Annotated in this window: 26 protein-coding genes (1 of these 26 only partly in view); 9 read left to right on the top strand and 17 right to left on the bottom strand. The window is 69.3% G+C overall.

The genetic code is table 11. The features are described from left to right. A partial coding sequence (locus AB0C28_RS42290) for a hypothetical protein (RefSeq protein ID WP_358081214.1) occupies positions 1 to 360 on the top strand: 360 nt, incomplete at its 5' end. Between the two features lie 36 nt (positions 361 to 396). Here AB0C28_RS42290 and AB0C28_RS42285 read toward each other — a convergent pair. The 9 genes from AB0C28_RS42285 to AB0C28_RS42245 all read right to left on the bottom strand — a co-directional run bounded on the left by AB0C28_RS42285 (position 397) and on the right by AB0C28_RS42245 (position 16,304). After that, entirely contained in the window at positions 397 to 1,656 is a 1,260-nt protein-coding gene (locus AB0C28_RS42285) for an arginine deiminase (RefSeq protein WP_357862152.1), read from the bottom strand. A gap of 36 nt (positions 1,657 to 1,692) precedes the next feature. Then, the gene (locus tag AB0C28_RS42280; RefSeq protein ID WP_358081212.1) at positions 1,693 to 3,138 is read right to left on the bottom strand and encodes a basic amino acid/polyamine antiporter; all 1,446 of its coding nucleotides are present in this window, start codon (positions 3,136 to 3,138) and stop codon (positions 1,693 to 1,695) included. Then, the gene (gene nhaC / locus AB0C28_RS42275) at positions 3,131 to 4,648 is read right to left on the bottom strand and encodes a Na+/H+ antiporter NhaC (RefSeq protein WP_358081209.1); all 1,518 of its coding nucleotides are present in this window, start codon (positions 4,646 to 4,648) and stop codon (positions 3,131 to 3,133) included. Before nhaC ends, AB0C28_RS42280 begins: the two co-directional genes overlap by 8 nt. Positions 4,649 to 4,798: 150 nt before the next feature. Next, the gene (locus tag AB0C28_RS42270) at positions 4,799 to 5,473 is read right to left on the bottom strand and encodes a M15 family metallopeptidase (protein WP_358081206.1); all 675 of its coding nucleotides are present in this window, start codon (positions 5,471 to 5,473) and stop codon (positions 4,799 to 4,801) included. 87 nt (positions 5,474 to 5,560) lie between these two features. Next, the gene (locus AB0C28_RS42265; RefSeq protein ID WP_358081203.1) at positions 5,561 to 8,575 is read right to left on the bottom strand and encodes a BTAD domain-containing putative transcriptional regulator; all 3,015 of its coding nucleotides are present in this window, start codon (positions 8,573 to 8,575) and stop codon (positions 5,561 to 5,563) included. A gap of 131 nt (positions 8,576 to 8,706) precedes the next feature. Further along, a complete protein-coding gene (locus tag AB0C28_RS42260) occupies positions 8,707 to 10,125 on the bottom strand; it encodes a VCBS repeat-containing protein (protein WP_358081200.1) in 1,419 nt (472 codons plus the stop codon). A gap of 68 nt (positions 10,126 to 10,193) precedes the next feature. Continuing rightward, positions 10,194 to 11,669 carry an FG-GAP-like repeat-containing protein gene (locus AB0C28_RS42255; protein ID WP_358081197.1) on the bottom strand — a complete coding sequence of 492 codons (1,476 nt, stop codon included), beginning with the start codon at positions 11,667 to 11,669 and terminating at the stop codon, positions 10,194 to 10,196. A 241-nt stretch (positions 11,670 to 11,910) separates the two neighbouring features. Continuing rightward, a complete protein-coding gene (dnaE, locus tag AB0C28_RS42250) occupies positions 11,911 to 15,462 on the bottom strand; it encodes a DNA polymerase III subunit alpha (RefSeq protein ID WP_358081195.1) in 3,552 nt (1,183 codons plus the stop codon). A 110-nt stretch (positions 15,463 to 15,572) separates the two neighbouring features. Then, a complete protein-coding gene (locus AB0C28_RS42245) occupies positions 15,573 to 16,304 on the bottom strand; it encodes a sigma factor (protein ID WP_358081192.1) in 732 nt (243 codons plus the stop codon). Between the two features lie 297 nt (positions 16,305 to 16,601). Between AB0C28_RS42245 and AB0C28_RS42240 the strand changes: the two genes are divergently transcribed. Beyond that, a complete protein-coding gene (locus AB0C28_RS42240; protein ID WP_358081190.1) occupies positions 16,602 to 16,922 on the top strand; it encodes a cupin domain-containing protein in 321 nt (106 codons plus the stop codon). A gap of 60 nt (positions 16,923 to 16,982) precedes the next feature. Here AB0C28_RS42240 and AB0C28_RS42235 read toward each other — a convergent pair whose 3' ends face one another. Continuing rightward, positions 16,983 to 18,425 (bottom strand): PLP-dependent aminotransferase family protein, encoded by a 1,443-nt coding sequence (locus AB0C28_RS42235; protein ID WP_358081188.1) that lies wholly within the window; start codon positions 18,423 to 18,425, stop codon positions 16,983 to 16,985. A gap of 231 nt (positions 18,426 to 18,656) precedes the next feature. Here AB0C28_RS42235 and AB0C28_RS42230 point away from each other — a divergent pair, with 231 nt between their 5' ends. The 4 genes from AB0C28_RS42230 (at position 18,657) to AB0C28_RS42215 (ending at position 22,569) form a co-directional block, all read left to right on the top strand. Continuing rightward, complete coding sequence (locus AB0C28_RS42230) at positions 18,657 to 19,883, top strand: alpha/beta fold hydrolase (RefSeq protein ID WP_358081185.1); 1,227 nt, start codon at positions 18,657 to 18,659, stop codon at positions 19,881 to 19,883. Between the two features lie 145 nt (positions 19,884 to 20,028). Further along, positions 20,029 to 20,979: an RNA polymerase sigma factor SigJ gene (gene sigJ / locus AB0C28_RS42225; RefSeq protein ID WP_358081182.1), complete on the top strand. Its 951-nt coding sequence runs from the start codon at positions 20,029 to 20,031 to the stop codon at positions 20,977 to 20,979. A gap of 149 nt (positions 20,980 to 21,128) precedes the next feature. Beyond that, entirely contained in the window at positions 21,129 to 22,292 is a 1,164-nt protein-coding gene (locus AB0C28_RS42220; protein WP_358081179.1) for an FAD-dependent monooxygenase, read from the top strand. 16 nt (positions 22,293 to 22,308) lie between these two features. Further along, positions 22,309 to 22,569, top strand: a complete 261-nt coding sequence (locus tag AB0C28_RS42215) for a hypothetical protein (RefSeq protein ID WP_358081176.1) — start codon at positions 22,309 to 22,311, stop codon at positions 22,567 to 22,569. On the opposite strand, the gene AB0C28_RS42210 is transcribed toward AB0C28_RS42215, so the two are convergent. The 3 genes from AB0C28_RS42210 to AB0C28_RS42200 form a co-directional block, all read right to left on the bottom strand. Continuing rightward, complete coding sequence (locus AB0C28_RS42210) at positions 22,541 to 24,139, bottom strand: chitobiase/beta-hexosaminidase C-terminal domain-containing protein (RefSeq protein ID WP_358081173.1); 1,599 nt, start codon at positions 24,137 to 24,139, stop codon at positions 22,541 to 22,543. The genes AB0C28_RS42215 and AB0C28_RS42210 overlap by 29 nt on opposite strands. A 128-nt stretch (positions 24,140 to 24,267) precedes the next feature. Beyond that, on the bottom strand, positions 24,268 to 28,254 hold the full coding sequence (locus tag AB0C28_RS42205; protein WP_358081170.1) for a ThuA domain-containing protein: 3,987 nt from the start codon (positions 28,252 to 28,254) through the stop codon (positions 24,268 to 24,270). A gap of 136 nt (positions 28,255 to 28,390) precedes the next feature. After that, positions 28,391 to 29,371, bottom strand: a complete 981-nt coding sequence (locus tag AB0C28_RS42200; protein WP_357862120.1) for a multicopper oxidase domain-containing protein — start codon at positions 29,369 to 29,371, stop codon at positions 28,391 to 28,393. 610 nt (positions 29,372 to 29,981) lie between these two features. Here AB0C28_RS42200 and AB0C28_RS42195 point away from each other — a divergent pair. From AB0C28_RS42195 to AB0C28_RS42185, 3 genes are all read left to right on the top strand, one after another. Next, a complete protein-coding gene (locus tag AB0C28_RS42195; protein ID WP_358081167.1) occupies positions 29,982 to 39,047 on the top strand; it encodes a SpvB/TcaC N-terminal domain-containing protein in 9,066 nt (3,021 codons plus the stop codon). Between the two features lie 229 nt (positions 39,048 to 39,276). Beyond that, positions 39,277 to 40,158: a TIGR03854 family LLM class F420-dependent oxidoreductase gene (locus AB0C28_RS42190; RefSeq protein ID WP_358081163.1), complete on the top strand. Its 882-nt coding sequence runs from the start codon at positions 39,277 to 39,279 to the stop codon at positions 40,156 to 40,158. 221 nt (positions 40,159 to 40,379) lie between these two features. Next, positions 40,380 to 43,109 carry a CARDB domain-containing protein gene (locus tag AB0C28_RS42185; protein ID WP_358081160.1) on the top strand — a complete coding sequence of 910 codons (2,730 nt, stop codon included), beginning with the start codon at positions 40,380 to 40,382 and terminating at the stop codon, positions 43,107 to 43,109. Between the two features lie 9 nt (positions 43,110 to 43,118). Here AB0C28_RS42185 and AB0C28_RS42180 read toward each other — a convergent pair whose 3' ends face one another. The 4 genes in view from AB0C28_RS42180 to AB0C28_RS42165 are tightly spaced (at most 15 nt apart) and all read right to left on the bottom strand, a layout consistent with a single transcriptional unit that may run on beyond the window. Further along, the gene (locus tag AB0C28_RS42180; RefSeq protein WP_358081157.1) at positions 43,119 to 45,122 is read right to left on the bottom strand and encodes an ABC transporter ATP-binding protein; all 2,004 of its coding nucleotides are present in this window, start codon (positions 45,120 to 45,122) and stop codon (positions 43,119 to 43,121) included. A gap of 15 nt (positions 45,123 to 45,137) precedes the next feature. Next, a complete protein-coding gene (locus AB0C28_RS42175) occupies positions 45,138 to 46,016 on the bottom strand; it encodes an ABC transporter permease (RefSeq protein ID WP_346102968.1) in 879 nt (292 codons plus the stop codon). Then, the gene (locus AB0C28_RS42170; protein WP_357862106.1) at positions 46,013 to 46,972 is read right to left on the bottom strand and encodes an ABC transporter permease; all 960 of its coding nucleotides are present in this window, start codon (positions 46,970 to 46,972) and stop codon (positions 46,013 to 46,015) included. The genes AB0C28_RS42175 and AB0C28_RS42170 overlap by 4 nt, the downstream gene beginning before the upstream one ends. A 3-nt stretch (positions 46,973 to 46,975) precedes the next feature. After that, on the bottom strand, positions 46,976 to 48,247 hold the 3' portion of the coding sequence (locus AB0C28_RS42165) for a peptide ABC transporter substrate-binding protein (RefSeq protein ID WP_357862104.1). The gene runs 471 nt beyond the window's last position; 1,272 of the gene's 1,743 nt are visible here — the last part of the coding sequence; its start codon lies off the right edge, out of view; the stop codon is at positions 46,976 to 46,978.

Below are 48,247 nucleotides of genomic sequence, written 5' to 3'. Positions count from 1 at the left end.
AAGGAGCTGACCGACGAGCAGGAGATCGAGCTCAACTGGGGCCACCCCGACAGCGGCGTCCACCGGGGAGCCGCCATCGGCCCGGCCCGGCACCGAATGCACGAGCTGACCGGACTGGACCTCTCAGCCATCACCATCGACGAACTCATCGCCGACGGCCCTGCCCGCGTCGTCGTAGTCGCCACCAACAGCGGCACCGACCTGCACGGCAACCCGTGGCGGATGACCGTGCTCGAACTGGTCGACGTGGTGCACGGCAAAATCACCAAGAAGCGCTCGTTCTACCAGGACACCGCACTCCTTCGCGACATCTCACTCGAACGCGAGGCGGCACTGACGCGGAAGGCCGCGGAAGCCTGATGGAAGCGCGTACGGCGTGATGATCGGCCGCGGCGTTCAGACGGCGTCCCGTTGGATGGGGCAGGTCATGCAGTGGGTGCCGCCGCGGCCCTTGCCGAGTTCGAAGCCCTCGATCTCGATGACCTCCACACCGTGCTCGCGCAGCTTGCGGTTGGTGAACTGGTTCTTGTGGTAGCCGACCACCACGCCCGGGGCCAGGGCGAAGAAGTTGTTGCCCGAGTCCCATTGCTCGCGGGCCTGCTGGTAGTCGTCGCCGCCCGTGGGCACGATGTCCAGGCGTGAGATGCGCAGCGCGTCCTGAAGGGCCTGGCGCAGGCCCGGCTCCCGGTGGACGTCCAGGGTGCCGCTCTTGTCGCCCGGCCGCAGGCTGAAGGCGACCGCGGCCTCCAGGAACGGCGGGTACGCGCTGGCCTTGTCGGCGTCCAGGAAGGTGAAGACGGTGTCCAGGTGCATGTACGAGCGGGCCTTGGGCACCTCGATGGCGATCACCCGCTCGGCGGCCCCCGCGGCGAAGAGCGACAGGGCCAGGTGCTCGATGGTGCGCGGGTTGGTGCGCTCGCTGATCCCGATCGCCACCGTGGCGTTGCCGATGGGCATCATGTCGCCGCCCTCCATGGCGGCGTTGCCGTAGGACTCCTCGTCGAAGCGGTCGTCCTCGCCCGCGTACGGGTACCAGTAGGCGAAGTCCTCGCCGGCGAACATGGGATGGTGGTGGTAGATGGTGGACTGGTTCATCGTCTCCAGCAGCCGGACGTGGAAGTACATCGGGTTGAGCGACACGCCGCCGTACAGCCAGGCCGCGGGGTCGCGCTGGTAGAGCGAGTTGGGCAGCGCGGGCAGGATGAACTCGCGCGGGTGGCAGGAGGCGGCCACCAACGAGTGGCCGTCCAGCTCCGCCACCCCGAACTCCTCCTTGGTCAGGCCCCCGATGAGGTGCCTGGCCAGCTTGTCCCCCCGCCACCCGGCCAGGGTCTCGCGCACGCTGTCCACGAGGGCCGGGCCGACGGTGAGATGGGTGACGGCGTGCTCGACGGCGTGCTGCTTGGCCTCGAAACCGGCGTCCAGGGCCTGGGCGAGCAGCTCGTGGTGGTAGTAGACCTCGATCCCGCGCTCGCGCATCACCTGCACGAAGGCGTCGTGCTCGGCCTGCGCCTGCTCCACCCACAGGATGTCGTCGAAGAGCAGCTCGTCGTTGTTGGACGGGGTGAGCCGGCGCAGGCTCAGGTCCGGCCGGTGGACGATGACCTTGCGCAGGGTGCCCACCTCGGAGTGCACCCCGTAGGGCTGATCGGTCACGGTCGCTCATCCTTCCTTGCTGTGCTGCGGGCGGGTCTAGATCGTGATGCGGCCGGTGACCAGGCCGGCGATGCCGAGGAGGGCTCCGGCGGTGACGACGGCGAACAGGAGCAGTTCGGGACCGGAGAAGGGACGCAGGCCGCGTTCCCTGCGGGTGAGGACGAACAGGATGGTGCCGGGGGCGTAGACGATGCACGACAGCAGCAGGAACTTCAGCCCGGCCGCGACGATGAGGAAGGCGGTGTAGAAGGTGGCCAGCGCCGCGACCGCCAGATCCTTGCCCCGTCCGCCCGGCTCGGCGTCGTACGTCTCGCCGCTCAGCGTCAGGCGCAGCGCGTACCCGGCCGCCAGCAGATAAGGGATCAGCGACAACGCGCTGGTCAGCTCCAGGGTGAAGGTGAAGGCGTCGTCGGAGAACAGGGTGATGAACAGCACGGCGGTGATCAGGGCGCTGGTCATCACCAGGGCCGCGACCGGGGTGTTCCGGTCGTTCTCGCGGGTGAGGAAGGCCGGCATGTCGTCGTCCTTGGCGGCCACGAACAGCACCTCGGCCGCCATCAGCGTCCAGGCCAGGTACGCGCCCAGCACCGACACGATCAGCCCGACCCCGATGAGCCCCGCGCCCCAGGCGCCGACGACGGACTCCAGCACACCGCCCATGGAGGGCTGGCGCAGCCCGGCCAGGTCGTCCTTGGGCAGCACGCCGTAGGACAGGATGCTCACCGAGGCGAACAGCGCCAGCACGGCCAGGAAGCCCAGCACGGTGGCCCGGCCGACGTCGGCGCGGCGGCGGGCGTAGCGCGAGTAGACGCTGGCCCCTTCCACGCCCAGGAACACGAAGACGGTCACCAGCATCGTCGCCCGGATCTGGTCGAACAAGGTCCCGGCGGAGTCCCCCGTGCCGCCCCACAGGTTCGCGCCGAAGACGTCCGCGCGCAGCGCGACGGCCACGATCACGACGAACAGCAGGATCGGTATGAGCTTGGCGACCGTGACGATCTGGTTGATCTTGGCCGCCTCCCGTACGCCGCGCAGGATGACGAAGTGGAAGGCCCACACTCCGGCCGTGGAGATCACCACCGCCGCGATCGTCGCGCCTTCGCCGAAGGCCGGCACCACCAGGCCGAGGGTGGACTTGATCAGCACCCAGTAGGTGACGTTGCCGACGCAGGCACTGGCCCAGTAGCCGAAGGCGGAGAAGAACCCGGGGTACTGGCCGAAGCCCTCCTTGGCGTAGGCGTACACGCCGGCGTTGAGGTCGGGCTTGCGCACCGCCAGGCTCTGGAACACGAAGGCCAGCATCAGCATGCCCACCCCGGCGATCACCCAGGCGATGACCGCGCCCAGCACACCGGTCGCCTGGGCGAAGTTGCGCGGCAAAGAGAACACCCCGGCGCCGACCATGGATCCGACCACCATCGCGGTCAGGACGGGCAGCGACACCGCGCGCGTGGCTCCGGTCTTCGTCGCGGTCTCATCCATCGTGCGGCCTCCCGTCCTCGCGCCGGCCTTCCGGAGGTACGTGTTCGATCCTGAAGCCGGTGAACCCGTACACGACGCTGAGCAGTGGACTGGCGATGTTGAAGAAGCAGAACGGCAGGTAGGCCAGCGTCGGCACGCCCAGCACCGCGCCCATGAACGCGCCGCAGGAGTTCCACGGCACCAGCGGTGAGGTGACCGTGCCGCTGTCGGCGGTCAGCCGCGACAGGTTCGTCGGCGCCAGGCCGCGCTTGGCGAACTCGGCCCGGTACACCCGCGCAGGCAGCACCAGCGCGATGTACTGGTCACCGGCGATGATGTTGAGCCCGAACGCGCTGGCGAACACCGCCACGAACAGCCGGCCGGTGCCCTTGGCCGCCCGCACCATCGGGTCGATCAGCCGGTTGAGCAGCCCGAACTCCTCCAGCAGAGTGCCGAACGTGACCGCGCCGATGATCAGCCACAGCGTCGGCAGCATGCTGTCCATCCCACCGCGTGACAGCAGCCGGTCCACGTCCGCCAGGCCGGAGCTCTTCACGTACCCGTTGGCCATCGCCCGCCAGATCGCCTTGATCCCGGCCACGACCGGATTCAGCCCGGGCTCGCCGACGAACGCGCGGATCACCGCGGGCTGGGTGAGGATCCCCATGATCCCGGCGAAGACCGCCGCCGCCATCAGCGCCAGCGCCGGCGGCACCTTGCGCGCCGACAGCACGACCAGCAACACCAGCGGCAGCAGGTTCAGCGGCGTGATCCAGTAGATGTCGCCCAGAGCGTTCAGCTCGCTGCCGGTGTCGCCCAGGTCGGTCGCGGCCGGCCCCCACACCCAGCCGATCAGCAGGAACAGCACGAAGCCGATCAGGAACGCCGGGATCGAGGTCCAGGCCTGCCGCTTGATGTGCTCATAGACGTCGACCCGGACCATCTGCGCGGTCAGCACCGTGGTCTCCGACAACGGGGACAGTTTGTCCCCCAGGTACGCGCCCGAGATCACCGCGCCGGCGGTGATCGGCGCCGACACCCCCAGCATGGTCGCGATGCCCACCAGCCCGACGCCGATCGTCGCGGCCGTGGTCCACGAGCTGCCGATCGACATCGCCACGATGCCGCAGAGCAGCGCGGCGGCGGCGTAGTACCAGCCCGGCGACAGCACCTGGATCCCGTAGTACACCAGGGTCGGGATCGTCCCTGACATGTTCCACGTGCCGATCAGGGCGCCCACCGCCAGCAGGATGAAAACCGCGCTGGTGATCGACGACAGCGCGCGCTGCCCGCTGGCCTCGACCTCCTCCCAGCGGTTGCCGTTCTTCAGCACCACCAGCATCGCGACCATCGCGCACAGCACCAGCGCCACCTGGATCGGCCCGTCGAGCGCGTCCAGACCGAACAGCGCCAGCGACCCGCCGATCAGCACCACCAGCGTGCCCAGAACAATCACCAGATCGGCCGCCGACGGCGGGCGCACCGACCTGCCCGTGTCCTGCCGCGTATCGCCTTCTGTGCTGTCGCTCATCGCCTTGTCGCCGGCGTGCCCGCCGTCCTCGCCTCTCGCCGTCCGCCGGTCTCACCCGGGTGGTGCGTTCACCGATCGTGTCCACGGGGACACCGTGGGACATGCTGGGCGATCTACCCCAACGGCCGTGGCGGCAAGGTTCGCGGCAGGTCAAGTTCGTTCTATGTCGGCCGTCAGGTCCTCGACGATGCCGTAGCGGGCATAGCGGGCCTGCGTGATGAACGCCCAGTAGCGCTCGCCGAAGGACCAGTGCCACCACTCCGTGGGGTAGTTGACGAAGCCGGCGGAAATCAGGGCGTCGCCCATGATGCGGCGGTTACTCCTGGCCTCGGGTGAAATGTCGGGCGCGTCGGTGTAGCAGTTCTCGTCGCTCTCCGGAGGTGTGGCGTTGACCGCCGTGCCCATGTCCAGCTCGACGCCGCCGGAAGTGCGCAGGGTCAGATCGACCGCGCCGCCGGTGGAGTGGGGGGCGACTTCGGGCGGAGAGACGTACCTGCTCGCCTCGATCCGGGCGCGGGCGTCGTCCCAGTCCGGATGCGCGGCCCGCTGGCGGGTGACGGCCGAGGCGAAGTAGCGCCGCTGCAGGGCGGCGGGGCGGAAGCCCTCGATGATCAGGAAGCGCAGCTCGCGCGGCAGTCGCGTCTGCGCGACGACCAGGCGGTCGGCCACGCTCTGCCGGACGTGCGCGTACGCACTCGCCTCGTCGGCGAGGCGCGGATCCACCCGGACGGCCTCCAAGGTACGCAGATCCACCAGTGGTTCCGCACATTCCTTGACGGGGACCTCGGCGATCCGCGAATCGGACAGGAACACGATCTCCCGCATGGAGCCCTCCGTTGCCGGCCATGGACGCTCTGACCTGAGACGTCAACGCCATGGTGCGGCGGTCTGCTCCAAAAACGCTGCAAACGATCAGTAGGGCTTGTCCTTCAGCAGCTCGTCGTACTCACGGCAGCCGTGTAATCGGAACGTCTCCAGCGCCTGCGACCAGATGGCCTCGGCGGTGACGTCGTCGCCGAACGCCCGGTGCACCAGCGCCAGGTCACGCTGGGTACGGGCCTGGAAGGGGCGGATCCGCAGCGTCTCCCACAGCCCCAGTGATTCCTCCAGCCGGCTCTTGGCCTCGTACAGCCGCCCCTCGGCCAGGTCGAGCTCACCGAGCGTGCGCAGGGTGCAGGCCTCGCCCCAGCGATCCTGCAGGGCGCGCATGGTGGCGAGCACGTCTTCCAGCGGTTGCCGCGCTTGGTCGTGCTTGCCGAGCCGGAGCCACGCCTTGGCCAGCGAACGGGTGCAGTAGGCCACCATCAGCCGGTCGCCGAGCGGACGGAAGATCTCCAGCGCCTGCTCGCACAGCTCCGCGGCCTTGTCGTGCTCGCCCCTGGCCCGGTGGTACAGGGAGATGCTGCGCAGGGTCAGCCCGGCGCCGCGGCGGTTGCCCACCTGCTGGTAGAGCTCCAGCGAAGCGGTCAGATCCGCCCAGGCCGCCGGATAGTCCCCGCGTTCCAGGCGTACCGTGCCCGACAGCCGTTTGACGTGCGCCAGGGCCGCCGTGTCGGCGAGGTCGTGCAGGAGCGTCCCTGCCTGAGCGAGGAAGTGCAGGGACTCGGCGAGATATCCCTGCTCGCGGCAGGCCTCGCCGAGCCCGGCGAGGGTGGTCGCCTCCCCCCGGACGTCCTTGGCGGTACGGAACAGCGACAGTGCCTGGCCGAGATACTGGCGGGATTCGGCGAAGGAGTCCCGCGCATAGTAGAGGTGGCCCAAGCCGGCCAGCAGGGCCGCCTCGCCCGGGACGTTGTCCATCCGCCTGGCGACCGAGAGCGCCGCGTCGTTCATCCGGCGCCAGGCCGCGAACGGGTCGTCGAAGATGTACTGGCTGCCTTCGAACGCCGCCGCCGAGACGGCGCAGGCGAGCTGGATGGCCAGTTCGTCCAGTTCCATGGCCGCCGCCAGCTCCACGCTGGCGATCAGGGCCTCTTCCTCGCTGCGGAACCAGGCGTGCGGATCGGCCAGCGCCGGCCTGGTGGCCTCGTCGTCCACCGGACGGGCCAGGCCGGGCGCGGCGCGCATGGGGATCGCCCCGGTGGGGGCGGCCTGGCTCAGCCGCTCGATCAGCCACAACCAGCCGCCCAGGACCCTGCCGACCGTGGCCGTCAGCTCCTCCGCCGGCTCCTCCGCGTGCGCGCGTTCGGTGGCGAACAGCCGGATCAGGTCGTGCAGCCGGTAACGGGCCTGGCCAGCCGCGTCCACGTCCGCCTCCTCCAGCAGCGAGGCGTCCACGAGATGCTCCAGCAGCTGCTCGGCCTGGCGCGGGCCGGTCTCCAGCGCCGTCGCGGCGACCCAGAGAGGGAAGCCGGGCAGGCCGAGCAGCCCGAGCCGGCGCAGCGCCGTCTTCTCCGCGTCGGGCAGCATGGCGTAGCTGAGCGCGATGCTGGCCCGCACTTCCTGGTCTCCTGCGGCCAGTTCGTCGAGCCGGTGCTGTTCGTCTTCCAGCCGGTCGGCCAGGCGCCGGGCCGACCATTGACGTCGTGAGGCCAGCCGGGCGCCGGCGATGCGCAGAGCGAGGGGCAGGCCACCGCAGCGCACGACGATGTGCCGGGCCGCGTCGAGGTCGACGGTGATCCGCTCCTGTCCGGCGATCTGGGCCAGCAGCTCGACGCTGGCCTCGGGAGGCAGGACGCCCAGGTCGATGAGGGTGGCGCCGTCCAGTCCCGCCAGGCGGTTGCGGGAGGTGATGATCACGCCGCAGCCGGGACCACTGGGCAGCAGGGGTCGTACCTGCGCCTCGGAGCCGGCGTCGTCCAGCACGATCAGCTTGCGCCGGCCGGCCAGCAGGGTCCGGTAGTGGTTGACGCGTTCTTCCAGGGTGGAGGGGAGCTGCGTGCCGGGTGGCTGGAGTTCGCGCAGGAGGCGGCCCAGGATCTCCGCCGGGTTGGCCGGGGTGTGCGTCGTACCGCGTAGTTGCACGTGGAGCTGGCCGTCGGGGTAGAAGCGCGCCAGCTCGTGTCCGGCATGCAGCGCCAGGGCGGACTTGCCGATGCCGCCCTGCCCGCAGATCACGCAGACCGGCGTGGTGTTCGGCCTGGTGAGCCGGTCGCGTAAGGCGGCCAGCTCCTCCTCGCGCGCGGTGAAGTCGGGGGGCGCGGAGGGCAGTTGCCGGGGCGCGACGGTTCTGGCCGCGCCCAGCAGCGCGGGGTCGGAGTGCAGGATCGCCTCGTACGTACGCCGCAGGTCCGGCCCCGGCTCGATGCCCAGCTCCTCGATCAGCGCCCGCCGGCCCTGCTGGTAGATCGTGAGCGCGTCCGCCTGCCGGCCGGCCCGATAGAGCGCCACCATGAGGTCCCGGCGCAGCCGCTCCCTGATGGGATGGACCGCGACCAGCCGGGTGAGCTCGTCGATCAGCCCCTCGACCCCGCCGGCCGCCAGGTCGGCCGCGATCCGCTCTTCGAGCACCGCGAGCCGCAACTCCTCCAGCCTGATGGCGTCCGGGCGCAGGCCGGTGTCACCGGTCCCGCCCAGGGCCGGGCCCCGCCACAGGGCCAGCGCCGTACGGAAGAGGCCGGCCGCCTCCTGGTGGCCTCCCGTGCGCGCCGCCTGCCGTCCCTGCTCCACGAGCCGCTCGAAGACGTCCTTGTCCAGGGCGTCGGGTGGGATCTGGGCCAGGTAGCCGACGCGGTGCGAGGCGATGATCTCCGGCAGGCCCGCGCCGTCGAAGGCCCGGCGCAGCGAGGCGACATAGGTCTGCAGCACGCCACGCGCAGTGGGCGGCGGGTTCTCCTGCCAGATCGCCTCCATCAGCCGCTCGACGCCGACCGCGCGGCCGGCGTCGAGGAGCAGGGTGGCGAGCAGAGCGCGCGGCTTGGGGCCCCCGAGAGCGACCTGCCGCCCGTCGTGCCACACCTCGACCGGACCCAGGAGCCGGAACTCCATCGGTTTCCCCCCACAGGGTTCGGCGGACCTTGAACCAAACCCTATGGGCAGGGCGGTGAGGCTTTCCAGAGGCGGCGCCGGACAGCGCGAAGGACCCGGCCTGTGCCGGGTCCTCGCGCCTTTCTTTACGGTCAGGCCATGATCTGCGCGAAGCCGCCCCAGCCGTGGCCGACTTCCCGAGGCTCGCTACCCGTGTACGGCTGGCCGTTGTCCCGGACGAAGTTGTTGCTGTAGAGCATCAACTTGCCGGCCGAATTCAGCGCCAGCAGATCCGTGAACCCGTCGCCGGTGACATCGGCGGGAACGACCTTCGAGAAACCGCCCCAGCCGTGACCGACCTCACGAGGCTCGCTGCCCGTATACGGCTGACCGTTATCCCGGACGAAGTTGTTGCTGTAGAGCATCAGCTTCCCGGCGGAATCCAGCGCCAGCAGGTCCGTGAATCCGTCCCCGGTCACATCCGCAGGAATGATCCTGGCGAAACCACCCCAGCCGTGGCCGACCTCGCGAGGCTCGCTGCCGGTGAACGGCTGGCCGTTGTCGCGGACGAAGTTGTTGCTGTAGAGCATCAGCTTCCCGGCGGAATCCAGCGCCAGCAGGTCCGTGAATCCGTCGCCGGTGACGTCAGCGGGAATGACCTTCGAGAAACCGCCCCAGCCATGGCCCACTTCCCGAGGCTCGCTCCCCGTGTACGGCTGGCCGTTGTCGCGAACGATGTTGTTGCTGTACAGCATCAGCTTCCCGGCCGAATTCACCACGAGCACATCCGTGAACCCGTCCCCAGTGACATCCGCAGGAATGGTCCGCGCGAAACCACCCCACCCGTGGCCCACTTCCCGAGGCTCACTCCCCGTGTACGGCTGACCGTTGTCGCGAACGAAGTTGTTACTGTAGAGCATCAGTTTCCCGGCCGGGTCCACGGTGAGCAGGTCGGCGTACGGGTCACCCGTCACACTGTTGCCGGGCAACTCCGCGGGCTCCGACATCGACCACACCGCGTTCGCGATGGCCACACCGTCCGGCGTCTCTTCCGTGTACCTGTTGGGATAGGCGGAGACCTGCACCTGCTGGCAGACCTTGCCGATGGGATCGTTGCGCCAGTCGAACCGGAGCATCTTGCTGAGGAACTTGTTCGTCGCGTAGACCGGGTTCAGGATCTGGTCGACCGTTCCCCAGCCCTGCGAAGGACGCTGCTGGAAAAGCCCGACACTGTCGTCGGCGCCGTAGGTCAGGTTGCGGATGGTGGATTCGACGATGGTGGTGGTGATGGCGATCTGCGCGGCCCGGACCGGCAGGCCCCGGCTTTTCACGGTGGCGATGATGACGCGGGCGCAGGACACCCGGTAAGCCGTCATCGAGCCGCGCAGGTCACCGGGTAATTCTCTGTTCAACCGCGTCGCCATGCTGGCGTCGGCCGAAGTGGTTCCGTTCCTGTCGCAGGGCACGGTGTCCGCGGCGTGCGCGGGAGCCGAAGCCATCAAGGTGACGGGCACCGAGAGGCACAGGGAGACAAGCAGGCCGGTCAGGGATCGGATGAGGGCAGGTCGCATGGGTTGCTCCACGAGTGATGAGGAGGGCCCCGTGCCGGCCGCCTGGGCCGGCACGGGCGGGGAAGCGGTCAGGCCAGGATCTGGGCGAAGCCGCCCCAGCCGTGGCCGACCTCGCGAGGCTCGCTGCCGGTGAACGGCTGACCGTTGTCGCGGACGAAGTTGTTGCTGTAGAGCATCAGCTTCCCGGCGGAATTCACCGCGAGCAGGTCCGTGAAACCGTCCCCGGTGACGTCAGCGGGAATGACCTTCGAGAAACCGCCCCATCCGTGGCCGACCTCGCGAGGCTCGCTGCCGGTGAACGGCTGGCCGTCGTCGCGGACGAAGTTGTTGCTGTACAGCATCAGCTTCCCGGCCGAATCCAGCGCCAGCAGATCCGTGAAACCGTCCCCGGTCACATCGGCGGGCATGATCTTCGAGAAACCACCCCAACCGTGGCCGACCTCGCGAGGCTCGCTGCCGGTGAACGGCTGGCCGTCGTCGCGGACGAAGTTGTTGCTGTAGAGCATCAACTTGCCGGCAGTGTCCACGGTGAGCAGATCCGTAAATCCGTCGCCGGTGACGTCAGCGGGAATGACGTTCGAGAAACCGCCCCATCCGTGGCCCACTTCGCGAGGCTCGCTGCCCGTGTACGGCTGGCCGTTGTCGCGAACGATGTTGTTGCTGTACAGCATCAGCTTCCCGGCCGAATTCACCGCCAGCAGATCCGTGTACCCGTCGCCGGTGATGTCGGCGGGAATGGTCCTGGCGAAACCGCCCCACCCGTGACCGACCTCGCGTGGCTCACTACCGGTATACGGCTGACCGTTGTCGCGGACGAAGTTGTTGCTGTAGAGCATCAACTTGCCGGCGGCGTCCACGGTGAGCAGGTCGGCGTACGGGTCGCCCGTCACGCTGTTGCCGTCCCTCGGCTCCTCGGAGGTCCCTCCGACGGGAGCGCTGTAGCCCACGATGTCGATGTTGGAGCGGCTGTAGGAGTTGGCCTTGATCCGGTCGCCGCTGTTGCCCTCGATCGTGTAGACGGTGCTCCCGTTCGCCGAGCTCACGATGCCGACGTGGTCGATGTCGCCGCTCTGGTCCCAGTCGAAGACGATGGAGTCACCGGGCTGGGGCGTGTAGCCGCTGCCGCGGGTGTGCCACGTTCCGTACTTGACGCCGTAGTCCTTGAACGACGACGCCCATCCCGTGAGTATGCCGCCGCCGGTCTCGGGCACGTTGGCGTGCGGAACGCGGGCCCGCTGCCAGACGTATTTGACGAAGTCGGCGCACCAGTCGCTGTCGCGCCACTGGACGCCGTCACTCGACGGGCAGCCGCCGGCGGGCTTCCACGTACGGAAATAGCCGGTGTAGTAGTTGCAGCCGCTGCCCATCGGCGATTCGTGATTACGCGACGAGTTGCCGAGCTGGTCCTGGGCCGCGGCGACGATGGCCGGGCGGGAGACCGCCGACGCCTGCGTCGCGGAGAGCGCGACCACGCCCAGGGCGACGACGGGAACCGCCAGCATCGAACGGAGGGTGCGGGATAAGAACGCGGTGTGCTGTTTCATGCTGCGAAGCCTGCGCCGGGCTTCTGCAAACCCGGTTCAAACGCGCTTGAACGTCTTTTCCCGCACCCGGCCCGTGGAGACCGCCGCCCTGTCACGCACCGTTTCCACCGGCCATTCGCCCGTGGCAGCACCGGCGCCACTTGCGTCGCCGGCGCTGCCACGGAGGGCGCCTCAATGCTTCATTGGACGCCGGTTACAGCGATTTTCCAGCGGCGTGGGCGACCTTCTCCCATCCGCCGGTTCACAGGGAAAGCGCCTCCGGCCCGAGCAGCGCCTTGATGTCGGCGGCGAAACTCGGCTCGGCGTTGACCGGCCACTCCGGCAGCGCCATCACCATGACCTTGCCCGCCGGCCGGCGCAGGTTGACCTGCAGCGGCACCTGGCCCTGGTGCATCTTCAAGACCTGCCGCAGCTCGTCCAGCAGGGTCGGTGTGATGCGTTCCTCGCGCAGCAGCAGGGTGATCGGAGCGCCGGACTCACTGACGCCGGACACGTCGATGATGGTCATCTCGTTCGCGAAGATGCTGATGGCGCCGTCGCGGTTGTTGATCTGGCCGCCGACCGACACCACGATGTCCGGCCGCAGCTCAGGCCCGTACAGCTCGTAGGCGCGGGGGAAGAACAGGCATTCCACGGCGGCGTCCATGTCCTCCACCGTGAGGATGGCCCATGTGTTGCCCGCCTTGTTCACCCGCCGGTCCACCTTCGTGACCAGTCCGGCCACGCGGACGTCGCCGCGGTCGTCGCGCCCGGAGTCGAGCAGGTCGACGATCGTGGTGTCCCGGTTGCGGGCGAGCAGCCGTTCGGTGCCGGCCAGCGGGTGGTCCGACACGTACAGGCCGAGCATCTCCCGCTCGAAGTCGAGCTTGGTCTTCTTGTCCCACTCCATGTCGGGGATGGCGATCGTGAACGCCGCGTCGTCGCCGGCGTCGTCCATCCCGCCGAACAGCGAGTCCTGGCCGTGGGCCTCGTTCTTCTTGATGTCGATGACGGACTCGACGGCCTGCTCGTGGATCATGAGCACGCCCTTGCGCGGGTGGGACATGGAGTCGTACGCGCCCGCCTTGATCAGCGACTCGATGACGCGCTTGTTGCAGGCGGTGAGCGGCACCTTGGCGAGGAAGTCGTTGAAGTCGGTGAAGCGGCCCTTCTCCGTGCGGGCCTTCACGATGCCGTCCACGACGTTCTCACCGACGTTGCGGACCGCGCCCATCCCGAACCGCACCTGCGTGTCGCCGACCGCGACGAAGTCGAGCTGGGAGTCGTTGACGTCCGGCGGGAGCACCTGGATGCCCATCTTGCGGCATTCGGCCAGGTAGACGGCCGCCTTGTCCTTGTCGTCACCCACGGAGGTGAGCAGGGCGGCCATGTACTCGGCCGGGTAGTTGGCCTTCAGGTAGGCGGTCCAGTAGGCGACGAGTCCGTAGCCGGCGGTGTGGGACTTGTTGAACGCGTACCCGGAGAAGGGCAGCATGACGTCCCACAGCGCCTGGATGGCCTCGTCGCTGTAGCCGTTGCCGCGCATGCCGGCCTGGAAGTTCGCGAACTCCTTGGCCAGGATCTCGGGCTTCTTCTTGCCCATGGCGCGGCGCAGCAGGTCGGCGCCGCCGAGCGAGTAGCCGGCCAGCTCACGGGCGACCGCCATGATCTGCTCCTGGTAGACGAGCAGGTGGAAGGTCGGCCCGAGGATCGGCTCCAGCGCCTCCTTCAGCTCCGGATGGATCGGCTCGATGTCCTGGCGGCCGTTCTTGCGGTGGGCGTAGTTGGTGTGCGCGTTGGCCGCCATCGGGCCGGGCCGGTAGAGGGCGAGCACGGCGGCGATGTCCTCGAACCGGGTCGGCTCCATCAGCTTCAGGAGCGAGCGCATGGGGCCGCCGTCGAGCTGGAACACGCCGAGCGTGTCGCCGCGGGCCAGCAGCTGGTACGTCTTGGCGTCGTCGAGCTCCATCGTCAGGGTGTCGAGCTCGACGCCCCGGTTCTGCTTGATGATCTTGATGGCGTGGTCGATGATGCCCAGGTTGCGCAGGCCCAGGAAGTCCATCTTGACCAGGCCCATGTCCTCACACGACGGGTAGTCGAACCCGGTGATGACGACGCCGTCCTTGTCCCGTTTATGCATGGGGATCAGGTCGAGCAGCGGGGTGGAGGACAGGATGACGGCGGCGGCGTGCACGCCGGTGCCGCGGATCAGCCCCTCGATGCCGCGGCCGGTGTCGATGACCTTGCGCACGTCGGGGTCGTTCTCGTACAGGGCGCGCAGTTCGGTGCCCTCGTTGTAGCGCGGGTGGTCCTCGTTGAACATGTCGGCGAGCGGGACGCCCTTGCCCATGACGTCCGGCGGCATCGCCTTGGTGATCTTGTCGCCCATCGCGAACGGGTAGCCGAGGATCCGGCTGGCGTCCTTGACGGCGGCCTTGGCCTTGATGGTGCCGAACGTGTTCACCTGCGCGGTGAACGCGCTGCCGTACTTCTCGGTGACGTAGGCCACCATGCGGTCGCGCTGGCGGTCGTCGAAGTCGAGGTCGACGTCGGGCGGGTTGATCCGCTCGGGGTTGAGGAAGCGCTCGAACAGCAGGCCGTGCTCCAGCGGGTCCAGCTCGGTGATGCGGGTGGCGTACGCCACGATGCTGCCGGTCGCCGACCCTCGTCCAGGGCCGACCGGGATGCCGTTGTCGCGGGCGTACTTGCAGATGTCGGCGACCACGAGGAAGTAGGAGGAGAACCCCATCGGGCCGATGACCTTCATCTCGGTCTCGTAGCGCTCCATCACCTCGGCGGGCACCGGCTCGCCGTACCGCATGACGAGGCCCTGCTCGCACTCCTTGCGCAGCCAGGACTCCTGTGTCTCCCCCTCGGGCACGTCCGGGTAGTCCGGCATCCGGTCCACCTGCTTGAACACGTCGCCGTAGTCGCCGATCATCTCGGCCACGAGCAGCGTGTTGTCGCACGCCTGCGGCAGCTCGGGAAACAGGCGGTACATGTCGTCGGCGGACTTGAGGTAGTAGCCGGACCCGTTGAACCGGAACCGGTTGGGGTCGTCCTTGTTCTTACCCACGCCGACGCACAGGAGGCTGTCGTGCGCGTCGGCCTGGTCCTCGGTCACGTAGTGGGAGTCGTTGGTGGCGAGCAGCGGGATGTTGAGCTGCTTGGCCAGCCGGAGCAGATCCTCGCGTACGTCACGCTCGATGTCGATGCCGTGGTCCATCAGCTCCAGGAAGTAGTTCTCCTTGCCGAAGATCTCCTGGTATTCGCCGGCCACCTTGACGGCCTCGTCGTACTGGCCGAGCCGGATCCTGGTCTGCACCGCGCCGGACGGGCAACCGGTCGTGGCGATGATCCCGGACGCGTGCTGCGAGACCAGGTCCTGGTCCATGCGGGGCTTGGAGTAGTAGCCCTCGAACGAGGCCAGCGACGACAGCCGGAACAGGTTGCGCAGCCCGTCGGCGTCCTTGGCCCACATCGTCATATGGGTGAACCGGCCGCCACCGGAGACGTCCTTACCACCCTCGCCGTCCGCCACGCCGGTCTCCGCGCGCTGCCCCCAGAACACCGGCTTCTTCACGAACCGGCTGTGCGGCGCCACGTACGCCTCGATCCCGATGATCGGCTTGACCGGGGAACCCGCCGCGACCTTCTGGAACTCGTACGCACCGAACATGTTGCCGTGGTCGCTCATCGCGATCGCCGGCATCTCCAGCCGCTCGGCCTCCTTGAACAGCGGCTTCAGCTTGGCCGCACCGTCCAGCATGCTGTACTCGGTGTGCACGTGCAGATGCACGAACGACTTGCTCACCCGGTCCCCTTAACGCTCGCCCCGGCAGACTTACCGCACGAGCCTATTCCGTCTTGTGGGGCTGATGGGGCATCGCGGGCCCAGTCGGTCGAGAGGGACGCGGGCCCGCGTCATCGTGTCCGCGTTGTGTCCTGCGGGGGGTCCTCGTGTTTCTGCCACGCGCGGAGTTTTTCGGGATTCATCACGATCCACACGTCCTGGATGCTGTCGTCGCAGGTGTGCAGCATGACGACCGCGGCCGTGGTGCCGGCCACGCGGACGACGAGCCCCGCCCCGCCGTTGATCGACGCCTCCACCAAGGTCACGTCGTCCTGCCCGCCGAACAGGCAGACGACGAAACGCGCGACCTGCTCGGCTCCGGTGACCGGCCGGACAGGTGCGCGTACCCGGCCGCCGCCGTCCGTGATCAGGGTGACGTCGGGAGCGAGCAGTACGGTCAACTCGCCGACGCCGTCCGTTCCCTCGCAAGCCCTCTTGAACGCCTGGACGATGCGGTCATACCGGTAGACGGGCACCCAGGGCGTCATCGGCCCGCCACGGGGCGCGCGTTCGCCAGGGTGACGGGATTCGGCCAGGAGGGGCGGACTCACCCTCGCCCCGTTCAGTCGTTCGAAGCACAGGCGGCTCGCGACGCTGGTGAGCCATGCGGTGGGCCAGCCGGCCTCGTCCTGCAGGTCCTCTGGCATCGCGTACCAGCGGGCATAAGTCTCCTGTACCACGTCCTCGGCTTCCCGCGCCGAGCCGAGCAACCGCTCAGCGACCGCGGTCAGCAGCCGCCGCTCGCTCACGATCGTGCTGATGCCCACGCAGAGCCGGCGCCAGGGCCGTCCGGGCTCAGACATGACGGACGGAACGACGGCGGACAGCCCAGGGGTGCGTGACGTTCATACCTCTACGACGACGTAGGGGCGTTCCTGTGTGAGGCGGACACCGCGGGAATCAGCCGGTGCGGTGGCCACAGGAGAAGGGCGGACCGTCCGCTCGGCTGAGGCAAGTGGTACAGCCAGGAAGCCGACAAGTGGACTAGTTCACTGGTCCGTTCTCCGCCTAGCGTCGATGGCATGGATCTGAAAAGCAATTCCGAACTCACTCTGCTTCTTGACGGGACGCCGCTCCAGCTTCCCGATCCTGCCCATGCGATGACTGTGCTCATCGAGCTGCCGCCCGGCGACTCCGGTTCCCCGCCACACCGGCACTCGGGCCCGGTTTACGGGTACATGATCGAAGGGGAGGTGATTTTCGAGCTTGAGGGTGAGCCGGAACGGGTGATCCGCACGGGCGAGGCGTTCTGGGAGCCCGGCGGCGACGTCATCCACTACCAGGCGGCCAACAACCTGTCCGACCGGTGGAGCCGGTTCGTCGTGGTCATGTTCTGCGTGCCCGGTGAGCCGATGCTCAGCTACGTCGGCGACGAGGAGCTCGCGGCCCGCCGTGACCGCCGCGTCCCCCGTCCGTCCTGAGGCCGGCCGGCGGCCGTCCCGGGAGTGGGTGCCCGCTCGCGGCGTTCGCCGGTGGCACCCCTACCCGCTTGTTCCTGACAGGCCGCTGACCAGCGAGACCAGCAGGTCGAGTGTCTGACGCCAAGCGTGCTGCGGCGGTGTGGCGTAGCCGATGAGCAGGGCGGCGGGCCGCTCCTGGTCTGTCGGATACCAGTAGTCCGCCGTGTGCAAGCCCTGCAGGAGCAGGCCCGAGCGCTCCGCCGTGGCGACCAGTTCACGTTCGGCGGCTTCCGAGGCGAGCGGCAGTAGCGTGTGCAACCCGGCGGCGACGCCTGTGAGCGGTGCGTCGGTGACCACCGCAAGCCGTTCGGCCAGCTCCTGGCGGCGCCGCCGGTAAGCCAGCCGGGCCCGCCGTACGTGCCGGTCGTAGCTCCCGCGGGAGAGCAGGTCAGCGAGCACGAGCTGATCGATCACCGGTGGCGCCGAGCCGGTCTCTCGCACGGTCCGTAGCAGCGGGCCGCGCAGGGAGGCGGGCACCACCAGCCAGCCGAGCCGCACCCCCGGGGCCAGGGTCTTGCTGGTGCTGCCCGCGTAGATCACCCGGTCGGGTGCCAGCGGCTGCATCGCGCCAACCGGTTGCCGGCCGTAGCGGAACTCGCCGTCGTAGTCGTCCTCGATCACGTAGGCGTCGTTCCGCCGGGCCCAGTCGATGAACGCCGAGCGCCTCCCGGGCGCCAGCACGACGCCCCACGGGTGCTGGTGCGCGGGAGTGAGCAGCGCGAACCCCGTGTCATCCGGCAAGTGCGCCGGATCGGACCCACCAGCGTCCACCGCCAGCGGCACCGGATCGATCCCCGCCGCGGCCAGCAGTTCGCGGTGCACCGCGAATCCCGGGTCCTCGGTGGCCGCGCTCCGGGCGCCGAGAGCACGGAAGGTGCGCGCGAGCAGCGCGAGCGCTTGGGTGAACCCGGCGGTGATCACCGTCGATCCGGCGCTCGCAGACACTCCACGGGTCCGCGAGACGTACTCGGCGACTGCCGAGCGCAGCACGGGCATGCCTGCCGGATCGGGGTAACCCAGCTGCTCGGACTCCATCGCCGACATCACCCGGCGGACGCCGGCGACCCAGTCCGCGCGCGGAAAGGCGCTGACGTCGGGCCGGCCGGGACGCAGGTCGCCGAGGGCCGTGACGCCCGGCTCCGGAGGAGCGTGGTCGGCGGCCTGGCTGGTACCGGACTCCGGCAGCACGTCGGCCACCCGGGTGCCGGATCCGCGCACGCCTGTCAGCCACCCTCCAGCGATGAGCTGCGTGTATGCCTGGACGACCGTGCCTCTGGACAAGCCGAGGTCGGCGGCGAGGGTACGGGTGCCGGGCAGCCGGGTGCCCGCGGTCAGCCGCCCCCGTCGCACGGCCTCGCGCAGGGCGCTCTCCAGCGACCGTCCGGCCCCGCGGTCGCGGGTCAGGTCGAGATGCAGGTCGAGACCTGACCCGCAGTCAGCCTCATCGTCCGGCGAGTTTCGCACCTGCCGACCCCCTCTGGTCTCGCGTCGCATGCCCCCATCCGCGAGCGCCGGCGAGAACACCCAGCTTCCCACCACGGGGACGGACTGCCGCTACAGGCCTCTTCGCGTGTGGCCTCGCTCACAGTTCGAGGTGAATCATCACACCGGTCCCGTCCCTGTCGTCGAGACAGTCGTAGCCATCAGTACTCCTGGCCTGCCGCAACGGCCGGGAGCGATCGGGGAGTGTCATCGATGCAAGCAACGAAGTTTCGCAGTCTCGCCTTCGGGGCGGCCGTGACCGCGGCACTTGCCGCGGGAACGCCGCTCGCCGCCCAGAGCAGCGGCGAACAGACCGTGACCGCGCAGCGGCCTGCGGCGCAGGCACACGCGGCAACCGGACCCCAGGGCGCAGGGGAGCTGATCTCGGCCAAGGCCCTCGCCGCCTTGGACCCGGCGCTGGCGTCGGTGGCCGGACGGGCGGATCGGCTCACCTATCGCTCCCGGTCGCTGAACGGTGATGACATCGTGGTCAGTGGGGTGCTCCTCAAGCCGAAAGGCAAGGTGCCCAAGGGAGGCTGGCCCGTGGTGTCGTGGGGGCACGGGTCCTCCGGCACCAGCGACCAGTGCGCTCCGTCCACCACGGCGAACAAGGACGGCAAGGTCGACCTGTACGGCTACAGCGGTTTCATCGTCGAACTGCTCAAGGCCGGCTATGCGGTGGCCGCGACCGACTACGAGGGCCTGGGCACCCCTGGTGAGCATCCCTACATCGTGGCTGACAGCGAAGGCCGTGGCATGATCGATGCCGTTCGCGCCGCGATCCAGGCCGAGCCCTCGCTGTCGAAGTCGTGGTTCGCCGTCGGGCATTCCCAGGGCGGGCAGGCCGCCATCGCCGCCGGGGAACTCTCCAAGACCTGGGGCCGGGGCCTCGATTTCCGGGGCACGGTCGGGATGGCACCGGTGACCGACGTCGGTCAGGCCTACAACTACGGTTCGCCCGGCCCGGTGGACCGCGGCTTCTATCTGCTGGCGCTGCAGGGTTTGAAAACGCTGCACCCCGGCTTGCGGTACGACGACTACCTCGGCGACCAGGCCATGCGCATGCTGCCTGTAGCCGAGAAGGAGTGCACCGCGAAAATCTGGGAGTACTTCTCCACCGACCTCGGCGACAAGCTGAACGACTTCCAGTTCACGCCTCAGACCCCGCAGGCCGCGCTGAAGCTGCAGCCCTTGCTGGACGCGCAGAGCGTGCCTCGCGGAAAGACCCCCGGCCCGATGCTGCTGCTCCAAGGTGATCAGGACCCGTCCATCAAGATCGCCGTGACCAAGCAGGCGGCTCACGACGCCCGCGCGGCCGGCACCGCGGTCAAGCTCCGCGTCTACCCGGGCAAGGACCACTACTCCGTGCTGACCCCGCACGACGAAGGCGGCGCGGCCACTGACGTCATCAACTGGCTCAACAGCCACAAGAGCCGATGACGGCCAGACAGGACAGACGGATCGGGAAGATCCATCTTTGCCGCGGTCCTGGATGAATGCGGTGTACAGCGGCATAGCCTCGGTACACGGGGAGAAACAGTGATCTCGGGTGGTTCGCCACGTGAACCGCGGAAGGAGAGCCGTCATGCCACGCTACCGGGGGCAGGCCGCACTCCCCCTGACTTCGATCCTCGACGAACGCGCCACCGTGACGCCGGACGATCGCGTCACCTTGCTGAATCTCGCGTACAGAATGCTCGGCTCCACCCACGACGCCGAGGACGTCGTGCAGGACGCCTACGCGCGGTGGTATGCCCTCTCGGACGAAGCACAGCGCGCCATCCAATCGCAGATCGCCTGGCTCGTGCGGGTGACCAGCAGGATCTGCCTGGACCAGCTCAGCTCGGCCCGGGCGCGCCGGGAAAGGTACGTCGGCGACTGGCTTCCTGACCCTCTTCCCGGCGACGCCCGGTGGTCCAGCGCCGCGAAAACCCAGCAGGACGATCCGGCCGAGCAGGTAACTCTCGACGACTCCGTCAGTATGGGCGTACTCGTCATGCTCGAATCCGTGACTCCGGCCGAACGGGTCGCCTTCGTCCTGCACGACATCTTCAACCTGCCGCATCCTGAGATCGCCGACATCGTCGGACGTACTCCGGAGGCCTGCCGTCAGCTCGCCACCTCGGCCAGGCGGCACCTCCAGCGCGACCGGCGCCTCACCGTCAATGCCCATCAGCATCGCAGCGTCGTCGCCGCCTTCAAGAACGCCTGCGAGCACGGTGACTTCGACAGCCTGATCAAGCTGCTCGACCCCCAGGTGAGCGTTCGCACCGACGGCGGAGGAAAGGTCCGGGCGGCCCTGCGCCCGATCGCCGGCTCCGAGAAGGCGGCGCGCTATTTCCTCGGCCTGCGCGAGAAGAATTTCGCCCAGGAGATCACCGAAGAAAGCGTCAACGGCCGCCCCGGATTGGTCACCCACGCCAACGGCGGAATCAATGGCGTCATGGCCATCGCCGTCCACGACCGCCGCGTCACCGATATTTGGCTGATAGTCAATCCGGACAAACTCCAGGCCTGGCGGGGCTTCAATCTGTGACGATTCAGCGGCGGCAATCGTGAGGTCGTTCGGCTATGAGATATGCCCTACCGGACGAATGCGAAAAATGGCCGATCAGTTTCTATGCTGAAGAAATGAATAACGCACAGAGCCGACGCGCACTCATCGTCGGAATGGGAATCAGCGGTATGGCCACGGCGATCCGGTTGCGTCAGATCGGCTGGGAGCCGATCATCGTCGAACGGGCACAGCAGCGCCGAACGGGGGGCTACTTCGTACTGCTGTGGGGAGCGGGGCGCGCGAGCGCCGAGCGGCTGGGCATGGGGCCGGGCGTGCCGGACCACGGCGCCCCCGACACCGTCCACTACGAGATCGACCGCCGCGGCAACCGGACCAGCACGGCCATCCTCGGCGACCTTCCCGGCGGTCCGCGCATGATGCTGCGGGGCGACGTCGAGAACGCCGCGTTCGAAGCGTTGCCCGGCGACGTCGAGATCCGCTTCTCCACCGTCCCGACAGAGATCCGGCAAGATGCCGACGGCGTCGCCGTAACCCTGCGCGACACCGCGAACGGCGACACCGTGACCGAGCGGTTCGGCCTGGTCGTCGGCGCGGACGGGCTGAGGTCGACCGTGCGCAGCCTGGTGTTCGGCCCGCACGAGCGCTACATGCACCGACTGGGCGGGATCACCTGTGCCTTCCAGCTCTCCAAGCCCCTGCCCGGCCTCGCGCAGGAAGACACCGCCGTACTGCTGGAACCGGACCACGACCGCGCGATGTGGGTGTTCGGTTTCCAGGACCGGATCCCCACGGTCATGCTCACGTACCGCACTGACGACATCGACTCCGAGTTCCGCCTGCCTCCGGCCCAGCGGCTGCGTCAGGTCTTCGGCGACCGCCCGACGGGCAAACTGCTCGGCGCTGTCCTCGACGAGGCCGACAAGGTGAAGGACATCCTCTTCGACTCGGCCGAACAAGTACGGATGGACTCCTGGCATCGAGGGCGGGTGGTTCTACTGGGTGATTCGGCATGGTGCGTTACGCTCTACGCCGGAATGGGTGTCTCGGCAGGGTTGGTGGGAGCGGATCTGCTCGGCTCCATGCTGCAGCGGCATCCGGACGACCTCGAAACGGCGTTGACCGAATGGGAAGGCAAACTGCGACCGGTCATCACCGAGTGGCAGGGCACGGCCGAAGGGCTGCGTCAGTGGTTCAACCCGTCGGGCCGCCGCGAGAAACTGCTGCGCCTTTTCTGGACCCGGGGCGAGGACTGGCCCGTCATCGGCCGCTGGGTCCGGCAGTTTTTCATGCGCGGCAGAATGTCGAAGAATGCGGACGTCGCTGCGGTATGAGCCCGGATCAGCTGCGGTGACCGAGCTTGTGCGGCACATCCCGGCCAAGGGCGCACGCATCTTCCAGGTGACGCGAAAGCCGGTGCTGCGAAAGCCGGTGCTGCGGAAGCCGGTGCTGCGGAAGCTGGTGCTGCGGAAGCTGGTGCTGCGGAAGCTGGTGCTGCGGAAGCTGGTGCTCCGCCACGCGTTGCGGAGCACCAGCGTCCCGGACATCGTGCGGTCGGCGCGCATCGGCGACCGCACGCCTGCTACTCGCCGCCGGGTTCCACGATCATGAAGGTGGCCGTGCCCACCGCCATGTTCCCGGCCTTGTCGGTGGCCCGGTACGACAGCGTGTGCTCGCCCGGCTGGTCCACCGTCAGCGGCTTCGTGTACGCCGCGAACGGCTGGCCGTCGAGTGAGTACTCCACCGTGTCCAGCCCGGACCCGACGTCGCTCGCCGTCAGCTTGACCGTGGCCGAGCCGACGTAGTTCCACGCCCAGTCCATGCTGCCGGTGAGCGCGGCCGACACCTGCGGCAGCGTGGTGTCGTCCTCAGGACGCACCACGGTGAACCTCAGCGTCGCCACCGGCGAGGTGTTGCCGGCCTTGTCGGTGGCCCGGTACGACAGCGTGTGCGCGCCCGCCTGGGTGACGGACACGGGGGACGGATACTCGGTGTAGGGCCCGCCGTCGAGCGAGTACTCCAGGGTGTCGACCCCCGACTCGGTGTCGTTCACCGAGAGCATCACGGTCGCCGAGCCGACGTAGTTGCCCGCCGAGTCCTGCTGGCCCGACAGCACCGCCGAGACCTGCGGCGGGGTGGTGTCCCCTCCTTGCGAGGGCGCCACCGTGAACGTCGCCGTGCCCACCGGCGAGGTGTTGCCGGCCTTGTCGGTGGCCCGGTACGACAGGCTGTGCGCGCCGGGCTGGTCGACCGAGAGGGGCTCCGTGTAGACCGCGTACGGCTGGCCGTCGAGCGAGTACTCCACGGTGTCCACGCCGGAGCCGGAGTCGGTCGCCGTGAGCGTGACCGTCGCCGCGCCCACGTACTCGCCCTCCTCGTTCCTGTCGCCGGTCACCTCACCGGTGACCTCGGGCGGCGTGGTGTCCTCCTCCTGCGGCGCCACCACCGTGAACGCCACCGAGGCCACCGGCGAGGTGTTGCCCGCCTTGTCGGTGGCCCGGAAGGTCACCGTGTGCGCGCCGGGCTGGTTGACCGACACCGGGGCCGTGTAGGGCGCGAACTGCCCGCCGTCCAGCGCGTACTCGACCGTGTCCACCCCGGATTCGGTGTCGCTCGCCGAGATCGTGACCGTCGCCGCGCCCACGTAGGCGCCGTTCTCGTCCTGGTCGCCCGCCACCTGCGCGGAGACCTGCGGTGCGGTCGTGTCCTCCTCCCCGCCTTCGGTGACGACGAGTTCGCCGACCATCTGGCCGTGACCGGGAATCACGCAGGAGAAGCGGTACTTGCCGGGGGTGAGGTTGACCTGGGCGGTGTGCCGGCCGCCGTTGGCGTCGACGGGGCTGGCGATGATGTTGAGGGTGACGTCGTGGTTGTAGCCGGGGGTGGAGGTGTCGAACGTCAGCGTGTGCGTCATGCCGGTGGAGTTGCCGGTGTCCGTGCTGTTCTCGAAGACGATGGTGGCGGGGCCCGCCGTCGCGGACTCCGGCACCGACTTGTACGCGGTCATGCTGTCGTCGGCGGTCCAGGTGAGCACCTGGTCCGCCGCCCGCGCGCCGGCCACCTGTGTGGCGGTGGACTGCGTCCCGGACATACGGGGCTGCGTGGCGGCCTGGACAGAGGAGAGGAAGAGCGCGGGCAGCGCCACGGCGAGCAGCACCACGGCCAGGCGCGGCGCCGTCACCGCTCCGGACGCTCGACGTAAGGTCCTGATCACGAGAGAGGGGAGAGATTCGGCATGCATGTGTCGATGCACCTTTCCGAGCTGGGTGGGGTGCCGGGCGGGGTACGCTCCCCCGCCCGGCACCCGGCCTAGAGTTCGCGCACGCGGATGTTGCGGAAGTCGATCACGTCGCTGTTGCCGTGGTTCTGCAGCCCGACGAACCCGCTGATGAACTGGCGCAGGTCCGTGGGCGGGTCACCGGCGCGAGACGACTCCTTGCCCGGCGTGTTGTCGAACTCGTTGATCACCGTGCCGTTGCGGATGATCGTGTAGTGCTGGCCGACCACCCGGACCTCGTAGTCGTTCCACTGGCCCTTCGGGGTCGCCCCGGCCCGGCCCAGGCCGTTGGGTGAGAAGTTGTAGATGGAGCCCGTCTTCTGCGGCTCGCCCGTGTCGCCGTCGTAGATCTGGATCTCGTGGCCGCAGTAGATCGCGACCCACGCGGGCGACGTACGCGCCGAGCCGACCGTGCCGCAGCTTCCTGCGGGACGCTGCTCCAGCGGGGTCCTCGGGTCCGGGAACCGGACGAAGACGCCGCTGTTGGCGCGGGTCGGGTCGGGCGAGCTGTCACGGAACTGCAGCCGGACCGAGAAGTCGGCGTACGCCTTGTCGGAGTACCACAACATGCCCAGACCACCCGAGCTGCGGATCGTGCCGTCCGGCCGGAGGTCGAACCGCCCGGACGGCGCCTGGGTCCAGCCGATCAGCGACGACGCCGTGCCGTCGAAGATGGACTCGTACCCGCTCACGTTCCCGACCTCCGACTGGCGGGCGGCGGTGCGCAGGGCCTCCGCCTCCTGGGCGGTGATGACGCCGTCCGCCAGGAGCTGGTCCGCGACGGTCCGGGCGTGCTTGACGAACTGGTTGTGGTTCTTCCAGGCGCGCTCGTCGTCGATCAGGTCGTTGATCGTGCAGCCGCCGGCGGCGACCTTGTTGCGCACGCCGGTGAGCGTGTCGAGGAACTGCACCGTCGGCCGGGCGTCGGGCGCGCCGCAGCCGACCGTGACGACGATCTTCCCGGTGGCCTGCTCGCCGTCGGCGTAGGTGACCTTCAGCGTCGCCTGGTAGGTGCCGAAGCCGGGGTAGGTGTGGGTCGGGGCGGGATCCGTCGACACCTCGCTGCCGTCGCCGAAGTTCCACTCCCACGCCACGCCGCCGGCCTGGGCGCTGGAGAACGCCATCGTCCTCGGGTCGGCGTTCTGCCGGGCGGGACGCGCCACGGCCGCGGCCGGGTCCGGCGTCGCCGGGCCGCCCTTGTAGGTGACGCGGACCAGCTTCTGGTTGGCGTGCAGGCTGAAGAAGCCGTTGCCGTAGTCGAGCAGGTAGAGCGCGCCGTCGGGGCCGAACTTGGCGTCCATCCACGACTGGATCTGGTTGGCGCCGACGCCGCCCGGGATGATGGTGCGCAGGTCCTCGGCGAAGGCCGGCCGGCCCGCCTCCCTGGCGGTCTCCGGGTTCACGGTCACGGCGATGCGGTTGTTGCTGTTGCCCTCGTCACCGATGAGCCACTTGTTGTCCCAGTACTCCGGCCAGGCGACCCCGCTCTCCGTGTCGGCCTGGGAACGGTGGTAGGTCGGCCCCGACATGACCGCCTGGTTGCCGCCCTTGAGGTAGGGCATGGTGAAGGTCTCCTCGCCCTGCTTGTACGTCGGGAGACCGCTGTCGTCGGACCGCTTCGGGTAGACCGGGCCGCCGCCCTGCGGCGAGTACCAGATCATGTTCTTGCGCGCCGGCGGGATGTCGACCAGGCCGGTGTTGCGCGGCGAGGTGTTCTTCAGGTTGTCGCAGTCGTACCAGCCGGCCGGCTGCGTGGCGTCGCTGTTGCTGCGGTCGCGGTAGGGCTGCTTGTCGCCCATGCAGTACGGCCAGCCCTGGTTTCCGGCCGAGGTGAGCACCGTCACGGTCTCGTACTTCGCCGGTCCCCACGTCTCGCTCGGACCGAAGGCGTCAGGACCGACCCAGCCGGCCGTGATCCAGTCGTTCTTCTTGTCCCACTGCAGCCGGGCGATGTTACGCACGCCCATCACCCAGATCTCCGGGCGGGTCTTGCCGCCGCCCTCCTCCTTGCCGGTGAACAGGTTGCCCTCGGGGATCGTGTAGGTCCCGTCGGGCTCGGGGTGGATGCGCAGGATCTTGCCGTTGAGGTCGTTGGTGTTCCCGGCGGTACGGCGGGCGTCCTGGAACGAGGTGCCCTTGTAGTCCTGGGTCCAGTTGTTGCCGGAGTAACCGCTGGATCCGCCGGAGGAGTTGCTGTCACCGGAGCCGATGTAGAGGTTGCCGGACTCGTCGAAGGTCATGCCTCCGCCCGCGTGGCAGCAGCTGTGGATCTGGGTGTCCCATTGCAGCAGGTCCTTGCGGCTGCTCTGGTCGATCGTCTGGGTCCGCGAGTCGTAGTCGAACCGGGAGACCGTACGCTTGCCGATGCGCCGGTTCTTGTCGATCGACGCGTGCGGCATCCAGTACACGTAGATCCAGCCGTTCTCCGCGAAGTCCGGGTCGAGGGTGATGCCGACCAGGCCCTCCTCGTTCTTGACCAGCTCGTCGCCGCTGCCGCGGTTGCCCATGACGGGCAGCGTGGTCAGCAGCTTGACCTGCTTGGCCCGCGGGTCCCACTGGTGGATGGTGCCGCAGCCGAGGCCCACCTTCGGGTCGTTCCAGTCGGGGATCGGGCCGGTGGCGCAGGCCGCCTTGCCGATGTAGAAGACCTTGCCGTTCGGCGCGACGGTCAGGCCGTGCGGCTCGCCGATCTGGTCCATCTGGCCCTGCGCGTTCGTCGTGGTCAGCCGTTCCACGGCGTAGTTGGACGCGATGGTCGCCTGGCAGTCGCCCCTGACGATGCCGGTCGCCCACCGGATGGCGCCGGCGAGGTGCGAACGGAACTGCGTGTCGCCGGTGTAGCTGGCCGCGGTGCCGCCCATGCCGGTGTAGAAGGAGCGGCCGCCGTCGTAGTCACGGCACCAGGAGACCGGATGGAACGCGCCGTTGCCGTCCATCTTCGGGTTGTAGGTCCACTCCTCGACCTGCGCGATCGTGTGGACCTTGCCCACCGGGTTCGGGTTCCAGCTCAGCCACTTGTCGGTCCGCGACAGGGTGAGCGGCAGCCCCTCGTTCGCCGGGTGCTGACGGTCGAGGATGTCCACGACGGCCTTCTGCGGCTTCGGCTCGGGGGGAGGCGCGGAGTCGGGCCCGAACAGCCGCAGCTCGGCGAGCTGGGTCAGCGGCTCACCGCTGTTCGCGCTGACGTCGAGCCGGTAGTACTGGTACGCCGTGGTGTTCTCGAACTCGTACTCCTTGGTCTGGAACCGCTGGGAGAAGGTCTCCCCGGTACGCCTGTCGAGATCCGTCCAGGTCGTCCCGTTCTGCGAGCCCTGGAGGGTCCAGTCCCTGGGGTCCCGGCCGGCGAAGTCGTTGGCCGACGTCAGCGCGTAGTGTGCCACCGCGACGGCCTTGTCCAGCTTGCCCTGCACCCACGCGGTCGGCGTCCTGGCCAGCCACTTGGTGTCGTTGTCCCCGTCGAACACCTTGTCCTTGGTCTCGTTCGGCGGGTTCTCCGCGCTCGCCGCGCTCTCCGTCACCTTCTCCGCGATGGGGAGGGCGCCGACGGGACGGGTGCCGATCAGCTCGGTGAACCAGGCCGAGTCCACCTGCGCGCGGGCGGCGTCACGGATGCCGACGAACCCGCCACCGCCCCTGATGAACGCCTGGAAGGCGGCGAGCTGCGCCTCGTCCAGGGTCACGCCCTTGGCGGACAGGAACACCACGCCACGGAAGCGGGCCAGGTTGTCGGCGGTGAAGACCGCCGGGTCCTGGGCCTCCTCGACGGAGAACCCGTTCTTCTTGCTCAGTTCCCTGATCGCCGTCGCGGCCGCCCGTACCGGGTCGTCCTGCTGCGCGGCCTGGCCGCTGAAGACCAGCACGCGGACGGGGACCTTCTTGGCGGCCGGGGCGGGGGCCTGGGCCAGGGCCGGCACGACGGCCGGGGGCGCCAGCCCGAGCACCAGGACGGCGACCGACAGCGTTGTCAGGACGCGCCGCCAGAAGCGTGATCGGAACGGTAAACGGTCTGTTCGACCCATCGTTGCTCCTCGGGATCGAGAGTGGCTCAGGACCTGCTGCGGACGCGTTCGGGGACATCCGCGGTCCGGGGTTTCGAGGTCTGCGTGGGGCATGACGGCATGGCACGTTCGGGGCCGGGCCGGTCGCGTGCGGCCGTCAGTGGCCCTCGTGACCGCCACCAGGCTGACCTGGCACGTTCCCGTTCGCGTCGGTCACCTTGAAGATGCCGGCCATCCCCATGTCGGAGTGGCTCTGGACGTGGCAGTGGTACATCCACGCCCCCGGGCCGACCCGCTCGCCCGCGATCACCTGGAAGCCGAACGACTCGGCAGGACCGGTGATCTTGGTGTCGATGATCCGGCTCGGGTCCTCCAGGCTCTCCAGCAGGCCGGTGCGGTTGTCGGCCCAGCGGTGCCCGTGGATGTGGAAGGTGTGGTAGAACTCGCCGTGAGTGATCACGATCCACTCCACCCGCTCGCCCACCTTGGCCACGAACTCCGGCGCCTGGTGCGCGGGGCGGTTGTTGATCATCATGTCGTTGAAGACGACGGTGAACGTCTTGTCCGGCTTGACGTCCTTCTTCCGGCGGACCACCAGCGGGCCGTAGAGGCCCTGCCGGATGCCGATCGTGCCGTGCGGGGTGCCCACCACGTGGTCGTGGTAGTGCCAGTAGCCCGCGCTGCCGGGCTCGATGCCGGCGCCGCCGCCACGCCGGCCCTGCGCGTGGGTGCGCCAGATGTAGGTGCGCCGGCCGCCGGGCTCGACCACGCCGTCGTTCAGCCGCGTACCGTCGCTGGACACGTCGTAGTCGACCCCGTGGACGTGCAGGCTCGCCGCCACGTCCAGGTTGTTGACCATCTCGATCTCCAGGGTGTCGCCCTCGATCATCTCGATGAGCGGCCCGGGGATCGTCGCCTTGCCGGGCTCAAGGCCGTAGCCGAGCTGGCCGTCCGCCAGCCGCTCCGCGTACAGGGTGATGCGGCGGACCGCGCCCATGGTCGCGCCGGTCGTGCCGGTCTGGATCGTCGCGGTCGGATTCGCTGTGACCAATGGTGCCAGCGCGGCAGCAGCCGCGGAGGTGGTGAAGGCACGCCGGGAGAGCAGGCTTTTCGCCAGGCCTCTGCCTACCTCGGTCATGGTTCCCCAATCGGTGACGCTTGCGTGAGGGTGACTTGCGGGTGCTCGGGAGAACGCGCTCGCGCGCGACGTCGGTTTTGGCCTGAACCGGTCGCGTCGTGATTGGTGCGGTTACGGGGGTAGTTAGACCGATCTTCGATCGAAGTACGCGCCTTTTTCGGCGAAATGTCAATAACTAGCATCGAAAAGAGTCAAAAGTTCCGACCGGCGCCGAGGTCTCCACCGCTGGCGCTCCCCCTGACCGCCGTGTACGGATTGTCACGGTCCCGAAGCGCAGCCGCACGCGGGGATGTGGCCAGGTGTGGCCAATTCGTGCGGTGTGACGCGAGTCTCGTCGGCGATCCAGCAGATGACGGGCCTCCCGGTCGCGCTACGTGACGGAGCGTGACGAAACTGGTGGCTGGACAGCGAGTGAGCATGGGTGTTATCGATGGGGCGCGGCACCGGTCACCTTATGCCGCCTTTATGCACCGCACCTGCATCCCCCTCGTTCCTCCCCCTCTCCCCCAGCCAATGTCCCGAGCTTGGAGTGGTGATTGTGATCAGTATGCGTTCACGCGCCTTATGCGTGATCACAGGGTTAGCCGTGTTAGTGCCAGGGCTGGCGTCGATGCCTCCCCAGCCCGCGGCCGCGGAGACCGTCGCCCCTGAATGCATCCCCGGCGCGCCCGCTCCGGCGCAAGGTCTCCAGAAGCAGCCCTCGGCTCCCTCCGCCGGCCCGCAGGCGGCCGTGCCGAAGCCGTTCACGACCATCGCGGACGGCGAGAGCGCCAAGACGATCACCCATGACGAGGCCCGGCTGGACATCGGCAGCGCGGCGCTGGACGAGCCGGCCGAGATCGGCATCACGCCGCTCAGCCCGGAGGAACTGCCGGTGCTGGGCGCCGGGATGGACAATGTCACCGAGGCGCCGCGGGCCGGTTACCGGTTCACGCCGACGCCGTTCGAGTTCGAGCAGGACATCACGATCAGCCTGCCGTACGACGAGGCGAAGCTGACGGCGGCCGGGCTGACCCCGCAGGACGTGCGGACCTTCTTCTTCGACGAGCAGGGCACCTGCTGGCGGCCCCTCGTGCGGGTGGCGATCGACACCGAGCAGCAGCTGATCGTCTCCAAGACCGACCACTTCACCGACATGGTCAACGCCACGGTGAACGCCCCCGAAGGCCCCGAGCAGGTCTCCTTCGATCCGACGAAGATCAAGGGCATCGAGGCCGGCGACCCGTCGGCGGGAGTGAACCAGATCGCCGCGCCGACGGCCGACAACCAGGGCGAGGCCCGGCTGTCGTACCCGATCGAGGTGCCCGCGGGCCGGGAGAAGATGCAGCCGCAACTGTCGGTGGAGTACGCGTCGGGGGCGGCCAACGGCTGGATGGGCGTGGGCTGGGACCTGTCGGTGCCGTCGATCGCGATCGACACGCGCTGGGGCGTGCCCCGTTACAGCGCCGAGGACGAGACCGAGACGTACACGTTCGCCGGAGATCAGCTGACCCCGGTGGCGCACCGGGGAGCGGCGCGGCCACGTACCGCCGACAAGGTGTTCCACCAGCGGACCGAGGGTCGGTTCTCGCACATCCTGCGCAAGGGCGACTCGCCCAGGAACTACAGCTGGGAGGTCACCGACAGGTCCGGCTCCCGCTGGTTGTACGGCGGCGAAGGGGCGGTGCTGGCCGACGACTCGGGCAACATCTTCTCCTGGGCGCTGCGCGAGGTGCGTGACCCGAACGGCAACACCATGCGCTACCAGTACACGACCGTCGAGGACGCCGGCGTGGCCGGCGGCACGGTCGAGGGACGCGCGCTCTACCCGAAGAAGATCACCTACACCGGGCTCGGCGACACCGACGGCCCGTACTCGGTGACGTTCCTGCGTGACAGGGAGCTCGGCGAGCCGCGCCGGCCGGACGTGTCGATCAGCGCGCTGGGCGGGTTCAAGCAGGTGACGGCGGATCTGCTGCGCCGGGTCGAGGTGCGGCTGGGCGACGACCTGGTCCGCCGCTACGACTTCGTCTATGCCCAGGGCGCGTTCGGCAAGTCGCTGCTGTCGAAGATCCAGCAGTACGACGCCGCCGGAAAGCTGTTCAACACCCATGAGCTGGGCTATTTCGACGACATCCGCGACGCCTCCGGCGCCTACACCGCGTTCCAGCGGGTGGAGTGGACCTCACCGGACGACGGCCTGTCCAACGGCCTGGTCAACGGGATCCGCCCCGGCGCGGGCGAGGCCGGCGCGCTGAACGGCAACACCTCCACCGGCGCGGGCGGCCACCTGTACACGGGATGGGGGCCGCTGCCGAGCAAGTCGAACTCGGTCGGGGTGAAGGCCGGATTCAGCCGCAGCTCCGACAAGGGCCTGCTGGCGCTGATGGACGTGGACGGCGACAGCCTGCCGGACAAGGTGTTCAGGAGCGGCGGCGGCTTCGTCTTCCGCAAGAACCTGTCGCGCCCCGGCGGCGAGCCCCGCTTCGCCGAGCAGACCACGCCGCTGCGCAACCTGCCGGGCCTGTTCGACCAGGACTCCAGTTCCCGTACGGTCGGCGTCGAGGCCTACCCGGGCGGCGGCGCGGTGCAGCTCGACTACGTCGACACGATCAGCACCACGAACCGCTACTTCAGCGACGTCAACGCCGACGGCATCACCGACCTGGTCAACGGGGAGAGCGTGCTGTTCGGCCGGATCGGCGCCGACGGGGTGCCGGTGTTCGGCGCGGCGGCCGACACGCCGGTGCCGATCGGCGGCAGCGAGGCGGACGCCGACGGCCTGCTGCCCGACTACTCCGAAGACCGCGAGCGACGGGAGCAGTCGTTCCCGCTGGTGGACACGTTACGTCGGTGGACCGCGCCGTTCGACGGCACGGTCGCGGTGACCGGCACGGTCAAGCTCGACGCGCCCGAGGGTGAGCTGCCGGCGTTCGCCGACCCCGACGGGGTGCGGGTGGCCGTGCAGCACGAGAACGACGAGCTGTGGTCGGCCAGGATCGAGGCCGGCGACCGTGACGAGCACACCCCGCAAGGGGTGGACGCCATCCAGGTGAGCAAGGGCCAGCACCTGTACTTCCGGGTCGGTTCGGTGCACGACGGCGCCGCCGACCGGGTCACCTGGAACCCGACGATCACCTACACCGGCCTGCCGGAGACCTCCGACGCCAACGGCCTGCCGCTGACCTCCTACACCGCGGCCGACGACTTCACGCTCGCCGGGCGCGCGGCCACCGTGACGGTCCCCAGGGACGGCACCCTGACGCTGGGCGGGGCGCTGACCAAGAGCGCCGCCACCACCGACGACCTCACGATCCTGATCACCCGCGCCGGTACGCCGGTCTTCCAGCAGCAGGTCCCGGCCGCCTTCACCGGCGAGGTTCCGGTGAGCGCGACGGTGCCGGTCACCAAGGGCCAGGCGCTGACGTGGCGGATCAAGACGGACACGCCGATCGACGTGACCGCGCTGAAGTGGACGCCCACGGCGGCCTACACCGAGACCTCGCCGGTGCCGGACGAGTTCGGGCAGGAGTTCGCCGCGCCGTACGACATCGACACCTACACCGTCTCCAGCGCAACCGCCCCGCCGCAGCCCTACACGGCGTCCGGCGGAACGCTCACCGTCACCCCGCAGCCGGTCGCCGCCGACGGCGCCACCGGCCAGGTGATCTTCTCGGTCAAGAAGCAGGGCGCGCTGCTGGCCAAGCAGAGCGTCACCCTGGGCGCCGAGCCGGTGCCGCTTCAGGTCGAGACCACGGCGGAGGACAAGCTGTTCTTCGAGTTCACCGCGCCCGCAGGGCTGCTGAGCGGGGCTTCCGTGCTGGTCGGCGGCGTCGAGGAGGCCGCGACCGTGCACAGCCCGGCGCCCGAGGGCGTGTACGGGCGGCCGTACCGCGGCTGGGCCTATGTCGGCTACAACGGCAACGGCGACCGGGCCACCCGGCCGATCAGGCAGGGCGACCTGGACAGCATGGAGGACCTGCAGTCCGAGCTGCCCCAGGACGTGGACGTGGACCGCGACCGGCCTGAGTTCGAGCAGGACCCGCGGGTCACGCCGCCGAACGCGATCCTGTTCGTGGCCGAGCCCGACCGGAACAGCTGGGCCTCGGGCGCGGACCTGACGGTCTCCGGTGCCACGGTGACCAGTTCCCGGCTGGGCGGGCAGTCGATCGGCCTGCCCACGGCCGCCGACGTGTCCGGCGTACGGGCGGTGCCGCGCATGTCCCGCTCCCAGCAGATCTCGGTGACCGGCAGCGTCGGCGGCGGGGTCGGCAGTGTCGGCGGCAGCGTGGCCACCGGCACCTCCAGCGGCGAGCTGGACTACTTCGACATGAACGGCGACGGCTTCCCCGACGTGGTCGGCGCGGGCGGCATCCAGTACACCGACCCGTCAGGAGTGCTCGGCCGCACGCGCGGTGACACGCCGGGCGGCACGGTGCGCTCCTCGGACAACCGCTCGGGCAACGCCAGCGCGGGCAGCGCGGCCAAGACCATCACCACCGGCCGCGGCGACGCCGCGCCGAGCGGGACGGCGACGGCCAACACCTCGTCGTCCGGCAACGACATGCCGCCGCTGGGCATCGGCGGCAGCTTGGGGACGGGCACCTCGGACGCCGAGTCCGACCTGCTGGACATCAACGGCGACGGGCTGCCTGACCGGGTGTTCGAGGACGGGCGCGCGGCGCTCAACCTCGGCTACCGGTTCGCGGCGCCGGAGCCGTGGCCGGGCGGGCCGCTGAACGACGGCGGCAGCGACAACGCCGGCGTGAACATCGGCTTCAACACCGACTTCTACGGCTTCGCCGGCGGCGCGTCGCTGAACCAGGGCGACAGCACCACCTCGGCCACGCTGGCGGACGTCAACGGCGACGGCCTGGCCGACCGGGTGTTCGCGGGCTCGCCGATCAGGGTGGCGATCAACACCGGTGGCGGGTTCACCGCCCCTGTCGCCTTCGGTGGCAGCCTGTCCGGGGTGAGCGGCGACGTCAACGCCCGGCTGGGCGCGGGGGCGTACTTCACCATCTCGATCCCGATCGCGTTCGGCATCGGCGGGTTCATCATCATCAACCCCGGCGCCGACACTTCGACCGGCGCTTCGCGTGCCTCGCAGCAACTGCGGGACATCAACGGCGACGGCTTCGCCGACCACCTCGCCTCCGGCGCCGACGACCAGCTGACGGTGGCGGCCAACCAGACCGGCCGCACCAACCTGCTCAAGACGGTCAAACGCCCACTGGGCGCGACGATCGAACTGGACTACGCGCGGGACGGCAACACCTACGACCTGCCCAGCTCCCGCTTCGTGCTCAGCTCGGTCAAGACCGACGACGGCCTGGCCGGGGACGGCGAGGACGTCCAGCACACCACCATCGGTTACGCGGGCGGCGTGTACGACCGGCTGGAGCGGGAGTTCCGCGGCTACGCCACGGTGACGACCCAGGGCCGGGACCACAACGGGGCCGTGTACCGGACCATCACCGCCACGTACGACACCAGCAGCCACTACACCCGCGGCCTGGGCACGCGTACGCTCACCGCGGACGGCGCGGGCAAGCCGTTCACCGAGGAACTGCGGACGTACGAGCTGCGCGACGTCGCCACCGGCGCGGCCGGCGACCCCGCCAGCACCAGCGCGGCGATCTTCCCAATGCTGGTCAGGACCGACGAGCGCTGGTACGAGGGCCAGGCCCAGCCGGGCAAGCAGACCCGGGTCGAGCTGGTCTACGACAAGCACGGCAACATCATCAAGACGACCGACCACGGCGAGAGCGGCGGCGCCGACGACGTGATCACCACGGTCGGCTTCGCGGACTGCACCGCCACCCACATCCTCGACGCGGCCGACAGGTCCGAGGTGCGCGGCGGTGGCAAGGTCATGCGGCGCACCGACGCCGACATCGACTGCGCCACCGGGAACATGACCCGGCACCGGGCCAAGCTGGGCGACGACAAGATCGCGGTGACCGACGCGACATACAATCCCGGCGGCACGCTGGCCACCCTGACCGGCCCGGCCAACCACAAGGGGCAGCGCTTCAAGCTGACCTACACCTACGACGAGGTGACCGGCACCTACGTCACCTCCATCCAGGACAGCCACGGCTACACCTCCACCGCCGGCTACAACCTGAAGTTCGGCCGGCCCGAGACCACGGTCGACATCAACGACCAGCGGACGGTCCACACCTACGACGACGCCGGCCGCGTCGCCACCGTGACCGGGCCGCACGACCACGAGGCCGGCAAGCCGACCATCGCCTTCGAATACCACCCCGAGGCGACCGTCCCGTACGCGGTCACCCGCCACCTGGACCGAGCCTCGGACGGAACGGTCAAACCCGACACCATCGACACCGTCACCTTCACCGACGGCCTGAACCGGGTCGTGCAGACCAAGAAGGACGCCCGGATCAACGGCACCGACGGCATGACCGTCTCAGGCCGGGCCGTCTACGACGAGTTCGGCCGCGTGGCCGAGCAGTACTACCCGGTCAACGAGGCCAAGGGCACGGCCAACACCAGGCTCAACACGACCTCCGACCGGGTCTACCCGACCACGAACGAGTTCGACGTGCTGGACCGGACGGTGCGCACTGTGCTGCCCGACGGCACCGGCAGCTCCACGGCCTACGGCTTCGGCGACGACCGCTCCGGCACCCGGCAGTTCTCCACCGCGGTGACCGACGCCGAGGGCAACACCAAGGTCACCTACACCGACGTACGCAAGCAGCTGACCTCGGTGCGGGAGCCGAACCCGGTCAACGGCGGCCCGCCGCTCTGGACCAGCTACGTCTACGACCCGCTGAGCCAGCTCACCAAGGTCACCGACGACCAGAACAACCACACCACCTCGGCCTACGACGACTTCGGCCGGCGCACGACCGTGACCAGCCCCGACTCGGGGCGTACCGGCACCGGCTACGACCTGGCCGGCAACGTGATCAGCAAGGTCACCGCGAAGCTGGACGACCGGGACAAGAAGATCTCCTACGAGTACGACTTCAACCGGCTGGTGAAGATCGACTATCCGATCTTCAAGCACAACGACGTCCGCTACACCTACGGCGCCCCCGGTGCCGCCTACAACGGCGCGGGCAGGCTGACCAAGATCGAGGACGCCGGCGGCGTCACCACCCGCCAGTACGGGCCGCTCGGCGAGATCGTCTCCGAGACCAAGGTCCTGCCCGGCTCCGGCCACCACGACAAGACCTTCACCACGGGCTACCGGTACGACAGCTTCGGCCGGGTGCTCCAGCTCACCTATCCCGACGGGGAGGTGCTGACCTACGGGTACGACTCCGGCGGCCAGGTGATCTCGGCCACCGGCGTCAAGGGCGCGCACACGTACCCGTACCTACGTGACCTGCTGTACGACAAGTTCGAGCAACGCACGCGGGTGGTGCTGGGCAACGGCACGTCCACCACGTTCAGCTACGACGCCGCCGACCGCAGCCTCGCGCTGCTCAGCTCGACCCTGCCGAGCGGGTACGAGTTCCAGCGCTACCGCTACAGCTACGACGACGTCGGCAACATCACCCGCCTGCAGAACGACACCAACATCCCCGACGGCTCCACCACGCCCAAGCTCGGCGGGCCGTCCACGCAGACCTACGTCTACGACAACCTCTACCGGCTGACCCAGGCCACCGGCCAGTACACGCCGGACATCCACCGCACCAACACGTACGCCTTCCGCCTGACGTACGACACCGTGCACAACATCGTCGGCAAGCAGCAGCGGCACGCCATCGTCGCCAGCAACGGCAGCGAGCAGGTGCAGCAGAACACCACCTACTCCCACGTCTACAGCTTCGGCTCCCGCCCGCACGCGCCGGCCGAGGTCGGCCCGGACGAGATGAAGTACGACGCCAACGGCAACCTCGTCAACCAGGAGTCCGACCAGCACGGCCGGCCCCGCCGCCAGCTCATCTGGGACGAGGACAACCGGCTGGCCTGCGTGCACGACACGACCAAGAACGACACCCAGCCGCAGGACCCCTCGGCCTGCGACGACCACCGCAAACCGCCCACGGTCCGCTTCACCTACGACGACCAGGGCCGGCGGGTGGTCAAGGACAGCTCGCAGATCACGCTGTACCCGAACCAGAACTACACCGCCCGCAACCAGACCGAGTTCAAGCACGTCTTCGTCGGCACCACCCGGATCGCCACGAAGACCACCAAACCGCCGTCCGTCTTCGAGAAGGACCAGTTCTTCTACCACGGCGACCAGATCGGCTCCACCACCTTCGGCACCGACGGCAACGGCCGGCTGGCCGAGCATCTCAACTACTTCCCCGGCGGCGAGACCTGGGTCGAGGAGAGCCCGGGCCAGTTCAACCCGTACCAGTTCACCGGCAAGGAGCTCGATCCCGAGACCGGCTACTACTACCACGGGTCGCGCTACTACGACCCCCGCATGGGCCTGTGGAAGTCCCCTGATCCGATCATCGACGACTACCTCGACGGCGAGGGCAACGACGGGGTCTACAACCCGGGCAACCTCAACCTGTACGGGTACGGCTACAACAACCCGGTCCAGAACTCCGACCCCGACGGCAACCTGGTCTTCCTCGTCCCCGCGGCCATCCTGGTCGGCAAGGGCGTCATGTGGGGCCTGACCGCGTACAGCGCCTACCAGGGCGCCAGAGCGGTGGCCGGTACGGTCAGCGACGTCGCCGAGGGCCGCAAGACCTGGCAGGAGGGCGCCGCAGAAGCCGGCCTGGCGGTGGCAGAAGCGGGCGCGGAGGCCGCACTCGGCAAGCTCAGGGTGGTCGAACGCGCCGCCGAGTTCGTCGGCAACACCGGCGTCGGCCGGCGAGCCGCCGACTGGGTGTCCGACCGGGCGGGCGACGTCGCCCAGAGATTCCGCAGAACCGACACCCCCGGCGGCTGCACCCTCAACAGCTTCGTCCCCGGCACCCAGGTGCTGATGGCCGACGGCACCGCCAAGCCCATCGAAGAGGTCGTCGTCGGCGACAGCGTCCTGGCCACCGACCCGGAGACCGGGCGTACCGAATCCAGGCTCGTCACCGGCGTCATCACCGGCGACGGCGAGAAGAGCCTGGTGAAGGTCACCGTCGACGTGGACGGCGACCGGGGCGACAGGACCGCCGACATCACCGCGACCGATGGTCACCCCTTCTGGGCCTCCAGCCTGGGCCGCTGGATCGACGCCGACCTGCTCCGGCCCGGCATGTGGCTGCGCACCTCGGCCGGCGACTACGTCGAGGTGGACGCGGTCAGCGAGTGGAGCGCGCCGCGCCGCGTGCACAACCTGACCGTCGACGGCCTGCACACCTACTACGTGCTGGCGGACGCCACCCCGGTCCTCGTCCACAACATCAACTGCCTCAACCTGCCCGACAGAATCCCCCCAGGAGAGTGGCGCACCGTCGGCGACCTCAACGCCAAGGGCGGCGTCTACGCCCTAGTGGCCCCGAACGGACAGGTGGTCAGAACCGGCATGGCCACCGACCTGCGCGACCGGCTCGGCAAGCACGGGCGCGCCTTCCCCGACCTGCGTCAGGTGGTGCTCTACCGGACGGACGACCTGAACGAGAGACACGGCCTGGAGAAGCTGGTCGAGAACTACTACAAACCCATCCTCGCCAACCGGGCCGCGGTGGGCGACGACCACGTCAACCTGACCGACTACCTGCGAGCCGCCCGCGACTTCCTGGCCCGCAACCAGTAACCCACCGAACCCACCGAACCCACCGAACCCGCAGCCCCGGCAGGCCCCACGACGGCCCTGCCGGGGCTGTACAAATGGTCAATCTCGAACAGATGCCGGCACAGGCTTCCTGGAGGACCGTGAAAAAGATCATCTGGTCGGCGACACTCGCGGTGTCGATCGTCGTCCTCACCGCCTGCCAGCCACCCGTCAGCCGTCACCCGCCCAAAGAAGTACCGATAATGAGCGGATGAAGGTACGTATCGGGATAGCGCCGCCCCCTGGAGACACCCCCGGCCACCTCGCCGAGCTCGCCGAGCGGGCCGAGGCGCTCGGGATCGACTCCCTGTGGCTGTCGGAGATCGTCCACGGGCCGTCCGTCGAGCCCATGGTCGGCATGGCCTACACCCTGGCCGCCACCCGCAGGCTGAAGGTCGGCACGGGGGTGGCGATTCTGCCGGGCCGTCACCCGGTGCGGGTGGCCAAGCAGCTCGCGTCGCTGGCCGCGCTCGCCCCCAAGCGGGTGCTGCCGGCGTTCGGGCTGACCCCGGCCAGGCCCGCCGAGCGGGAGGCGTTCCCCGTTCCCGGGCCGCGCGGTGCGGTGTTCGACGAGTCGCTCGAACTGCTCAGGCTGCTCCTGCGGCAGGAGAAGGTGACCTTCCACGGCGAGTTCTTCACGGTGGAGAACGCCGGGGTCGGCCCGCTGCCGGCCAAGCCGCTCGACATCTGGGTCGGCGGCAGCGGGGAGCGCGCCCTGCGCCGGGCCGGGCGGCTCGCCGACGGCTGGCTGGCCAGCTTCCTCACCCCTGACCAGGCCGCCGCCGGACGTACGGCGATCGCGGCGCACGCTGCTGAGGCGGGCCGCGAGATCGAGGCCGACCACTACGGCACCAGCCTCGCGGTGGCCGCGACCGAGATCCCCGCCACCGCGATCGACGCCATCGCCAGGCGCAACCCCGGCGTAGACCCCGCCGAGATCGTTCCGATCGGCTGGGCCGCCGCCCACGACCTGATCGAGCGCTTCGTCGAGGCCGGGATCACCAAGTTCGTCGTACGGCCCGCCGCACCCGTGCCCTCGGCCGAACGCTGGCTCGACGAGTTCGCCGACCACCTCATGCCGCTGCAGAACTGAGCACCGCCGCGGCAACCAGACCCGCCCGTTCATGGCCCAGCTCAGAACGCTCGCCGTGACCTGGTCGAAGAAGTATGCGCAGGCGACGTTCTCGTCCTTGAATCGCTGCATTCGACGCTTGGTGTCCCGCTCGAACCAGAATCTCTGCCAGCCGTGCTGTTGTTGGACCTGAGTAGGGGCTACTCAGGTGATCCGGGTCCGACTGGCCGACACTCGCGGTCATGCGCACCCTTCTCGCCCTGCTCCTGATCATCGCAGCCGGCTTATCCGGCGTGCCCGCCGCCCACGCCGCTCACACTGCTCACACCGCCGCCGGAACGGTCAGCGCGGACTGTACGTTCCTGGACCCTTCCCCCGTCGCCGTCCGGGAGGGCGAGGGACCGCGGATCCGGATCACCTACCTGAACAGCAGCGACGAAAGCGCCTGGTTCGAGTCGATGGTGGAGGCGAACTTCCACTACTGGCATCCCACCGTCTTCCACCGCCAGCTCCTGGCCAAGGAGACGGGGCTGGTGCAGGCCGAGATCAACCTGCCCCCGGCGTACGGCCAGGGACCGGGCGAGACGACGGGGCTGCGGGTGAAGATCACCTCGTCGCAGACCGGCGACACGACGATCGGGACCTGCGGGACGATGCTGCGCGTCCGGGAGGCCCCGGACGGCGATCAGGACGGGCTGCTGGACTCCTGGGAGCGCGACGGCATCGACTACGACGGTGACGGCACCGTCGACCTGGCGCTGAACGCGGCACCGTACAACGCGGACCCCGGCCGCAAGGACATCTTCGTCGAGCTGGACTGGATGCGATGCGAGACGACATCCTGCAAGCGCCCGCGCGAGCTGTCGGACGCGGCGATCAGGCAGGTCGTCGACGCGTTCGCCTGGCGGGGCATCACCCTGCACGTCCTCAAGAGCGAGCAGATCCCCGAGACGGAGGACATCTCGTTCGACACCAAGGCTCCCGGGACCTGGGACGACTTCGACGACCTCAGGACCGGCTCCGAGGCGTACACGTGCGACGGCGCCTTCGGTGACGTGCTCGACCGGATCTCCCGCAACTGCGAGAACATTCTCGGGGCCAAGCGGCTGGTCTTCCGGTACGCCGTCTCCGCGCACGGGCTGACCGGCAAGGGTACCCAGTCGGGGCAGGCCGAGGTCGGAGACGACACGATCGACCGGGTGAACGGCTCCACCCTGGCCGGCATCGCGCTGCCCGGCGGCAACGACTTCGTGATCACCCTGGGCCTCTGGGACGGCAAGGAGATCAACGATCGGGAGGGCCAGGTCTCGGTGGAGGCCGGGACCTTCATGCATGAGCTCGGCCACACGCTGGGCCTGCAGCACGGCGGCGTCGACAGCTTCAACTGCAAGCCGAACTACCTCAGCGTGATGAACTACACCCACCAGTTCGCCGGCGCCGACAACCCCGGCAGGCCGCTGGACTACCAGGAACACGAGCGCGCCCATCTCGAAGAGGACGGGGGCCTGGACGAGACGAGCGCCGCCGTCCCCGGCGCCGGCAACCGCACGGTCGTCTACGGCGTGGGGGGCAAACTGAAGACCACGGACGGCGGTCTCGCGGTCGACTGGAACGGCGACGGCAGGAACGAGCAGGGTGCGACCGGCGACGTCAACCACATCGATCTCAAGGGCGACACAAAGTCCTGCCCCGCCTCCCCCGGCCAGCGGCTACGCGCGTGGAACGACTGGGAGCACCTGAACTTCGACTTCCGCAAGAGCCCGATGTTCCCCGACGGCGCGCACAAGGGCGTGCTCGGTAGCGGCACCACCGAGATCACCGAGGAAGCCGCCGAGGCGCTCAACCCGCACATCGACCTGACCGTGGCCAAGACCGTCGACAAGGAGCAGGCCGCTCCGGGCGAGACCCTCGGCTACACGGTCACCATCGGCAACAAGGGGCCGGCGACGGCCACCCGGGTGTCGATCGACGACATCCTGCCCGGCGGAACGCGGATCACCCGTTCGCTCGCCGACCTGCCCGCCGGCGGCTCGGCCAGGGAGAGCTTCAGTTACACCGTGCCGTGCGGCACGGCGGACGGAACTGTGCTGACCAACACGGCGACGGTCGCGGGCGTCAACGCCGCGGGGTACGCCGAGAGCGGGACGCTGACCGACAACACCGCCACCGCCGCCACCACGGTCCGCCGCCCGGCCCTGACGGTGCAGGCCAGCGTGACGGGAGGCGATCCCTTCGCGTACACGATCAGCTACCGCAACACCGGAGGCGGGCACTCGAAGGACGCCGCGCTGACCGCCACCCTGCCCGAAGGTCTGTACTACGAGCCGACGCCAGAGACGCCGCCCGACGCCGTCACCCGCGACCCGGACGGCACCACCACGCTGCGCTGGAACCTGGGCGCGGTCGCTCCGGGAGCGTCCGGCGCCGTCACGTTCGACGCCCGGCCCAGCCTGCTGCTGGAGGAGGGGACGACGGTGACCGTGCCGGTCTCGCTCTCCTTCGGCGACGGCGGCGACTGCCCCTACGCCCCGGCACAGGCCACGGCGCAGACGCGCATCACGCTCCCGGCCGCCACCCGTGACCCCAGGCCACTCGCCGTCTGGACGCTCTTCCCGTCGCTGCGCACCCCTGAGGCACTGGCCCGCGTCCAGGCGACCGACCAGCGCTACGACACCTCACCCGCCGACGGGCGGCTGACGCAGGCGGAGTTCGCCCACGCGGTCGGGATACCGCTGCTGCAGCCGCGCGCCCTGCGCGCCGAACTGCTGGCGACCTACCTGAACCTGGCCACCCGCCGGATCCACGCGAGCACCGCCATCCACACGCCGCAGTCCGTCGCGCTCGGGCTGGAGACCGTGGGCGACGCCGTACGGCACGCCCAGGCCACGCTGGCGCAGCCGGTGGGCGCCCGCCACATCACGGCCACGCTGCTGCTCACGGAGATCAACGCCGGGCTGGCCGAACGCTGGTGAGCCACACGGTCAGGAGGCGGCTGCCGCCGCCTCCTGGCGGAGCGGGAAGTGGCAGGCGACCTGGTGCGTCGCGCCCGCCAGCGGCGGCTCGGTGGCGCAGATGTCCTGCGCCAGGGGGCAGCGCGTACGGAACCGGCACCCGGTAGGCGGGTTGACCGCGCTCGGCAGCTCCCCCCGGATGGCCGAGCCCGCGCCGGCCGTGCGCCCGGGGTCGGGCGTGGGGACGGCGTCGAGCAGCGCCTGCGTGTACGGGTGCCGCGCGGCCCGGACCACCTGGTGAGCGGGCCCCACTTCGACGAGCTTGCCGAGGTACATCACCCCGATGCGATCGGCCATGTAGTCGACCACGGACAGGTCATGGCTGATGAACACGTACGACAGGCCGAGGTCGCGCTGCAGGTCGCGCATGAGGTTGAGCACCTGCGCCTGGACGGACACGTCCAGGGCGCTGACCGGCTCGTCGGCCACGATGAGCCGCGGCCGCAACGCCAGCGACCTGGCCAGCCCGATGCGCTGCAACTGCCCGCCGGAGAACTCGTGCGGGTAGCGCTCCAGCGACCGCCGCGGCAGCCCCACCTGGTCGAGCAGCTCGCTCACCCGGGCGCGGCGCGCGCCGGAGTCGCCGACCCGCTGGATCTCCAGCGGCTCCGTGAGGATGGAGTCGATGCGCATGCGCGGGTTCATGGCCGCGTAGCTGTCCTGGAACATGAGCTGCACCTGCCGGTGCATGCGGTGACGGGCGGCTCGGTCGAGGGTCGCGACGTCGGCGCCGTCCACGACGATCTCGCCGCTGGTGGGCGGTTCGAGTCCGGCGACGAGACGGCCGACGGTGGACTTGCCGCACCCAGACTCCCCCACGATGCCGAGCGTCTCACCCGCCTTGACCTCGAACGAGACGCCCGCGACGGCGCTGACTCTGGCCGCGGCCCCGCGCAGGCCCGAGCCGCCGGCGTCGTACTCCTTGACCAGGTCGCGCACGGTGAGGATCGGCTGGGAGGCGCCGGACGTGCTCGGCTCCCGTTCGGTGGACGGCGCGATCGTGGCGCGGTCGGTGACGGGGTGCAGACAGGCGAACGCGTGCCCGTCCCCGGTGAGGGTGACGTCGGTGGTGCGGCATTCGTCGGTGGCGAAGCCGCAGCGGGGCGCGAAGCGGCAGCCGGTCAGGGGCCGCGACAGGTCCGGCGGCAGGCCGGGGATGCTGTAGAGCCGGCCGCTTCCGGCGGACTCGGGCAGGGCGCGCATGAGCGCCTCGGTGTAGCGGTGGCGCGGCGCGCGGAACAGCTCGGCGGTCGTGGCGGTCTCCACGACGCGGCCGGCGTACATGACGGCGACCCGGTCGGCGCGGCCGGCGATCACCCCGAGGTCGTGCGTGACCAGGATGACCGCCATCTTGAACTCCTCGCGCAGGTCGTCGATGAGTTCGAGGATCTGGCGCTGGGTGGTGACGTCCAGAGCCGTGGTGGGCTCGTCGGCGATGAGCAGCCGCGGCGAGCGGATGAGCGCCATGGCGATGACCACGCGCTGGCGCATGCCGCCGGACAGCTGGTGCGGGTAGTCGTCGACGATCTTGTCGGGCCTGGGCATGCCGACCCGGCGCAGGATCTCGATCGCCCGCTCGCGCGCCTCCGCCCTGCCGACGCCCTGGTGGACGCGTAGCGGCTCGGCGACCTGGGCGCCGATGCGCATGGTGGGGTTCAGCGAGGTGAGCGGGTCCTGGAAGACCATGCCCATCTCGACGCCGCGGACCCGACGCAGCTCCTGGGCCTCCAGGCCGCGCAGGTCGCGGCCGTCGAAGAGGATCTCCCCGCCGACGACGCGGCCGCCGGTCGGCAGCAGGCCCATGATCGACAGTACGGTCATGGTCTTGCCGCTGCCCGACTCGCCCACGATGCCGAGCGTCTCGCCCTGCCGTACCTCAAGATTGACGTGGTCGAGCGCGTGCACGGCGCCACGCCGCAGCGCGATGTCGGTGCTGAGGTCACGCAGCCGCAGCAGCGGCTCATTGGGGGCCATGTACGGTTCCTCCTGCTAACGCCGCCGGAGGCGGACCTCGAAGACATCCCGCAGCCCGTCGCCGATGAAGTTGAAGGCGAGGACGATGAGGATGATGGCGATTCCCGGCGGGTACAGCAGCCACCAGTGGCCGCTGAAGGTGTCCGACAGGCCGTCGGACAGCATGCCGCCCCAGTTGGCCGCGGGCGGCGGCACCCCCAGGCCGAGGAACGACAGGTAGGCGACGTACAGGATCGCGTCGGCGACCTGGAACGTCGCGTTGACGATCACCGTGCCGATGGCGTTCGGGATGATGTGCCTGCGCACCGCGCGCCCGCCGGTGCCGCCCATGCCGCGCATCGCCATCACGTACTCGCGGGTGCGCAGTGAGAGCGCCTCGCCGCGGACCAGCCGGGCCGGGCCGAGCCAGGCGAAGGCGCCGATGATGACGATGAGCATCGGCACGGTCGGCGTGACGATCGAGGCCATGAGCATGAACAGGAACAGCGCGGGGATCGACATCATCGCGTCGACCAGCCGCATCATGACGGCGTCGACCCAGCCGCCGGCGAACCCGGCGATGGCGCCCCAGACGGTCCCCACGACCGTGGCCAGCAGGCCGGCGGCCAGCCCGACGACGATGGAGGTCTGTCCGCCGAGCATCATCCGCCCGAGCTGGTCGTAGCCCACGCCGTCGGCGCCGAGCGGGTGCCCGTCCGTGCCGGGGGCCAGGAAGACCTTGGTCAGGTCGGTGTGCACCTGGTCGGTCTGGTAGAACAGCGGCCCGAGGAAGCTGAAGCCGGCCAGCAGGACGAACAGGCCCACGCCGGCCAGGGCGAGCCGGTTCTCGGCGAAGACCTCAAGTCCCTGCCGCCACATCCCGCGTACGGGCTCCGCCTCTTCCTGGGTGGTCATGAGCGTGCCGCCTTCAGCCGTACGCGCGGATCGACCGCGGCGTAGAGCACGTCGGCGACGAGCGCGCCGATCACGGTCGCCACCGAGATGAGCAGCGTGACGCCGAGCAGGATCGGGTAGTCCCGCTTGAGCGCCGCCTGCCAGAACAGCAGCCCCATGCCCGGGTAGTTGAACAGCCGCTCGACGACGAGGGCGCCGCTGAACAGCGCGGGCAGGTACATGCCGAGCAGGGTGATGACGGGGAACAGGCCGTTGCGCAGGGTGTGCCCGACGATGACGCGGCTCTCGGAAAGGCCCTTGCTGCGGGCCGTACGGACGTAGTTCTCGTTCAGGTTGTCGACCATGGACGAGCGGATGTAGCGGGAGTAGACCGCGACGGTGAGGATCGCCAGCGTGAGCGTGGGCAGCACGAGCCCGGCGGGGTCGGCCAGCACCTCCGCCATCGTGAAGCCCTGCGGGGCCTCGGGCGGCAGCACCGGCCACACCTGGGAGAACAGAATGATCATCATGAGACCCATGAAGAAGATCGGCGTGGCGTACGCCAGCAGCGACAGCCCGTTGATCGTGTAGTCGGGCCAGCGGTTACGCCGTACGGCCTGGATGACACCCAGCGGGACGGCCACCACGACCGCGATCAGCGTCGAGCCGAGCGACAGCAGCATGGTCTTGGGCAGGCGCTGGGTGATGGCCTCGGCCACCGACTGGTTGAGCTGGAAGGAGTAGCCGAGGTCGCCGCCGACCAGCCGCCGCAGGTACAGCGCGTACTGTTCCCACAGCGGCCGGTCGTACCCCATCTCGTGGTTGAAGGAGGCGATCTGCTGCAGCGTCGCCTCCTTGCCCAGGATGGCCCTGGCCGCGCCCCCGGGCAGCAGGTGCAGGATCACGAACGTGATCAGCGTCACCAGGATCACGATGACCAGGGCCTGGCCCAGACGGGCGAGGAGGTAGCGGGTCAAAGGTCAGCTCTTCCAGGACCAGTCTTGGAAGTACATCAGGTTCATCGGGTCCTGCGGGTCCACGCCCTGGAGCTCGGACCGGTACGACGAGATCTGGTAGACGGGGTTCGGCATCCAGAGCACCGGCAGGTCCTTGGCCAGGAAGTCGTTGTACTCCTGAAGGGCCCCGGCGTCGGCGGAGAACTGCGCCTTCTCGATGAGCTCGTCGGCCTCGGGGTTGCTGTAGCTGCCGAGGTTGACGGGGGCGTCGGTCTGGAACAGGCGCTCGCCGGAGGCGAAGGCCGGGTAGTACCAGCTGCCCTGGGAGCCGAAGAACGACATGTCCCAGTCGCACTTGGACTCGTCGGGCTTGCAGGCCGGGGTGACCGCGACGGAGTCGGGCACCTCCTTGATGGTGAGCTGCACGCCGACCTTCGCCATCGCCGACTTGATCTCGGCGAACATCTTGGTGGTCGCGGAGAAGCCCGACTGGCTGGTCACGGTGAAGTCGAGCGGGGTGCCCTTGGCGATGCCCTCACCGCACAGGGCGGGGTCGGCGCAGGAGGTCTGCCCGTCGGGGGTCACCGTCCAGCCGTGGCTCTCCAGCAGCTGCTTGGCCTTGGCCGGGTCGAACGGGTAGACGCAGCCCTGGCCGGCCGGCGAGCCCTGCTTGGCGGGCACAGGACCGCAGGTGGGCGCGGCCATGCCGGACCAGATGACCTTGCTGATGGTGGGCTGGTCGATGAGCATCTGCAGCGCCTGGCGCAGGTACGGCTGCTTGAACAGCACCCCGGTCTTGGGGTTGTTGAAGTTGAGCTGCAGGTAGGTGATCGACCATCCGTACCAGGGCGAGGTCTTGTAGCCCTTCGACTCCAGGTAGGACTGCTGCGACAGGTTCGCGGGCGGGATGTAACCGTAGTCGATCTGCCCGGCGCGCAGCACGTTGAACTCGGCGTCGTCGCCGGTGAACGGCCGCAGCACGATCTTGTTCAGCTTCGGCTTGTCGGGGCCCGAGTAGGCGTCCTGCTTGGCCAGGACCACCTCGCCGCTGGGCACGTAGCTCTCCAGCTTCCACGGGCCGCTGGTGGTCTTCCACAGCGGGTTCGTCGCGTACGACTTGGGGTCCTTGGAGGCGGCGGTCAGCTCCTCGAAGGTCTTCTTGGCGTCGCCGCCCTTGTCCCAGGCGTGCTGGGGCAGCGGCACGATGCGGTTGAGCTGGTTGCCGACGAACCAGGCCGCGTTGTACGCCTTCTTGGTGGTGAAGGAGAAGGTCTTGTCGTCCTTGACCTTGAAGGC

Origin of the sequence: Nonomuraea sp. NPDC048892, from assembly GCF_040649735.1 — a bacterium.
GTDB classification, from domain to species: domain Bacteria; phylum Actinomycetota; class Actinomycetes; order Streptosporangiales; family Streptosporangiaceae; genus Nonomuraea; species Nonomuraea maheshkhaliensis.
This window is presented reverse-complemented; position numbering and strand designations above follow the sequence as displayed.

Coding starts and splice junctions, on each gene's coding strand:
- AB0C28_RS42280 (WP_358081212.1), bottom strand. CDS start 3,138: ATGGATGAGACCGCGACGAAGACCGGAGCCACGCGCGCGGTGTCGCTG.
- nhaC (WP_358081209.1), bottom strand. CDS start 4,648: ATGAGCGACAGCACAGAAGGCGATACGCGGCAGGACACGGGCAGGTCG.
- AB0C28_RS42270 (WP_358081206.1), bottom strand. CDS start 5,473: ATGCGGGAGATCGTGTTCCTGTCCGATTCGCGGATCGCCGAGGTCCCC.
- AB0C28_RS42265 (WP_358081203.1), bottom strand. CDS start 8,575: ATGGAGTTCCGGCTCCTGGGTCCGGTCGAGGTGTGGCACGACGGGCGG.
- AB0C28_RS42260 (WP_358081200.1), bottom strand. CDS start 10,125: ATGCGACCTGCCCTCATCCGATCCCTGACCGGCCTGCTTGTCTCCCTG.
- AB0C28_RS42255 (WP_358081197.1), bottom strand. CDS start 11,669: ATGAAACAGCACACCGCGTTCTTATCCCGCACCCTCCGTTCGATGCTG.
- AB0C28_RS42245 (WP_358081192.1), bottom strand. CDS start 16,304: ATGTCTGAGCCCGGACGGCCCTGGCGCCGGCTCTGCGTGGGCATCAGC.
- AB0C28_RS42240 (WP_358081190.1), top strand. CDS start 16,602: ATGACTGTGCTCATCGAGCTGCCGCCCGGCGACTCCGGTTCCCCGCCA.
- AB0C28_RS42230 (WP_358081185.1), top strand. CDS start 18,657: ATGCAAGCAACGAAGTTTCGCAGTCTCGCCTTCGGGGCGGCCGTGACC.
- sigJ (WP_358081182.1), top strand. CDS start 20,029: ATGCCACGCTACCGGGGGCAGGCCGCACTCCCCCTGACTTCGATCCTC.
- AB0C28_RS42220 (WP_358081179.1), top strand. CDS start 21,129: ATGGCCACGGCGATCCGGTTGCGTCAGATCGGCTGGGAGCCGATCATC.
- AB0C28_RS42205 (WP_358081170.1), bottom strand. CDS start 28,254: ATGGGTCGAACAGACCGTTTACCGTTCCGATCACGCTTCTGGCGGCGC.
- AB0C28_RS42200 (WP_357862120.1), bottom strand. CDS start 29,371: ATGACCGAGGTAGGCAGAGGCCTGGCGAAAAGCCTGCTCTCCCGGCGT.
- AB0C28_RS42195 (WP_358081167.1), top strand. CDS start 29,982: ATGCCTCCCCAGCCCGCGGCCGCGGAGACCGTCGCCCCTGAATGCATC.
- AB0C28_RS42190 (WP_358081163.1), top strand. CDS start 39,277: ATGAAGGTACGTATCGGGATAGCGCCGCCCCCTGGAGACACCCCCGGC.
- AB0C28_RS42185 (WP_358081160.1), top strand. CDS start 40,380: ATGCGCACCCTTCTCGCCCTGCTCCTGATCATCGCAGCCGGCTTATCC.
- AB0C28_RS42180 (WP_358081157.1), bottom strand. CDS start 45,122: ATGGCCCCCAATGAGCCGCTGCTGCGGCTGCGTGACCTCAGCACCGAC.
- AB0C28_RS42175 (WP_346102968.1), bottom strand. CDS start 46,016: ATGACCACCCAGGAAGAGGCGGAGCCCGTACGCGGGATGTGGCGGCAG.